Origin of the sequence: Pseudomonas sp. NFACC46-3 (genome assembly GCF_900114515.1) — a bacterium.
GTDB lineage: Bacteria > Pseudomonadota > Gammaproteobacteria > Pseudomonadales > Pseudomonadaceae > Aquipseudomonas > Aquipseudomonas fluorescens_Q.
In genome coordinates this window covers 1-57,671 of the sequence record NZ_FOTH01000017.1, presented here as the reverse complement: position 1 = coordinate 57,671, position 57,671 = coordinate 1, and the positions used below count along the sequence as shown (strand labels likewise).

Here is a 57,671-nt window from a genome sequence, read left to right as displayed (position 1 = left end):
CCGGCAGCCTAGCTGCCGGTCCTCACAACCCCAATGCCTTGATAATCGACTCGCGATAACCCGTTGGCAGGTTCGCCGGCAGCCGCCCCGGCTCGAACAGCCCAATTTCCTTGTGTTCATGACTGATCGTCGGCACGAAACCGCCCAGCAACTGGCAGCGGTACGTGGAGATGAAGACGTGCTTGCCGGGGATCACCTCGAACAAGTACGAATCCAGTGGCTCCCCCACGCTCACCTCGATCGCCAGCTCCTCGGTAATTTCCCGCGCCAGGCATTGCGGCGCTGTTTCGCCCAGCTCGATCCGCCCGCCGGGCAATTCCCATTCATCCCGTTCGTTGAGCATCAGCACGACCAGGCCTTCGGGGGATTGCAGCACGCCCTTGATGGAAACCGGGAACATGAAGAGGCCTCGCAGTTAATGATTTATCTGTGGCTAGGGAGCTTGCTCCCGCTTGGGTGCGAAGCGCCCATAAAAATGGGGTCGCTGCGCGACCCAGCGGGAGCAAGCTCCCTCGCCACAAGTATTTCACCGCAAAGCGGGGTCATGACTCCAGCGGCATCACCGTCACCCGCACCTCGGGATCATGATTGCCGCCCCCCAGGATCACGCCCCGCAACGGCGACACATCGGAAAAGTCCCGGCCCCAGGCCAGGGTGATGTGTTCCAAGGCCGGTTGCACGTTGTTGGTCGGGTCAAAGTCCACCCAACCCAACACCGGGCAATACACCGAGACCCAGGCATGGGACGCATCGGCGCCAATCAGCCGGGGTTGGCCGGGTGGCGGCTGGGTCAGCAGGTAGCCGCTGACGTAACGCGCCGCCAGCCCGCGAGAGCGCACGCAGGCCAGCATCAAGTGGGCGAAGTCCTGGCACACGCCCCGCCGCCGCTCCAGCACCTCCACCAGCGGCGTGGCCACCTGGGTCGCCTCGGCATCGAAGGTGAACTCCTCGAAAATCTTTTCCATCAGCGCCCGCACGCCAACCATCAACGGGCGCCCCGGCGGGAAGCAGCTTTCGGAAAACTCGACGAAGCTGCGCTTGAGGTGCACATACGGTGACTCGAAACGAAAACGGCATGCTTGCAGCAATGGCGCCGCAAGTGGCCGGCCGCTGTAGGTCAGCGCGTTGCAGGTCGACTCCCAGGCCGGGGACAGGTTGAAGTCCAGCGAGGGGCGAGACAGCACCTCGACGCTCAAGCGAGCATTGACCAGCAACTCGTCGTGGGGGCGTTCGAAGGCCAGGCGGGTCAGCGGGTTGCCGAACACATCCTGCTCATCGCGCCGGGTCGTCGGCTCCGGGCTGATCAGCAACTGCTGTTCGGTGCAACGCTGCCAGTCACAGGCGCGCGGCCACAGATGAGCAAGCTGCTGGGCCAGGGACACCGGGCTGTCGTAGTGGTAATGGGTGTCGTGGAGGATCTGGTAACGAGCGCTCATCAGACGGATACCGTGCGTTGGCTGACGTCATCGACGTGGGCGAAATGACGCAAGGCCAGGCGATCGGATACCTGGCCACCGACATCGGCCACTTCCTGCAACAGGTCGGCCAGCCCATCAAGTGCCGCGCGCAGGCTGGCTTCGCCAAACAGGGGATTTTCCAGGCAATGCAAGTCAAAGCGAGAAAGACGCGTCACCAATTCTGGCAAGGCCGTTTCCTTCGGCGCGCCAAAATCGTCGTTCAGGCGCTTGAGCGTGCGGGCCACCAGTTTTAACTGGAAAAGCACCGCGTGGGGGTTCTGCTCGTCCAGCAACAACAGGTCCAGCACCGGGATCAGTTGCGCCACCGCCAGGTAGCGCGAACGGTAGGTGATGCTGCTGTTGCCCAGTTCCAGCAGCCACTCCAGCCCGGCCTGGTCGAATACTGCATCGCTGCGCAAAAACGCCGCCAGGCTGCTGCTGAGGAACTGCAAGCGCTCCAGGCGCCGGCCAATCATCAAGAAGCGCCAGCCCTCGTCGCGGGTCATGTCGTCCAAGGCAAATCCGGACAACGCCGCCAGGGACATCACCAGCCGATTGAGGAAATCCAGCAACTCACCGAAATCCGGTTCCTCGGTTTCCAGCTCCGCCGCTTCGCGCTGCAACTCCACCAGCGCCTGCCAGTTCTCCCGGGACAGCTTGCCGCGAACCTGCGAGGCCGCCCACTGCAAGCGCTGCAGGTTGGAACGCAGGCTGAACGACCAGTCATCGCCCAACAGCGCCGCCAGCAAACGCTCGTGCAGCTCACCCTCTTCAGGCAGCAGCATCAGGCTTTCGCCCAGGGCCACCGCCGACTGCAGGGCCTGCGGGTCATCGCCATCGACATATCGTCCCAGCATGATCCGCAGCAGCCGCGCGCTGTCGTCGCAGCGTTCGCAGTAACGGCCGAACCAGAACAGGTTTTCCACCACCCGCGAAGGCAGGTACGGATCGCGTCGAACCAGGTCATGGACGCCTACGGTTCGCTGGGCCGTCCATTGTTCACCGCCGGGCACCTGCTCGCCCAACACCCAAGTGTCCTTGCTGGCGCCGCCGCGCTGCATCGACACCACTTCGGCGTCGGCCTCGGCGGCCACGCGGGTCAGGCCACCCGACAGCACCCGATAATCATCCTTCCCGGACACGGCATACACGCGCATGCCAATGGCCCGAGGCTGGATGTGCCCGTCTTCGGCCTGCCAGACCGGGGCCTGGGACAGTTGCGCCAGCTCCTGGGCGACATAGGCATAGGGCCGAGCCTGCATGCGCGCCGCCAGTTGGCCGCGCTGCACCTCGTTCAGGTCACGGCCGAACACCGGGGTGAAACTTTGGGAAGGAAACGCCGGCTTGATCAACAGTTGCGGCAGCTTTTCCAGGGCCTGGGCCAGCACCGGCGGCTCACCGCACCACCAGGTGGCGATGGACGGCAGTATCAATTCCTCGCCGAACAGATACTGGCTGATCTTCGGCAGGAACCCCAACAGGCCCGGTGACTCCAGCACGCCGCTGCCCAGGGCATTGGCCACCAGCACCCGCCCCTGGCGCACCGCTTCCAGCAGTCCCGGCACGCCGAGGGCTGAATCAGTGCGCAGCTCCAGGGGGTCACAGAAATCGTCGTCGAGCCGGCGCATGATGGCGTGAACCCGGCGCAAGCCGCTAAGGGTCTTGAGGTAGACCGTGGCGTCCCGCACGGTCAGGTCGCCCCCTTCCACCAGCGGATAGCCAAGCTGACGGGCCAGATAAAGATGCTCGAAATAACTTTCGTTGAACCGCCCAGGCGTCAACAGCACCACCAGTGGCGACTCTCCGTCGCTGGGTGCCTGTCGTGCCAGGGTTTCCTGCAAGGTGCGGAAGAACCCGGACAGGTGTCGCACCCTCAGGTCGCGATACAGCTCGGGGAACGCGCGGGAAACGATCATGCGATTTTCCAGCGCATAACCGGCCCCCGAAGGCGCCTGGGTCCGATCCGCCGTGACCCACCAACGGCCATCGGGGGTGCGCGCCAGATCCACCGCATACAAGTGCAGGAAGCTGCCGTCCGGCGGCACGATGCCCTGACAGGGCCAAAGGAAGTTGTTGTGCCCGAACACCAACTCTGCCGGCAGCAGCCCTTCGCTGATCAGCCGCTGTGGCCCATACAGGTCGGCCAGAACCGCATTGAGCAGGCGCGCACGCTGGGCGATCCCGGCCGACAGATGTTTCCATTCCTGCGGGTCGATCACGTGGGGCAGCAGGTCCAGCTCCCACGGCCGGTCGGCGCCCTTCGGATCGGCGTAGACGTTATAGGTCACACCGTTTTCCTGGATCTGCCGAGCCAGCAGCGCCTGACGCTGGATCAGGTGAGCCGGCGTGCTGCGCTGCAACTGATCGAACAACCGCCGCCAGTGCGGACGCACCGCACCGTTGTCGTCCAACAGTTCGTGATAGGTGCCCGTCGTCAGCGGGTAACGGTCAAGCAGGTCAGGCATGGAAAGCTCGGCAGACGGCAATAAAAGGTGAGACTAGCGCAAGCGCATGACGCCCGGATAGTTGAGTTTGGAGCGGAACATGACGACCGTGGCGAGGGAGCTTGCTCCCGCTGGGCTGCGCAGCGGCCCCAAGACAGCAGACTCCATTGGCCTGACACACCGGGTCGTCAGGTTTCAGGGCTGCTGCGCAGCCCAGCGGGAGCAAGCTCCCTCGCCACGGGGTTCGCTTACACCTTGGGTGCCCCTTGAAAACGACGCAGGTCGAGCGTGAGGGGAAATTCGTCATCCATTGCCAGGCTAGGTATCGGAAGTTTCCCAGGCGTGTGTCCGATACGGAAGAAACGCGCCATCCGCCGGCTTTCGGCCTCGTTGGCATTCACCGGCAGGCTGTCGTAGTTACGCCCCCCCGGATGGGCCACGTGATACTGGCAGCCGCCCACGGAACGTTGCATCCAGGTGTCGAGCAAATCGAAGACCAGTGGCGCATGCACCGGGATGGTCGGTTGCAGGCAGTTGGGCGGTTGCCAGGCGCGGAAGCGCACCCCGGCGACGAACTCGCCGACCCGTCCAGTGGGTTGCAACGGCACCGGCACGCCATTGCAGGTCAGCAGGTAGCGTTGCGGCGCCAGGCCGCTGACTTTGACCTGCAAGCGCTCCAGGGAGGAATCCACATAACGCACGGTGCCGCCTACCGCGCCCTCTTCCCCCAGCACATGCCAAGGCTCGAGGGCTTGGCGCAATTGCAGTTCGATACCGCTGACCGCGTAATCGCCCACCTTGGGGAAGCGGAACTCCAGGTGCGCGGCGAACCACTCGGCCCGCAGCGGGTAGCCGGCGGCGTTCAGCTCATGGATGACATCGGCAAAATCCTGCTCGATAAAGTGCGGCAACAAGAACCGGTCATGCAGCTCGGTGCCCCAGCGCGCCAGTTTCGCCGGCGCGTAAGGCTCACGCCAGAACCGCGCCACCAGTGCCCGCAGCAGTAATTGCTGGGCCAGGCTCATGCGGGCGTGGGGCGGCATCTCGAAAGCACGCAACTCCAACAGGCCGAGACGCCCGGTAGCGCCGTCCGGTGAATAGAGCTTGTCGATGCAGAATTCGGCACGGTGTGTATTGCCGGTCACGTCGATCAGCAGGTTGCGCAACAGCCGATCGACCAACCACGGCGGGCATTGCTCGCCGGGCTGTGGCATTTGCGCGAAAGCGATTTCCAGCTCGTACAATGCGTCGTTGCGCGCCTCGTCCACGCGAGGTGCCTGGGAGGTCGGGCCGATGAACAATCCGGAAAACAGGTAGGACAACGACGGATGGTTATGCCAGTAGCTGATCAGGCTGCGCAGCAGGTCGGGACGCCGCAGGAACGGTGAGTCAGCCGGTGTCGCGCCCCCCAGCACGAAATGGTTACCACCGCCGGTGCCAGTGTGCCGGCCATCGATCATGAATTTCTCGGTGGTCAGTCGGGTCTGTCGCGCCTCTTCGTATAGAAATTCAGTGCGCTCGACCAACTCATCCCAGGTCGCCGAGGGTTGCACGTTGACCTCGATCACACCCGGGTCGGGGGTGATGCGGAAATTGCCCAGGCGCGGGTCGCTCGGCGGCTCGTAGCCCTCCAACAGCACCGGACAATGCAGCTCCTCGGCCGTCGCCTCGATGGCGCTGACCAGCTCCAGGTAATCCTCGACCCGCTCCAGTGGCGGCATGAACAGGTACAGCCGGCCATCGCGGGCCTCGGCACAGAAGGCGGTGCGGGTCAGCCAGTCGGCGGATTTGTCGATCTCCGGGACGCGCTCCTGCTCGACCGCCGGCTCGCCGTGACGCGCCAGTTGCTCGGTGCCGGGCAGCTCGGGCAAATCCTGGTTCGGGTCGGTGGGGTGGATGAACGGGTACTCGGCCGCCGTTACCCAAGGCTGGGACGCCAGCGGCAAGCGATAACCCAGGGGCGAATCCCCCGGCACCAGGCGGCAGTGGTTGTCGCGCAGGTACCAGCGACCGCTTTGCCACTGATCGCCCTTGGCGGTACGGGCCAGCGGCAGGACCTGGCCGATGACCTTGTCCAGGCCCTGGCTGAAGACCTTGCGCAACCGTGCACGCTCCAGGGCGTCCTCCAGGCGTGGGTCCTCGGCCGTGACATTCGAAGGCAATGCACCTTCGCGCCAGAGGTAATAGAAGTTGTCTTCGTAGGCCGGAAACACGAACCGCGCAGGAATTTTCAAACGCTCGGCGACGCTCGCCAGGAAACGTCCGGCCAGTTCGCCATCGGCGCCGTAGTCCTCCTGCTCATCGGCAATCAACGCGCTGTTGTGCCAGATCGGCACGCCGTCGCGCCGCCAATAGCAGTTGAGCGACCAGCGCGGCAATTGCTCGCCGGGGTACCACTTGCCCTGGCCGAAATGCACCAGCCCCTTGGGCGCATAGTGATTGCGCATGCGCTGGAACAGCTCGGCGGAGAGCCGGCGTTTATCCGGCCCGAGTGCCGCGGTGTTCCACTCGGCACCGTCCGGGTCATCAATGGAGACAAAGGTCGGTTCGCCCCCCATGGTCAGGCGCACGTCGCCCTCCAACAGGTCGGCATCGATCTGCCGTCCCAGGGCCTGGATCGCCAGCCACTGTGCGTCGGTGTAAGGCTTGGTCACCCGCGGCGCTTCCCAGACCCGCTCGACGGACATTTCGTGGCTGAACTCACACTCGCAAGGCTCCACCAAGCCACTGATCGGGGCCGCCGAGGACGGATCGGGACTACACGCCAACGGGATATGGCCTTCACCAGCGAACAACCCCGACGTCGCATCCAGGCCGATCCAACCGGCACCGGGCAGGTAGACCTCGCACCAGGCATGCAAGTCGGTGAAGTCCACCTCAGTGCCGGACGGACCATCGAGGCTTTTCACATCGGCGGTCAACTGGATCAGGTAACCGGAAACGAAACGCGCGGCCAAGCCAAGGTTGCGCAACAGCTGCACCAACAGCCAGGCCGAGTCGCGGCAAGAGCCGGACGCGTGCTCAAGGGTATGCTCCGGGGTCTGGACGCCCGGCTCCATGCGAATCAGGTAGTTGATGTCTTCGCTCAGGCGCTGGTTGAGCGCCACCAAAAAATCCACCGCTGGCAATGGCGTGCGGTCGATGCCGTCCAGATAGGCCTGGAATTTCGGCGTCAACGGCAGGGTTTCCAGGTAAGGCGCCAACTCCTTGCGCTCGTCGGCCGCGTAGGCGAACGGAATCTTTTCGGCGTAGGGCTCGAGAAAGAAGTCGAACGGATTGAACACTGCCATTTCCGCCAGCAGATCGACTTCGATGCGCATCTCCTGGGTTTTCTCGGGAAACACCAGCCGCGCCAGGTAGTTACCCTGGGGATCCTGCTGCCAGTTGATGAAGTGCTGCTCGGGCGAAACCTTCAGCGCATAGGAAAGAATGCGCGTGCGGCTGTGGGCCGCCGGGCGCAGGCGAACGATCTGCGGGCCGAGTTCGACGGCGCGGTCGTAGCGGTAATGCGTAACGTGGTGCAATGCGACATGGATCGACACGACGTGCCTCCTGCGAGCCTGAGCGTTGGTGAAAGCGGCGCAAGACTTATGCCATGCAGGCAGGCCGGACACTTTCTTTGTCTACTCAAGGCAGTAGAGCACTAAAAACGCGCGCTGCCCGAATTCATCTGCAAAGCAATGCACATAAATGCGGCGCGGGCAGCGCGAATCGACTCAGCGACGCGGGCGTGATGCCTTGGCGGCCTGGATGATGAGTTCGCGTTGCTGGCGGATTTCTACCAGCTTGCGGCGCATCTCGCGGTGACGTTTGCTGTTGAGCAGTAGCAGCCCTAGCAACGGGAACAGCAACCCAGCCACATAGACAACGGGGTGCGGTTTATAGCCGTAGGTGGGAAGGACAGTGAAAAGGCACCCCAGATAGAACACAACGATGACCCGAACACCCCATGACCGCCCTCTGATCATGAAGAAATGACTCAGCGCCAAGAGCAGAGATAGCACCAGTGCAATCAGGAAAGAATATTTTGCCCGTTCAGGATCACCTCGAAAATAAGTACTTGATGCCAATGAAATCGAAGCGGAGACCGCAAAGCAGGCTAGAAAAAAGGCGCCGATGAAGGTCGGGAAATAGTGAGCAAGGAAAGCGCTCAATGAATGCTTGCGATTCATTATTTCTTTCTCTGCCCCTTCAGCTCTTGCCTTAACATTTCACGTTGATGACGGATCTCCACCAGCCGGCTACGCATCTCGCGATGCCGTTTGCTGTTGAGTACCAGCAAACCTAATAGTGGAAACATCACAGCCAAAACATAGATGACCTTATGCGGATGGCTCCCTATGGTGGGTAATACGACTAGCAGGCATAAAACCAGAACGGCGACCACTCCCCACACCCACAATGGCCATCCGCGCACCATCATGAAATTGCAGTGCACCACCACCAGGGTGACCGCCGCGCCCCCCAGAACCGACCAAGTCGCTTGCTCGTCGATTGAAGCCCCGGCGAAATAGGACGTTGTCACCAAGGGAATAGCACAGCCCAAAGAGAGCAGCGCGGCGAAAATGCCGCCCATGAAAGTCGGAAAGTAACGCGCCAAAAAACGGGGCAGACTCAGATCTTCCATTACTCCTCCAGCTCTTCGTACAAGCCAACGGCAATAGTTTTGACATTGCCCGACAAGCTACTACCCGTCAGGCCTATCGCCGCCCCCAAGGCGTCCTTGATCTGAGTAACCGTAGCGTGCTGCAGTTGGGTCGGAGTGAAGCGCTTTGGCAACTCACCGGCAAGTTGCTTGAGCTTGAGCATCTTTGGCGTCAGCCGGGGATCATTGATGCTCAACAACTCTTTGGTCAACTTCGACCGCTCCTGGCGAGTCAGCCCACGCAAGACTTCACGCAGACTCTTACCCGTACTGGCCTTGGCCACCCTCACAAGTTTTATGGTGGTTAAGGTAGAAGCCCCTACGCCCAGCAAAGAGGCAGCATCCAGACCGATCGAGGCGTATTGGTACCACTCTTCACTGTCCAACTTGTCATTGATCTGCGGATTAGTCACTTCTGCCGTCGTACGGATAATACCGATACCACATTGCACTGAACTCGCCGTCGCAGCCGCATAACCTAAAGCCACTACCACAGTGCTAGCCCCGGCACTGAAAGGAACCGCAATCGACCCACTGAGCACGACAACCCAACCCAATACCGCTCCAGCGCAGGACAAGGTGGTATTGATCGCCTCTCCCACCAGGCGCGATTGCCGAGGATTGACCTGTACCTGCTGGGCAAACTGCTCAGGCGCGATGTACTTCTGCGCCTCATGCAAGATGATCCGCTTGGGCTTGATGCTGCAAATCGGCTTGAACTCACGCAGGGTCACTACATTGAACTCAGCATCGATGTACACCACGCCTGCGCCGACGATGCCTGGATCGGCATCGATGGCGGCGAACAGACGTGGCAGGTTGATTTGGCTTTCAATGCGTTTGCGGGCCATGACCTGGGAGAAACTCAGGTCCATGCCGATGCCTGTTGAAGCGCTGCTCATATGAATCGTCCTTGAGAAACGGAAGTGAATCTTTATCCACACACAATATTGTGGCGAGGGAGCTTGCTCCCGCTCGGCGGCGAAGCCGTCGTACACCGGCCGGCACGGTCTGTCTGGAAACATTGCATGGGATTGTTTGGGCCGCTTCGCAGCCCAGCGGGAGCAAGCTCCCTCGCCACAAGGGCTATGCGGGCGCCACGATAACAAACGGCCAGCACCGTCGCTAGAAAGCAAAACGCCAGCACTTAGGCTGGCGTTTTGCGATGCGGCTAGGCGATCAGCGCGGCACGACAGGCTTGCGTGCCGGTTTCGGTCCTTTGCCCTTGGCGGCGTCCTTGCGTTCCTTGGCGGCCTGCTGGTTGCGGGCGAATGCCGCGGCCTTGGCCTGCTCACGCTTGTCCCACGGGTTGCCGCCGTCGCTGGCGCGCGGTGGCAGGCCGGTGTGCTGGGTCAGGATCTTGGTGGTTTCCTTGCCAACCTTGTGGCTGCCGGCTGGCGTCGAGTTCTTGCGACGGGCGCTCTGGTAGCTGTCGGTGGCCGGCTGGTGCAACGGAATCAATTGGTGCTTGCCTGGCCCGATCAGGTCGGCACGGCCCATGCGGGTCAGCGCTTCGCGCAGCATCGGCCAGCCCTTGGGGTCGTGATAACGCAAGAAGGCCTTGTGCAGGCGGCGCTGCTCCTCGCTCTTGACGATGGTCACCGCGTCGCTCTTGTAGGTGACCTTGCGCAGCGGGTTCTTGCCCGAGTGGTACATGGCCGTGGCCGTAGCCATTGGCGATGGATAGAACGCCTGCACCTGGTCGGCGCGGAAGCCGTTGCCCTTGAGCCACAGCGCCAAGTTCATCATGTCTTCATCGGTGGTGCCCGGGTGGGCGGCGATGAAGTACGGAATCAGGTACTGCTCTTTCCCGGCTTCCTTGGTGTACTTCTCGAACATCCGCTTGAATTTGTCATAGCTGCCGATGCCCGGCTTCATCATCTGGTTGAGCGGGCCTTCTTCGGTATGCTCCGGAGCGATCTTCAGGTAACCGCCGACGTGGTGGGTCACCAGCTCCTTGACGTATTCCGGCGACTCGACCGCCAGGTCGTAACGCAGGCCGGAGGCAATCAAAATCTTCTTCACCCCAGGCAAGGCCCGGGCGCTGCGGTACAGCTGGATCAGCGAAGAATGGTCGGTGTTCAGGTTCGGGCAGATGCCCGGGAACACGCAGGACGGCTTGCGGCACGCGGATTCGATTTCCGGGCTCTTGCAGGCGATGCGATACATGTTCGCGGTCGGGCCGCCGAGGTCGGAAATCACCCCGGTGAAACCGGGAACCTTGTCGCGGATCTCTTCGATCTCGCGAATGATCGATTCTTCGGAACGGTTCTGGATGATCCGGCCTTCGTGCTCGGTGATCGAGCAGAACGTGCAGCCACCGAAGCAGCCACGCATGATGTTCACCGAGAAACGGATCATCTCGTAGGCCGGGATCTTCTCCTTGCCGTACGCCGGATGGGGGACGCGTGCGTAAGGCATGCCAAACACGTAGTCCATTTCTTCGGTGGTCATCGGAATGGGCGGTGGATTGAACCAGACATCGACTTCGCCGTGCTTCTGCACCAGGGCACGGGCGTTGCCCGGGTTGGTTTCAAGGTGAAGGACGCGGTTGGCGTGAGCGTAGAGCACCGCATCGCCACGGACCTTTTCCACCGAGGGCAGACGGATCACGGTTTTGTCGCGGGTCATTTTCGGGCTTGCCAGGATCTGCACGACCTTGGCTTCGCTCGGGTCTTCAACCGGCCCCTTTTCCTGCTCGATAGCACAAGCCTGGGTGTCTTGGGTGTTCACATACGGGTTGATGATCTTGTCGATCTTGCCCGGACGGTCGATGCGCGTGGAATCGACTTCGTACCAGTCTTTCGGCGTGTCACGACGGATGAAGGCCGTGCCGCGCACGTCGGTGATGTCTTCGATCTTGTGACCGTAGGACAAGCGCTGGGCGACTTCGACAATCGCCCGCTCGGCGTTGCCGTAGAGCAGGATGTCGGCGCAGGCGTCGATCAGGATCGAGTTGCGGACACGGTCCTGCCAGTAATCGTAGTGAGCGATGCGGCGCAGCGACGCTTCGATGCCACCCAGCACAATCGGCACATGCTTGTAGGCTTCCTTGCAGCGCTGGCTGTAGACCAGGCTCGCGCGGTCCGGCCGCTTGCCCGCCATGCCGCCCGGGGTGTAGGCGTCATCGGAGCGAATCTTCTTGTCGGCGGTGTAGCGGTTGATCATCGAGTCCATGTTGCCGGCCGCGACACCGAAAAACAGGTTGGGCTCGCCAAGCTTCATGAAGTCGTCTTTGGACTGCCAGTTCGGCTGGGCAATGATCCCGACGCGAAAGCCCTGGGCTTCCAGCAGACGGCCAATGATCGCCATGCCGAACGATGGGTGATCGACGTAGGCATCACCGGTCACGATGATGATGTCGCACGAATCCCAGCCGAGCTGATCCATCTCCTCCCTGCTCATGGGCAGGAACGGCGCCGGGCCGAAACATTCGGCCCAGTACTTGGGATAGTCAAATAACGGCTTGGCTGCTTGCATGTCGATGACCGGTATAAAGGATGAAAAATCGCGGGCGCGGAATATAGCACAAATTTTGACCAATTCCGACGGCTATGGTCGGAAATCGATTTTGTGGCTCGCCCCCAGAACTCAAGCCAGATACAAATCAATTGTGGCGAGGGAGCTTGCTCCCGCTGGGCTGCGCAGCAGACCCACTGCCGCACCCACTTTTACCCTGGCAAACCGCATTCGCTGGTTTTGCGACTGCTGCGCAGTCGAGCGGGAGCAAGCTCCCTCGCCACAAAGACAATATCCGATCGAGCGAACGGCTTACTCGTCGTCATCGAAATTGTAGCTACCCGGCGCCAGGTTTTCGAAGCGCGTGTATTTGCCGATAAACGCCAGGCGGATGAAGCCGATCGGGCCGTTCCGCTGCTTGCCGATGATGATTTCGGCGATGCCCTTGTGCTCCGTCTCGGGGTGGTACACCTCGTCGCGGTACACGAACATGATGACGTCGGCGTCCTGCTCGATCGCTCCGGATTCCCGCAAGTCGGAGTTCACCGGACGCTTGTTGGGGCGCTGTTCCAGGGATCGGTTCAACTGGGAAAGTGCCACCACCGGGCAGTTGAATTCCTTGGCCAGGGCCTTGAGGGAACGGGAGATTTCGGAAATCTCGTTGGTCCGGTTGTCGCCGCTGGAACCCGGGATCTGCATCAATTGCAGGTAGTCGATCATGATCAGTGCGATATCACCGTGCTCACGCACCAGGCGACGGGTACGGGCGCGCATTTCCGACGGGCTGATACCGGCCGTATCGTCGATGAACAGCTTGCGGTCGTTGAGCAGGTTGACCGCCGATGTCAGGCGCGGCCAATCGTCGTCTTCCAGCTGGCCGGAACGGACCTTGGTCTGGTCGATACGCCCCAGGGACGAAAGCATACGCATGATCAGCGATTCGCCTGGCATCTCGAGGGAGTACACCAGCACCGCCTTGTCGCTGCGCAGCACGGCGTTTTCCACCAGGTTCATCGCAAAGGTGGTCTTACCCATGGACGGACGGCCGGCGACGATGATCAGGTCGGACGGTTGCAGACCGCTGGTCTTCTCGTCGAGGTCGGTGTAACCGGTGGACAGGCCGGTGATGGCGTTGTCGGTGTTGAACAAGGTGTCGATGCGGTCGATGGCCTTGGTCAGCAGGTCGTTGACGCTGACCGGGCCGCCGGTTTTCGGACGGGCCTCGGCGATCTGGAAGATCTGCCGCTCGGCTTCGTCAAGGATCTCGGCGGCGGTACGGCCTTCCGGGTTGAAGGCGCTGTCGGCGATTTCGGTGCTGATGCCGATCAATTGGCGCAAGGTCGCCCGCTCGCGCACGATCTGGGCATAGGCCTTGATGTTGGCGACCGACGGTGTGTTTTTCGCCAGTTCGCCCAGGTAACCGAGGCCGCCGACCTGGGACGTCTGCCCTTCCTTGTCCAATTGCTCGGCCAGGGTCACAACGTCGATCGGCATGTTCTGATCGGCCAGACGGGCGATCGCACGGAAAATCAGACGGTGGTCATGCCGGTAGAAATCGCCATCGGAGACTTGATCGAGCACGCGTTCCCAGGCGTTGTTGTCCAGCATCAGGCCACCGAGCACGGCCTGTTCGGCCTCGATGGAATGCGGAGGCACCTTCAGGGCAGCGGTTTGCAGATCGTATTGCTCGGGAGCGGTGATTTCGTTCATGGCCACTTCTGGTTATGAAAATCAGGAATTGCAGAAAGACAAAGGGCACGACCTGTAAACAGGATCGTGCCCGATGTTACCGGCAAGCACCCGAAGGTGCCAACCGACAGGTGTTGCTTAGGCTGCTACCACGACAACGCGTACGGTGGCTTCAACTTCGGCGTGCAGGTGCACGGCTACGTCGAATTCGCCTACGTTGCGGATGGTGCCGTTCGGCAGACGAACTTCGCTTTTCGCAACTTCAACGCCGGAGGCGGTCAGTGCGTCAGCGATGTCGTGAGTACCGATCGAACCGAACAGCTTGCCTTCGTCGCCAGCGGTGGCAGTGATGGTCACTTCCAGCTCAGCCAGTTGGGCAGCACGGCTTTCAGCCGAGGTTTTACGGTCTGCGGCAGCTTTTTCCAGCTCGGCACGACGCTCTTCGAACGCAGCCAGGTTGGCAGCGGTCGCAGCGGTGGCTTTGCCGTAAGGCAGCAGGTAGTTACGACCGTAACCGGCCTTAACGTTTACTTTGTCACCCAGGTTGCCCAGGTTGGTGACTTTTTCCAGAAGGATCAGTTGCATGTGAAAATCCTCTAACTTTTAACCTTCACCGTTCGCGTTGTCGGCGTCTTTCGGCGCCATACGACCGCGAAAATCAATCAGGCTGTCAACGATGGCCAAGACCACGAGCAACGGACCGAGCAAGTGCATGAAAGGCAACAACGTCACGTATACCCCCACCAGCCAGAAAGTGGCCAGTCGTTTCTGCGCCACCAGCCCGTGAATCAGGGCCAGGCCGGCGAAGACCAGCGGTACACTGCACAACGGCAACAGGATCAATGCATGCAGCCCGAAAAACGGAGCAACACACATGACGGCCAGCAGTGACAGCGCCACGCTCTTGGGGAATCGGATGGCGCGAAACTCGCGACCGAAACCACCGGGGTTATACAACGATGCCTGCCAATAGCGCCCAAGAATCAGGCACAGCACGCTAAAGATCTGCAGCGAAGACGCTATCGAAATGATCATCAGCGGAGCGCTCAGGGCGGTGAGAAACGCCTTCTGGTCTGCCGAGAATGTCTCGTAGACCTCACCCATCGCCAGCGGCAGGACGTGTTCGAACGTCTGCGCCAGTGACTCGATGAAGGAACTGAATACAGTTCCCAGGCTCACCGCACACAACAACCCCACGGCCACGCTGCACAGCAGCACGCGGTTCCAGGTATGGCCGGCGCGCAAAACCAACGCCAGGCCACAAGCCCCGAGCAACACCAGGAGTGTTGTCGGGTCCTTCAGGAAGTACCAGCTCACCAACGCTGACAGCAACCCGATACCCAGGACGCTCAAGGCGTCCGAACCGCGCCGCAGGAGCACAAGGCACCCAGCGGCGGCACTCAACCAGAACAACAGCGGCAATGCCGCGGATCCGGCCACAACCAACGTGGCCTGCACACGTCCCCGCATGATGAAGTCAGCTAAGGCGCGCATGCATTCAATCCCTTACTACTCGTCGACTGCCCGGTCTCAGCGGCCGTGGCTGTCGGTGTAGGCCAGCAGGGCCAGGAAGCGGGCGCGCTTGATAGCGGTGGCCAGCTGACGCTGATAACGAGCTTTGGTACCGGTGATACGGCTTGGAACGATTTTGCCGGTCTCGGATACGTAGGCTTTCAGAGTGTTGAGATCTTTGTAATCGATCTCTTTCACGTCTTCAGCGGTGAAGCGGCAGAATTTACGACGACGGAAGAAACGTGCCATGTGATTGGCTCCTTAAAAGGTCCGTGGATTACTCGTCAGCGTTATCGCTGTTGTCGCTGTCGCTATCGCTGTCATCGCCATCGGCGCTGTCAGAGTGCTCAGGACGGTCGCGACGCTCACGGCGCTCACTGCGGTTTTCTTCAGCCTTGAGCATCTCGGATTGGCCGGTGACGGCTTCTTCGCGACGGATGACCAGGTTACGGATCACTGCATCGTTGTAGCGGAAGTTGTCTTCCAGCTCGGCCAGGGCCTTGCCGGTGCACTCAACGTTCAGCATCACGTAGTGAGCCTTGTGAACATTGTTGATTGCGTAAGCCAGTTGACGACGGCCCCAATCTTCCAGACGGTGGATTTTGCCGCCGTCTTCTTCGATCAGCTTGGTGTAACGCTCAACCATGCCGCCGACTTGCTCGCTTTGATCCGGGTGGACCAAAAAGATGATTTCGTAATGACGCATGAATGCTCCTTACGGGTTGTAGCCTGCCGCTCAAAAACGGTCAGACAAGGAGTGAATGACACTTATGGACTTGTGGACGCTAGACACATAAGTGCCTGCCATCACAGCAAGGGGCGCAATTGTAGAGAAGGGTCGAGGGCGGTGCAAGGTAATTGGCGATTATTTGAACAACCGCCGATCCTTGCCCCTGCACAAAACACTGTGGGAGCGAGCTTGCTCGCGATAGCGGCGTGCCAGTCAACATTTCTGGCACTGATACACCGTCATCGCGAGCAAGCTCGCTCCCACACTTGATACGCGTCTGGCTCAGGGCTTTTTGGCGACAGCCTTGACGCTGCGCTGGCGCAGCGCTTCGAACAGGCACACACCGGTCGCAACCGAAACGTTGAGGCTGCTGACGCTGCCCGCCATCGGCAGCTTGACCAGGTAATCGCAGTGCTCGCGGGTCAGGCGGCGCATGCCCTTGCCTTCGGCGCCCATGATCAGGATCGTCGGGCCCGTCAGGTCCTGGTCATAGATACTGACCTCGGCCTCGCCCGCCGTGCCGACCACCCACAGGCCGCGCTGCTGGAGTTTTTCCAGGGTGCGCGCCAGGTTGGTCACCGCCACCAGCGGAATCACTTCCGCCGCGCCGCAGGCGACCTTACGCACAGCCGGCGTCAAGGTTGCCGACTTGTCTTTAGGCACGATGACCGCCAACGCACCCGCTGCATCTGCCGAACGCAGGCAAGCGCCGAGGTTATGCGGGTCGGTCACGCCGTCCAGCACCAGCAGCAGGGGGGCGCCTTCGGTGCGATCGAGCAGTTCGTCGAGCATCGCCTCGCCCCAGACCTGGCTGGGGCTTACGTCCGCAACCACACCCTGGTGAACGCCTTCGACCCACACGTCCATTTCGCGACGCTCGGCCTGGCCAATGGCAACCTTGTTTTGGGTGGCCAGTTCGACCAGCGCTTGCACACGCGGCTCGCTGCGACCTTCCGCCAACCACACTTGCTTGACACGTTTTGGGTGGTGACGCAGCAGTGCTTCCACGGCGTGCACGCCGTAGATTTTTTCCAGACTCATGACTTGGCCTTAGGTTTGCGCGACCCGCCGCTTTTCGCAGGGGCCGAACCCGCTTTTGGCGGGCCTTTACGGTGTTTACTTGGCTTGCTCGACGGCTTTTCCGCCCCGTGGGACTTTCCCCCAGACGCCGCTTTACCACCGCTTTTGGCTTCGTTGAGCAACTGCTGCTTCAACTCGCGGCTCTTGCGCAACTCGGCATTTTTCGCCGCAGCGTCGCTGGGGCGGTAGGCTTCGGGAGCCTTGTCCTTGACGGACGAACGGCGACCGGCCTTGGCCGGCTCAGGCTCTGCGGTTTTTGCAGGAGCACCTTTACCTTTGGTCGCAGGCGCGGCGGTCTCGTTGCCACGTTTTTTACGACCAGTCGGTGCTTCGGCGGGCTTGTCAGACATTCCGAAGTCGATCTTGCGCTCATCGAGGTCGACGCGCATGACCTGCACTTCCACGGTGTCGCCCAGACGGAAGCTGCGACCGGTGCGCTCGCCCGCCAGGCGGTGGTGCACAGGATCGAAGTGATAGTAATCACCCGGCAAGGCGGTAACGTGCACCAAGCCCTCGACGTAGATGTCGGTCAGCTCGACAAACAAACCAAAGCCTGTCACTGCAGTGATCACGCCTGGGAACGACTCGCCCACGCGGTCTTTCATGAACTCGCACTTGAGCCAGTTCACCACGTCGCGAGTGGCTTCGTCGGCGCGCCGCTCGCTCATGGAGCACTGCTCGCCCAACTGTTCCAGGGCCGCTTCGTCGTACGGATAGATCCGTGCCTTCGGAATGGTCATGGCACCGGCGCGCTTGACGTGCGGGGTGTTCTGCTTGGAATGGATCACGCTGCGGATCGCGCGGTGCGTGAGCAGGTCCGGGTAACGGCGAATCGGCGAGGTGAAGTGGGTGTACGCCTCGTAATTCAGACCAAAGTGACCCTGGTTGTCGGCGCTGTACACCGCCTGGCTCAGGGAGCGCAGCATCACGGTCTGGATCACATGGTAATCCGGACGATCCTTGATGCTCGCCAGCAGCGCCTGGTAGTCCTTCGGCGTCGGGCCGTCCTTGCCTTTGTGCAGGGACAGGCCGAGCTCGCCGAGGAAGGCCCGCAGTTTTTCCAGACGCTCCGGCGGCGGGCCGTCGTGCACGCGGTACAACGCAGGAATCTCGTGTTTCTTGAGGAATTCGGCGGTGGCCACGTTGGCCGCCAGCATGCACTCTTCGATCAGCTTGTGCGCATCGTTACGGGTCGTCGGGGTGATTGCCGCGATCTTGCGCTCGGAACCGAAGACAATCCGGGTTTCCTGGGTCTCGAAATCGATCGCGCCACGCACATGACGGGCACCCAGCAACACCTTGTACAGCGAGTAAAGCTGCTTGAGGTGCGGCACCACGCCAGCGTATTCGGCACGCAAGGCCTTGGCTTCACTGGTCTTCGGCGTTTCCAGGATGGTGCTGACCTTGTTGTAGGTCAGGCGCGCCTGGGAGTGGATCACCGCTTCGTAGAACTGGTAGTCGGTCATTTCGCCGGTTTTGGAGATGGTCATCTCGCACACCATGGCCAAACGGTCGACTTTCGGATTCAGCGAGCACAGCCCGTTGGACAGCTGCTCAGGCAGCATCGGGATCACGCGCTCAGGGAAATACACGGAGTTGCCGCGCACCTGGGCTTCGTTATCCAGGGCCGAACCGATCTTCACGTAGCTGGACACGTCGGCAATCGCGACGAACAGCTTCCAGCCGCCGGAGAACAGGCGCAGCTTGCCAGGTTTGGCTTCGCAGTAGACCGCATCGTCGAAGTCGCGGGCGTCTTCACCATCGATGGTGACGAACGGCAGATGACGCAGGTCGATGCGTTTTTCTTTGTCTTTCTCTTCAACTTCCGGCTTGAGCTTGGCGGCTTCCTTGAGCACGGCCTCGGGCCAGACGTGAGGAATGTCGTAGGTGCGCAGCGCAACGTCGATCTCCATGCCCGGCGCCATGTAGTTGCCGACCACTTCAACGATATCGCCCTGCGGCTGGAAGCGCGCCGTTGGCCAGTGGGTGATTTTCACCTCGACGAACTGACCCACCTTGGCGGCGCCATTACGGCCCGGGGTAATCAGCACTTCCTGCTGGACCTTCGGGTTATCCGGCACAACAAAACCGATACCACCTTCTTCGAAGTAACGGCCAACGATGGACTCGTGGGCACGGGACACCACTTCGACGATCACGCCTTCACGGCGACCACGACGGTCCAGGCCGGAAACGCGGGCCAGGGCACGGTCGCCGTCGAATACCAGGCGCATTTGCGCCGGGCTCATGAACAGGTCGTCGCTGCCGTCGTCCGGGATCAGGAAACCGAAGCCGTCACGGTGACCGGCGATGCGGCCCAGGATCAGGTCGAGCTTGTCCACCGGCGCATAGGTGCCGCGCCGGGTGTAGATCAGTTGAGCGTCGCGCTCCATGGCGCGCAGACGGCGGCGCAGGGCTTCGAGTTGGTCCTCGGTGGTCAGACCGAACTCTTCGACCAACTGCTCGCGACTAGCAGGCGAACCCCGATCGGCGAGATGCGCCAGGATCAGTTCGCGGCTAGGAATAGGGTTTTCATATTTTTCCGCTTCACGAGCGGCCTCGGGATCGAGGGACTGCCAATCGGCCATTAGAGAGTTTTCACCTTGTCTATATGCGGGTTAGTTTGGCATAGGCTTAATGAAACGGGAAATTTCAAGCATCCGATCGCTTTTCTAAAGCCATTTGACCCGCCTTGGAAGCCTGGAAAAGCACCGCTCGTGAAATTTAGCGGTTTTTTTCTCAGGAGGGGTTTACAGTTAAAAAGACGCTCCGTATAGTGCGCGCCATCGACGACGTACACACGATGTCGATATTGCCCAGATGGTGAAATTGGTAGACACGCCAGCTTCAGGTGCTGGTGACCGCAAGGTCGTGGAAGTTCGAGTCTTCTTCTGGGCACCAATTTCGAGCAACAGGTCACCGGCCTGGCAGCTCAACAAAAACCCGCGAAAGCGGGTTTTTGCATTTTTGCCCCCTGCAATTGCGTTTGGCAATTACTAAAACAAAAACAGGGGTTTACAGATCAAAATGCGCTCCGTATAGTGCGCCACATCAACAGCGGCAACGCTGAAGATGCTGCCCAGATGGTGAAATTGGTAGACACGCCAGCTTCAGGTGCTGGTGACCGCAAGGTCGTGGAAGTTCGAGTCTTCTTCTGGGCACCAATTCTTGCTTCAAGGTTTACGACCTTGAACCTCACAGAAACCCGCGAAAGCGGGTTTTTGCGTTTCTGGGTCCTGGAAATATCTGAGTCGCTGAAATCGCTATCGCGAGCAAGCTCGCTCCCAAAAGGATCGCAGTGAACGAGATCCGCTGTGGGAGCGAGCTTGCTCGCGATGAGGCCAGCCCAGCCGCCAGATCAGGCCCGGAACTGCCCCAGGCTTGCTTTCAATTGCGCAGCCAGGCTGTCGAGCACCTTGCCGCTGGCGGTGGTCTCGACCACGGCCTGGGCCGCCTTCTCGGCCTGGGCATGGATGGTTTCCACGCGCCCGCGCACTGCTTGCGCGCCCTGGGCCTGGTGAGCCGCGGCCTGAGTCGCCAGGCCGATAGCCGCATGCACCTGCTCGACGGACGCCTGCACCGACTGCTGCAATCGCGCACTGTCTCGTAGCACCACCAAGCCTTCGCTGGCCTGGCGCCCAGCCTGGCCGATAGCGGCCACCGCCTCGCGAGCGCCCTGCTGCAAGGCCACGATATGCGCCTGGATATCGCCCGTTGAACTTTGGGTCTTGCTCGCCAGGGCCCGCACCTCATCCGCCACCACGGCAAACCCGCGCCCCGTTTCCCCGGCCCGCGCCGCCTCGATGGCGGCATTCAAGGCCAACAAGTTAGTCTGCTCGGCGATGCCGTGGATCACCGTCAACACCACTTCGATCTGTTCGCTCTGCTGCGCCAGCCGCTCAATCACTTTCGCACCGGTGTCTACCTGCCCGGCCAACGCCTCGATCAAGCTGCCGACCTTGGCCGAAGTGCGGGTATTTTCATCAGTGGCCTGGCGGATCTCCACGACCTGCTGCAAAGCCGCCTGCATCGCCTGGCTTTCCGATTGAGCCTCATCCGCCATTTGCGACAGTGCACGCAGGCTCTCGGCCACCTCATCACGCTGCATCCCGGCCGCCGCATCGGCACCGGAGTTACGCAAGGTCATCGCACCGATTTCCACACCGGTACGCTGGGCCACATCGCCGGCCTCGCGCACGATGGGTTGCAACTTATCCACAAAGCGATTGACCGCCGAGGCCATGTCGCCGATTTCGTCCTTGCTGTTGATTTGCACGCGCTTGGTCAGGTCACCCTCGCCTGCCGCCAAGTCGTTCATGGCCGCGATCAGCAACTTCAAGCGATTGACCACCCGACGCCCCAGCACCACGGCCAGCAACACCAACACACCGAAGCCCACCAATGCCAGGCCCAGGCCGATACGCCAGCGCAAGGTGCCTGCCGCTTCCTGCACGGTGCTGGCAGTGTTGGTCTGCATCTGTGTGGCGGTGGCCTGGGCCGACTCCAGGCGACCGCGCATGGCGGTGGCGCTGTCGGCCGCCGCCCCCTTGAGGCTGTCACCGACCAACTGGTCGCTGCTGGCGATCAAGGCCGAGAAGCGCTGGTCCAACGCCTTCAGATCAGCGTCAACGGAAGCCGTGGAAACGCCCATCAATACCTTGCCAATCTCTACGCCGTTGGGGCTGATCGAGGCTTCGAGGTAATACACCGAGGGGTCGCTCTTCGCCGCATCCAGCACTTTGTCCAACGCCCGCTCGCCCTTGCCTTTTTCCAGCAGCGCCTTGTTGATCGGGTTTTCCCGGTTCAGGTAGCGGGTCAGGTGCTCACCACTGGCGTCGTCATAAATAACGAACAACACATTAGGGTTGCGCTGGGCCCGGCGGGCGAATTCGGAAAGGGTCGGTATGTCGCTGTCCCACATAGCGCGTGGCGCGACCGAGGCCAGGAGTTGCGCCATATCGTTGGCGGAATCCTTGAGCGTTTTCTCCAGCGTCGTCCGCAATTGCGCCTGTTCGTCCTTCAAACGGGGGGACAAACCGGCAGTGAGACGCTGACGGGTGCTGGCAGACAAACTGTCCAGGCTCGAGGTGACCTCGCGCCCGGCCTGCTCCAGTTCGCCAGACAATTTTTGACTGTCGCCCCCCAGCCGAGCGCCTAGATCGGCCTCCAGGGCGGTGACAGTGCTTCGTGTCAGCGCGACAGCCACCAGCACCTGCACCAAAAGGGCGATACCAAGCGTAACGAAGACGGGCCGCAACAGACGGCTTTGTAACAGTGAGAGAACGGCCGACACAGGGGAATCCCTCTACTAAACGCCATTAATTTGATGGCACTTCAAAGAAGTACTTATTGTTAACGATGCATAGCAAAGGTCGTGCCGTTCGGCCGGCAGATACGACAAAGGCCCCAAACGAGGGGCCTTTGTTTTTTACATCAACGACTTATCAGGCAAATGGGTGACGCAGAACGATGGTTTCGTTGCGGTCCGGCCCCGTCGAAATAATGTCGATCGGCGCACCGACCAACTCTTCGACACGCTTGATGTAGTTGCGGGCCGCCACTGGCAGCTCTTCCAGGGTCTTGGCGCCCACGGTCGATTCGGTCCAGCCTGGCATCTGCTCGTACACCGGCTCCAGGCCGATGTAGCTGTCGGCGTCGGTCGGTGCGTCGATGACGGCGCCGTCCTGGTTCTTGTAGCCCACGCAGATGTTGATGGTTTCCAAGCCGTCCAGCACGTCCAACTTGGTCAGGCACAGGCCCGAGATGCTGTTGACGTCGATGGCGCGACGCAGGATGACGGCATCGAACCAACCGCAACGACGGGCACGGCCGGTGGTAGCGCCGAATTCGTGGCCACGCTTGGCCAGGAAGGCGCCGACATCGTCGAACAGCTCAGTCGGGAACGGCCCCGAACCCACGCGTGTGGTGTAGGCCTTGGTGATACCCAGGATGTAGTCCAGGTACATCGGACCGAAACCCGACCCCGTGGCGATGCCGCCGGCGGTGGTGTTGGAGCTGGTGACGTACGGGTAGGTACCGTGGTCGATGTCCAGCAGCGAACCCTGGGCACCTTCGAACATGATGTCCTTGCCAGCGCGACGCAGCTCGTGCAGCTCGGCAGTGACGTCGAGCATCATCGGCTTGAGCAGCTCGGCGTACTCCATGCACTCGTCCAGGGTTTTCTGGAAGTCGATGGCCGGCTCTTTGTAGTAATTGACCAGGACAAAGTTGTGGTAGTCCAGCAACTCGCCCAGCTTGGCGGCGAAACGCTCACGGTGGAACAGATCACCGATGCGCAGGCCTCGACGGGCTACTTTATCTTCGTAGGCCGGGCCGATACCGCGACCGGTGGTGCCGATCTTCAGCTCGCCACGGGCCTTTTCACGAGCCTGGTCCAGCGCGACGTGATAGGACAGGATCAACGGGCAGGACGGGCTGATACGCAGGCGCTCGCGCACCGGTACGCCTTTTTCCTCCAGCTTGATGATTTCCCGCAGCAAGGCGTCGGGAGCCACCACCACACCGTTGCCGATCAGGCACTGTACGCCTTCGCGCAGCACGCCCGACGGAATCAGGTGCAGGACGGTTTTTTCACCGTCGATCACCAAGGTGTGACCTGCGTTGTGGCCACCCTGGTAGCGCACTACGGCGGCAGCATGTTCGGTCAGCAGATCAACGATCTTGCCTTTGCCCTCATCACCCCACTGGGTGCCCAGGACTACGACATTCTTACCCATAACACTTGTCCTCATTCGCGCAAACTTGGTGCCGGCCGCAGCCGGCAGGAAAACTCAAGAAGCCAGCGGCAATACTTGCCAAAGCCCGTTCTGCTGAATCAATTGCCGGTCGCAGTCCGCTTCACGGGCGGCGGCCAAAGGTTGCCCAGGCAAAGCCTGGACGACACGCTGACCCTCACTGCGCAGCTGGCAGACCGCTTGCCAGAGTGCCGCATCCGTACTGTCAGGCATCCAGATACCGCCAGACGGTAGCTCGACTTCAGCACGCCCCAGGGTCACCAGGGTTTTCAAATCGGTAGAGAAACCGGTCGCCGGACGAGCACGACCAAAGTCGGCACCGATGTCGTCATAACGGCCGCCCTGGGCGATGGACTGGCCCACGCCCGGGACGAACACGGCAAAGACGACACCCGTGTGGTAGTGATAACCGCGCAACTCACCCAGGTCGAAATACAGCGGCAACTCGGGGAAACGCACCGACAGACGCTCGGCAATCGCCAGCAAGTCGTCCAGCGCCGCCAACACAGGCGCCGGCGCGTGAGCCAGGCGTTCACGGGCAGCGGCCAATACCTCACGTCCGCCGCACAGGCCCACCAGCGCCCGCAGCATATCCGACAGATCGGCCGGCAGGCCCTCGGTCAGGCTGATGACTTCGTCGATGGCCTTGCGTTGCAGGGCATCGAACAGCTGCTGCTCCACTTCGCCGGACAAACCGGCCGCACGGGCCAGGCCGCGATAGATGCCGACATGGCCCAGGTCCATGTGGACATCTGGCACGTCAGCCAGTTGCAGCATGGCCAACATCAGGCTGATGACTTCTACGTCGCTGCTCGGGCTGGCGTCGCCATACAACTCGGCGCCCAGCTGGATCGGGCTGCGCGAAGACGACAAGGCACGCGGCTGGGCATGCAGCACACTGCCGGCGTAGCACAGGCGGCTCGGACCTTCACGGCGCAGGGTGTGGGCGTCGATGCGCGCCACTTGCGGCGTGATGTCGGCACGAAAGCCCATCTGCCGGCCCGACTGCGGGTCGATAACCTTGAAGGTGCGCAGGTCCAGGTCCTGGCCCGCACCGGTGAGCAGGGATTCCAGGTACTCGATATGCGGGGTAACGACGAACTCGTAACCCCAGCTCTGGAACAGATCCAACACCTGCCGACGCGCTACTTCAATTCGCGCAGCTTCCGGTGGCAGTACTTCTTCGATGCCATCTGGCAGCAGCCAGCGGTCTACCGTTGCCATTACGCCATTCCCCTATGGTCCGGGCGGCCAGCCCTCGGGCAAGCCTTGAGTGAAGCAGAAAATACTTGGCCCACGCGCAAAACACGCGCATGAGCGCCGTGACGAATGGCGTCATGCCGTTCACCTACGAGCGATTGAATCATTGTGGCGAGGGAGCTTGCCCCGCTGGGCTGCGAAGCGGCCCCATTGCTGTGAGCGCTTCGCACTCATGCGGGAGCAAGCTCCCTCGCCACGGTTTCTATCCAACGCCTTAAATGAGCAGCACTCCAGCCTCGCCCAGCACTTTCCTCGAAAAACCTGTCGAGTCGTTCAACCCGACGCCTGCAACCAAAACCACAATCAAACGTGCAGACGCAAAAAAGCCGGGAATTTCCCGGCTGCCGCATCATACACACGTTTTCCCAAAGGATCACCCCGCCCGACGCTTTAGCCGCCGGGCGGAGTGCCTCAGGTCAACGTCGCATCAAGGCTTGGCCTTTTCCAGATAACGGAAGAAGTCACTGCTTGGGTCCAGGACCATGACGTCGGATTTGTTTGCAAAACTTTCACGGTAAGCGCGCAGGCTACGGTAGAAACCGTAGAACTCCTGATCCTGGCCATAGGCCTTGGAATAGATCGCAGCGGCCTGGGCATCACCATCACCACGGACCTCTTCCGATTCCCGATAGGCTTCGGCCAGCAGTACGCGGCGTTGGCGATCGGCGTCGGCACGGATGCCTTCGGCCAGCTCGTTACCCTTGGCGCGGTGCTCGCGAGCCTCACGCTCACGCTCGGTGCTCATGCGCTCGAACACGCTGCGGTTCACTTCCTTCGGCAGGTCGATGGCCTTGACCCGGACATCGACCACTTCGATACCCAGCTCTTTTTCCGCCATCGTGTTCAGCGAACGCGTGATATCGGCCATGAGCGCATCACGCTCACCGGACACCACTTCATGCAGCGTGCGCTTACCGAACTGGTCACGCAGGCCCGATTCCAGACGGCGGGACAGACGCTCGTCGGCGATCTGCTTCAGGCCCGAGGTCGCGGTGTAGAAGCGCTCGGCATCCTTCACCCGCCACTTGGCATAGGCATCCACCATCACGGCTTTCTTTTCCAACGTCAGGAAGCGTTGCGTCGGCGCATCCAGCGTCATCAGGCGGGCGTCGAACTTGCGCACCTTGTTGACGTACGGCACTTTCACATGCAGCCCTGGCTGGACATCAGCCTGAACCACGCGACCGAATTGCAGCAACACCGCACGCTCGGTCTGAGCCACGATGTAGAAGCAGTTCCAGGCAGCGATCGCCACGACGACACCGACAATAAGGGCGATCAGCGATTTATTGCTCATCAGCGACTCTCCCTGGTACGTGCTTGCTGTTGCTGCAGATCCGCCGCACGGGCGTTGCTTTCATTGCTGGTGGCTGCCGCGCCGGTCGACGGTGCGCTGGTGTTGCGACCGCTCTCGACCATCTTGTCCAGCGGCAAGTACAGCAGATTGCTCTGGCCGTTCTTGTTGCCGGTCACGAGGACCTTGCTGGTGTTGCTGAAGACTTCCTGCATGGTGTCCAGGTACAGACGCTCACGGGTGACTTCCGGGGCCTTGCGATACTCGGCTACCAGCTTGGTGAAGCGATCAGCCTCACCCTTGGCGCGGGAGACCACTTCATCGCGATAACCGTTGGCATCTTCGATGATGCGCTGAGCCTGACCACGAGCTTCCGGCACGACGCCGTTGGCATAGGTTTCGGCCTGGTTGCGCGAACGCTGCTCGTCTTCACGGGCACGGATCACGTCGTCGAAGGCTTCCTGGACCTCACGCGGGGCTGCCGCGCTCTGGACGTTGACCTGGGTGACGGTGATACCGGTGCGATAGGTATCGAGGAACCGCTGCAGGCGCTCCTTGATTTCGCTGGCCATCAACTCACGCCCTTCGGTCAGCACCTGGTCCATGGCGGTGGAACCCACCACATGGCGCAAGGCACTTTCGGTCGCATGCTGCAGGCTGATTTCCGGCTGGTCGACGTTCAGTACGAAGTCCTGCAGGTTGGTAATCTTGTATTGCACGGTCAGCGGCACCTCGACGATGTTCTCGTCTTCGGTCAGCATCTGGCCCTGCTTGGTGTACGCACGCTCACGCGTGACGTTCTCCATATACTTCTGGTCGATCGGCGGGAAATAGATATTCAGGCCCGGTCCAACCGTCTCGTAGTACTTGCCGAAGCGCAGCACCACGGCCTGCTCCTGCTCGTCCACGACATAGACCGCGCTGTACAGCCAGACAGCCGCCAGCACGACCAGACCGATGCCGAGCAGGCCGAAACCGCCGCCCTTGCCCGGACGACCGCCGCCATCGTCACCGCGTTTTTTACCACCACCGAACAAACCGTTCAGGCTTTCCTGCAGCTTTCGGAAGGCCTCGTCGAGATCCGGCGGCCCCTTGCGGTCGCCGTTGTTACGACGCTTGCCACCCCAAGGATCCTGATTATTCGAGTTGCCACCCGGCTCATTCCAAGCCATAGCGCTCTCCATCTGATAAAGCAAAGACGCACCCACGGCGCGCCGACCAATGCTACAGAATGCCTGACACAGCTTTCTCAGGCTTTTATTGCAAAGTGTGTTGCTCGATGAATTCCATCGGTTGCAGCCCTTCGCGGCTGACCAGCCGATTGAGCTCCGCCCGAGGCAGGCGAACAGCCAGCAGGCAGACGCCTTCGTCGTCGTGTTCTTCTTTTTGCACGGCCCCCAGCTCAAAGAACTGGGCTCGCAGCCGGGCGAAACGTTGCGGCAACTTCAGGGTGCCAACAAACAGATCGTTGCCCAACAGCTCGGCCACTGCCTGTTTGAGCAGGTCCAGGCCGGTGCCATCACGGGCCGACAGCCAGACCCGTTGCGGCTTGCCGTCGGCATCGCGCTGGATCTGCGGCTCCACGCCTTCGAGCAAATCGAGTTTGTTGTATACCTCCAGGATCGGCAAGTCCTGAGCCCCGATCTCGCCCAGCACCACCATCACCTGCTCGATCTGCAGCATCCGGTCCGGTTCGGCGGCATCGATCACATGCAGCAGCAGGTCGGAGTTGCTCGACTCTTCGAGCGTAGCCCGGAAAGCCTCGACCAGTTTATGCGGCAGGTGACGGATGAAGCCCACGGTGTCGGCCAGCACGATCGGCCCGAGGTCGTCCAGGTCGAGCCGACGCAGGGTCGGGTCGAGCGTGGCGAACAACTGGTCAGCAGCATAGACGTCGGATTGGGTGACGTTATTGAACAGGGTCGATTTGCCGGCGTTGGTATAACCCACCAGTGAAACCGTCGGGATGTCCGCGCGCTTGCGGCCGCGCCGCGACTGCTCGCGCTGGCTGCGGACCTTTTCCAGGCGCCCCTTGATCTGGCGCAAGCGAACCCGAAGCAGTCGCCGGTCGGTTTCCAACTGGGTTTCACCCGGGCCGCGCAGGCCGATACCGCCCTTCTGCCGCTCAAGGTGAGTCCAGCCGCGAACCAGCCGCGTACTCATGTGCTCAAGCTGGGCCAGTTCGACCTGGAGCTTGCCTTCATGGGTGCGGGCGCGCTGGGCGAAAATATCGAGAATCAGCCCCGTTCGGTCGATCACGCGACACTCGAAGACACGTTCGAGGTTACGTTCCTGACTGGGTGTGAGGATGTGATTGAAAATCACCAGATCGACCTGTTCGGCCTTGACCAGGTCGCGCAACTCCTCGACCTTGCCACTGCCGATCAGGAACTTTGCGGTTGGCCGATGACGCGGCACGTTGAAAAACGCGACGGTCTCGGCGCCGGCCGAAAGTGCCAATTCCTGAAACTCCTGCGGATCTTCGCGCGCCTCAGGGTCCTGTCCATCCAAGTGAACGAGAATGGCCCGTTCACCACCACCGTGGCGCTCAAAGAACAAAGGAGGCTCCTATCAGGCGTTACCCGGTTCAGCGTCACCGCCTTCGGATTCGGTTGCGCTAGGCAGACGAATTGGACGAACTGGCACGACTGTCGAGATCGCGTGTTTGTAGACCATTTGGCTGACGGTGTTTTTCAGAAGGATGACGAACTGGTCGAAAGACTCGATCGTGCCTTGCAGTTTGATCCCGTTGACCAGATAGATGGACACCCCAACTTTCTCTTTACGTAAAGTGTTCAAGTAAGGGTCTTGTAGCGAATGCCCTTTTGACATGTGCCGCACTCCTTTAAGGATCAATAATAAAAATCGGAATCAGATGGCTTGGGCCGTCACACCCCCAAGGATAGACGGCAATTGCAAGGACTCAGCTCAATATGGAGATGGTCCCGAGGTATTTCAAGGCGCGTGGCAGATTGTCGCAATCGAGACTGTCGAGCCAATGCAAGTCAGTCCAGCTGCGCAGCCAGGTGAACTGGCGTTTCGCCAATTGGCGCGTGGCAATGATCCCACGCTCCTGCATCTCGGCTGACGTCAGCTTGCCGTCCAGGTAATCCCAGACTTGTCGATAACCTACCGCACGTATAGACGGCAACCCGGCATGCAGGTCACTTCGCTCACGCAGGGCTACGACCTCGTCTATGAACCCCTGTTCCAACATTAATGTGAATCTTTGTTCAATTCGCCGATGCAGCACTTGCCGGTTCGCCGGAGCGATGGCCAGATTCGCGACAGTATAGGGCAATTGTTGCAGTCCCGAAGCGGCTGCTTCAGTACTTTGCGCAGATTGTCGCTGGCGCAGGGCCGTCATGCTCTGGCCGCTGACCCGATAAACCTCCAGGGCCCGACTGAGGCGCTGCGGGTCATTGGGGTGAATACGCGCCGCCGATTCCGGGTCGATGACCGCCAATTGCTCGTGCAGGGCTTGCCAGCCAAGGCGCGCGGCCTCTTCTTCAATCTGCGCGCGCACCTCGGGATCGGCTGCCGGCATGTCCGCCAACCCATCGACCAAGGCCTTGTAATACAGCATTGTGCCACCCACCAGCAGCGGAATCTTGCCCCGCGAGGTGATCTCGGCCATGGCCTGGAGCGCGTCACGACGGAAATCAGCCGCCGAATAAGCCTCGGCCGGGTCGAGGATGTCGATCAGGCGATGGGGAAACTCGGCCAGCAGTTCCTTCGACGGCTTGGCGGTGCCGATGTCCATGCCCCGGTAGACCAGGGCCGAATCGACACTGATCAACTCGCAGGGCAGGACTTTGGTCAACTCGATGGCCAGGTCGGTCTTGCCGGCGGCGGTCGGCCCCATCAGGAAAATCGCGGGTGGCAACTGGCTCATCAACGACCGCGCAGGAACAGTTTGTCCAGGTCGTCCAGGCCCAATTGGGTCCAGGTCGGCCGGCCATGGTTGCATTGACCGCTGCGCTCGGTGTTTTCCATGTCCCGCAGCAGGCCGTTCATTTCCGGCAGGGCCAGGCGCCGGTTGGCGCGGATCGCGCCGTGGCAGGCCATGGTACCGAGCAGTTCGTTCAGGTGCGCCTGGATGCGGTCGCTGGTGCCGTATTCCATCAAGTCAGCCAGTACGTCGCTGACCAGGCGATTGGCCTCGGCCTGCTTCAACAACGCCGGGATCTGACGGATCGCCAGGGTTTCGGGCCCCAGACGCTGCAATTCGAAGCCCAGGCGCTGGAACCAGGCCACATGTTCTTCGGCGCAATCGGCTTCGCGCTGGCTGACGGCCAGGGACTCGGGCACCAACAGTGGCTGGCCGCTCAGGCCTTCGCTGGCCATGGCGATTTTCAGCCGCTCGTACATGATCCGCTCATGGGCGGCGTGCATGTCCACCAGGACCAGGCCCTGGGCATTTTCCGAGAGGATATAAATGCCTTTGAGTTGCGCCAGGGCATAGCCCAGCGGCGGGATATCGCCTTGGCCGTCGGGCATCGCCGCCGCTCCAGCTTCCGGCAAGGGTTTGAAGAACTCGCGATAGGCCGCCTGGGCCTCGGCTGTCGGCACGCTGGATTGCGGACGCGGAGTGTATTGGTATCGATAGCCGCTGCCGGTACCGCTCCCGGCCGTGTTGTAGCTCGGCTGAGGCTGGGGCTGCTCCAGCAGTGCGTTGGCCGCCAGGCGCATTTCGCCCTGAGGCCCGAATTCGCCAGCTTCCAACCCCGTTGGCCGGACCATGCCGCCCACCGCCGCCGGAGCCGCCAGTTGATCTTCCGGGCGCACATCGCCCAACGCACGGTGCAAGGTGCCGTAGAGGAAATCGTGGACCATGCGCCCGTCACGGAAACGTACTTCGTGCTTGGTCGGGTGTACGTTGACGTCGACCACGGCCGGATCGACTTCGAAAAACAGCACGAAGGTCGGATGCCGGCCATTGAACAGCACATCGCGATACGCCTGGCGCACCGCGTGGGCCACCAATTTGTCGCGCACCGCCCGGCCGTTCACGTAGAAGTACTGCAAGTCCGCCTGACTGCGGGAAAAGGTTGGCAAGCCGACCCACCCCCACAGGCGCAAGCCATTGCGCTCCACCTCGATGGGCAATGCCTGCTCCAGGAAACCTGCGCCGCACACCGCGCCGACACGTCGGGCGCGTGCCGCATCATCGTGGGCCTCGTGCAGGCTGAGGATGGTCTTGCCGTTGTGGCGCAAATGGAACGCCACATCAAAGCGCGCCAAGGCCAGACGCTTGATGACTTCTTGCAGATGATCGAATTCAGTCTTCTCGGCCTTGAGGAACTTGCGCCGGGCCGGGGTGTTGAAGAACAAGTCGCGCACTTCCACCGAAGTGCCCACCGGATGGGCCGCGGGCTGCACGCGAGACGCCATGTCGCGGCCTTCGGTCTCGACCTGCCAGGCCTGCTCGGCATCGCGGGTGCGGGAGGTAAGGGTCAGGCGCGACACCGAACTGATGGATGCCAGCGCCTCGCCCCGAAACCCCAGGCTCATGACCCGCTCAAGATCCTCCAGGTCGCGGATCTTGCTGGTGGCATGCCGCGCCAGGGCCAGCGGCAGGTCGTCAGAGGAAATCCCGCCACCGTCATCGCGCACCCGCAGCAGCTTGACGCCGCCCTGTTCGACATCCACATCGATGCGCCTGGCCCCGGAGTCGAGGCTGTTTTCCAGCAACTCCTTGATGACCGACGCCGGACGCTCGACCACTTCGCCAGCAGCGATCTGGTTCGCCAGCCGGGGGCTGAGCAGTTCGATGCGGGCAGGGTTACCGATCACTTCGTCACTCATCGCTGGACCGCCACTTCGTTGCCGGGAATGGTCAGGGTCTGACCAATCTTGAGCTCGTCGCTTTTGAGATTGTTGGCACTGCGCAAGGTGGCGGGCGACACCTGATAGCGCACGGCGATCATCGCCAGGGTTTCGCCGGGGCTGACCCGATGGTCCCGCGGGCCTTGGGCAATCTTGCCCGAGTCGCGCAACCAGGCGATGTAGGTGCCTGGCGGTGGGTTCTGCTGGAAGAACTGCCGCACGCCGCTGCTGATGGAACGGGCCAGCGCCTGCTGGTGGTTGGCGGACGACAGCTTGGAGGCTTCGTTGGCGTTGGAGATAAACCCGGTCTCCACCAGGATCGACGGGATGTCCGGCGACTTGAGCACCATGAATCCAGCCTGCTCGACGCGCTGCTTGTGCAGCGGCGTGACCCGACCGATGTTGCTCAGGACTTTCTGGCCGACGTTCAGGCTGGAGGTCAGCGAGGCGGTCATCGACAAATCGAGCAACACACCGGCGAGCATCCGGTCCTTGTCGTCGAGGCTGACGTTGCCGGCACCGCCGATCAGGTCGGAACGGTTTTCGCTGTCGGCCAGCCAACGGGCAGTCTCGGACGTGGCACCGCGGTCGGACAGGGCAAACACCGAGGCCCCGAACGCTGCCGCCGAAGGCGCGGCGTCGGCGTGGATGGAGACGAACAGGTCGGCACCTTTCTTGCGGGCGATCTCGGTACGCCCACGCAAGGGAATGAAGTAGTCGCCGGTACGGGTCAGTTCGGCGCGGAAGCCTTTCATGCCGTTGACCTGGCGTTGCAATTCGCGGGCGATGGACAGCACCACGTCTTTTTCCCGCTGCCCGCGCGAGCCTGAGGCGCCTGGGTCTTCGCCGCCGTGACCGGCGTCGATCACCACGATGATGTCGCGCTTGCCAGCCGGGGCCGGTGGCAGCTTGAGCGCAGGTTCGGTCGGGGTCACTGGCACCGCTGGCACCGTGGCAACATTGGTCGGCGGCGGCGGTGGCGCCGCATCGGCCGGGTTGTCGAACAGGTCCACCACCAGCCGGTTGCCGTATTGGGCATTCGGGGCCAGGGTGAAGCTTTTCGGGGTCACGGCTTTTTTCAGGTCGATGACCACCCGCAGGTCGGTCGGCGTACGCTGGGCCGAACGCATCGCGGTAATCGGCGTGTTGGCGGTCGCCACGTTCAATGGCGCGCCCAGGGACGCGCCGTTGATGTCAATCACCAGGCGATCCGGGGCGGTCAGGGTGAATACGCTGTGCTGCACCGGGCCCGTCAGGTCGAACACCAGCCGTGTGTTGTCCGGCGCCCGCCAGAGGCGAACGCTGTTGACCTTTGTCTCGGCCACAGCATCGACGGCCAGTGCCGTAAGCAACAGTCCTACGACAGCAACCACCGCGCGAAAGCGCATACCAAACCCCATCATCAATTAGTTTTCCAATGCCAAAGCGGCACACCACGACTCGCCACGCGAGCCTTGCGGCGTCAGTTTCAGCGAACGCCCGCCGTTCTGCGCGCCAATGGTAATGGTCAGGTCGGGCTTTGGCAAAAAGCCTGCACCCTTCTGGGGCCATTCGATCAGGCACAAGGCGTCATCTTCGAAATAATCGCGAATACCGAGGAATTCCAGCTCCTCCGGATCCACCAGTCGATACAGGTCGAAATGGAAGGCGCGAATGTCGCCGATCTCGTAGGGCTCGACCAGGGTGAACGTAGGGCTCTTGACGGAGCCGACGTGCCCAAGACCGCGAATGATGCCACGGGACAGGGTGGTTTTCCCCGCGCCGAGGTCGCCTTCGAGAAAAATCAGGCCGTGACCGGCGGTGATCTGCGCGATGCGGGCACCAAATTGTGTCATGGCTTGTTCGTCCGCCACGTACAGGGTTACTTCAGACACGGTGAATGTTCCTCCAACAACTGACGAATGGCCGGAATCAGATCGGTGGCTGCCACCCCCCGACCCGAACGACCGGCCTGGGCACCGGCATTGGCATGCAGCCAGACCGCCAGGCACGCGGCCTCGAACCCCTCCATGCCCTGGGCCAGCAAGGCGCCGACCACTCCGGCCAGCACATCCCCCAGGCCTGCTGTGGCCATGGCCGGATGGCCCTGGCTGCAAACCGCCAGGCGACCGTCCGGGCTGGCAATCAGGCTGCCAGCGCCCTTGAGGATAACCGTGGCGGTGTATTTCTGGCTCAATGCATGGGCTGCCGCTGGACGGTCGGCCTGCACCTGGGCCGTGGATAACGCCAACAATCGGGCCGCCTCGCCTGGGTGCGGGGTGATGACGCACTGTTCAGGCAGGCGGACATCGCCGCTGCAGAGCAGGTTCAGCGCATCGGCATCCCATACTTGCGGCAGCGGCGCATTGGCCGCCGCCGACAACAGGCTGCGCCCCCATGCGGCCTGGCCCAAGCCCGGCCCGACCACCAGCACGCTGGCCTGCTGGAGCAAGCCCATCAATTGGTTCGCCGAATGGGTGCCTTGCACCATCACTTCCGGCAAACGCGTCAGCGCGGCGGATACGTGCTCGCTGCGGGTCGCCATCGAAACCATCCCCGCACCGCAGCGCAGGGCGCTTTCGGCGCTCATCTGGATGGCGCCGCCAAAGCCCCGGTCGCCACCGATCAACAGCACGTGACCGAACTTGCCTTTGTGGGACGTGGCGGCACGAGGTGTCAGACGTGGCAGATTATGGGGTGAGAGCAATCGGGCACTGGCCGGTGCCGCGTCAACAATATCTGGATCGGCGTGCAGGTCGTTGAACACCAGTTCGCCGACCCGGTCCGCCGCTTCGCCGGTAAACAGGCCCAGCTTCAAGCCAATAAAGGTCACGGTGAGATCGGCCACCACCGCCGTGCCCAGCACCCGGCCGGTATCGGCGCACAAGCCCGAGGGGATATCCACCGCCGCGACCGGCAGACCGCTGACGTTGATCGTATCGATAGCCCGCACATAAGGCTCGCGCACCTCGCCACTCAAGCCCGTCCCGAGCAGCGCATCCAGCAACACGCCGCGCAACTCTGCCTCATCCGACCACGGCTCCATCGGCACGCCCACCGCCACCGCTTCGGCGTGGGCATTGGCGGCGTCGCCCTGCAAGCGCCGGGGCTCGCCCACCGTCAGCACCCGCACCGACCAGCCAGCGCGCCGGGCCAGGGTCGCGACCAGATAGCCATCGCCGGCGTTGTTGCCATGCCCGGCCAGCACCGTCAGCTCGTGGGCATCAGGCCAGCGCCGGACAATCGCTCGCCAGGTGGCGCGGGCGGCGCGTTGCATCAATTCGAAACCGGCGGTGCCGGCCGCGATCAGTTGTGCGTCGAGGGCCCGGACCTGCGCGGCGCTGTACAGCGCGTCGGGAAAATCATCTTTAGTGTGCGGCATGCGTCTTCGGGCTCCGATGTCTGGCAGAATTATACGCATCTCAGCTCTGGTTTCTCTCGCCTCATGCCTGCCATTCCCACAGACCTCCCCGCCCTCGCCCAATCCATCAAGGAGTGGGGCCGCGAGCTGGGCTTCCAGCAGGTCGGCATCAGCGGCCTGGACCTTGCCGAGCATGAGCAACACCTGCAACGCTGGCTCGATGCCGGGTACCACGGCGAAATGGACTACATGGGCGCCCACGGCAGCAAACGCTCGCACCCCGAGGAACTGGTGCCGGGTACGCTACGGGTGGTTTCCCTGCGCATGGACTACCTGCCGGGCGACACGCACATGGCGCAGATGCTCGGCCAACCGGAGAAAGCCTACGTCTCGCGTTATGCATTGGGCCGCGATTACCACAAATTGATCCGTAAACGTGTGCAGCAACTGGCAGAAAAAATTCAGGCGGTGATCGGCCCCTTCGGTTATCGCGCCTTCGTCGACAGTGCTCCAGTCCTGGAAAAAGCCATCGCCGAACAGGCCGGCCTGGGCTGGATCGGTAAAAACACCTTGGTGTTGAACCGCAAGGCCGGAAGCTATTTCTTCCTGAGCGAGCTGTTTGTCGACCTGCCGCTGCCGGTGGACCCGCCCCATGCCAGCGAACATTGCGGGAAATGCACCGCGTGCCTGGACATCTGCCCTACGAATGCCTTCGTCGGGCCCTACGTGCTCGATGCCCGCCGCTGCATTTCCTACCTGACCATCGAGCTGAAAAGCGCCATCCCCGAGGAACTGCGGCCGTTGATCGGCAACCGGGTGTTCGGCTGCGATGACTGCCAGATCGTCTGTCCCTGGAACCGCTTCGCCCGGCCGTCCGGGGAAAGCGACTTCAAGCCGCGGCACAACCTGGACAATGCCGGGCTGGCCGAGTTGTTCATGTGGGACGAGGCAACGTTCCTGAGCAGCACCGAAGGCTCGCCGCTGCGCCGCGCCGGGTACGAGCGCTGGCTGCGCAACCTGGCAGTGGGCCTGGGTAATGCGCCGTCAACGATTCCCGTGCTGCAAGCGCTGCAGGCGCGACGCGACTACCCGTCGGAGTTGGTGCGCGAGCATGTGGAGTGGGCGTTGCGGCAACATGCCGAGCGTCAAACCTCGTCGTTGTAGACGAACTTCGGCATTTCCCAGTGAAAACGAATCGCCAGGAGCCGCAGCAGGAAACCACCGAACAAGGTAATGAGGATCGCCTGTTCACTCGGCAGTTGCAGGAAGACGCACAGCAGATAGCACCACGCCGCGGCAAATGAAACGCTGGCATAGAGCTCGCGACGGAAGATCAGCGGAATATCGTTGCAGAAAATGTCCCGCAAAATACCGCCGAACACCCCAGTGATCACTCCGCTGACCGACGCCACCAGCATGCCATGGCCCATTTCCAGGGCCGTCATGCAGCCGATCAGGGTGAACGCCACCAGCCCCGCGGCGTCGAGCACCAGGAACAATGAACGCAGGTGGCGCATCCAGCGCGCCAGGAACACCGTCAGCATCGCCGCCGCCGTGGTCAGCACCAGGTATTCCGGGTGTTTGACCCAGGTGAGCGGGTAATGACCGAGCAGCACGTCACGCACCGAACCGCCACCCAGCGCCGTGACACAGGCGATCAGCACCACGCCGAACCAGTCCATGCCGCGGCGCCCGGCAGACAAGGCGCCGGTCATGGCTTCGGCGGTGATGGCGATCAGATAAAGCATCAGCAACATGGTGGCGGTCCTTGCAGGAAGGCGCGCAGTCTAGCCATTTCGGGCAGGCACCAAAAGAGGGCAAGGCAACGACTTCCACCTAAACATGCCGCCTCTGGTCCAAACCGATCCCTGTGGCGAGGGAGCTTGCTCCCGCTCGGCTGCGCAGCAGTCGCAAACCGGACAATGCGGTCTACCTGAAGGACGGTTGGGGCCTGCTGCGCAGGCCAGCGGGAGCAAGCTCCCTCGCCACAAAAGCAATCTCGCCGGTCGCCGGGTGCCGGTTAGAACTTGATGAAATGCTTGCGGTAATGCTGCAACTCGGCGATGGACTCGCGGATGTCGTCCAGGGCCAAGTGGCTGCCGCCCTTCTGGAAGCTGTCACGCACTTCTGGAGCCCAACGGGCGGCCAGTTCCTTGAGGGTGGAGACGTCCAGGTTGCGGTAGTGGAAATAGCTTTCCAGGGATTTCATGTGGGTATAAAGGAAGCGACGGTCCTGGCAGATGCTGTTGCCGCAGATCGGCGACTTGCCCTTGGGCACCCACTGCTCCAGGAAGGCGATGGTCTGGGCTTCGGCCTCAGCCATGCTGATCTTGCTCTCGCGTACCCGCTGGGTCAGGCCCGAGCCGCCGTGCTGGCGGGTGTTCCATTCATCCATGCCGGCCAGGATCTCGTCGCTGTGGTGGATCGCGATCACCGGGCCTTCGGCCAGGGTGTTGAGGTCGCTGTCGGTGACGATGGTGGCCATTTCGATGATGACGTCGGTGTCCGGGTTCAGACCGGTCATTTCCAGGTCGATCCAGATCAGGTTCTGCGGGTTTTGCATAGGGAAGCTCCTCGGCGTAGCCACGCAGTTTAGCCTAGGCCGGCCCTTGGGCGTGCTAAACTCGCCGCCGTTTTACCCTATTCGCTGCATTTCTTCATACGGAACACCCATGGCCAAACGCCAACTCAATCGTCGTCAGAACTGGCGCATCGAAAAGATCCAGGGCGAGCGCGCCGCCCGCGCCGCCAAACGCGAGTCCAGTGCTGTCGAAGCCTTGGAAGGTGGCGACCTGGGCCCGGAACAGACCGGCCTGGTGATCGCCCACTTCGGTGTGCAGGTCGAGGTCGAGGCCCGGGAAGGCGAGCTGGCCGGCCAAGTGTTCCGTTGTCACTTGCGCGCCAACCTGCCGGCCCTGGTCACGGGCGACCAAGTCGTCTGGCGTGCCGGCAACCAGGGCATCGGTGTGATCGTGGCGCAATTGCCACGCCACACCGAGCTGTGCCGTCCGGACAGCCGTGGTCAGCTCAAGCCGGTAGCGGCCAACGTCGACATGATCGTCATTGTATTCGCGCCCTTGCCCGAGCCCCACGCCAACCTGATCGACCGTTATCTGGTGGCCGCCGAACACGCCGGCATCCGCCCGTTGTTGCTGCTCAACAAATTCGACCTGATCGACGAGCACAACGCCCCGGCGCTGAACGCCCTGCTGTCGGTCTATCGGGATTTGGGTTATCCGGTGCTGGAAGTCTCGGCCCATCACGGCAACGGCATGGAGCAATTGCAACAACAACTGGACGGGCGCATCAGTGTGTTCGTCGGCCAGTCTGGCGTGGGCAAGTCATCGCTGGTCAACAGCCTGCTGCCAGACGTCGAGACTCGCGTCGGGCCGCTGTCCGAGCTGTCCGGCCAGGGCACCCACACCACCACCACCGCGCGGTTGTTCCACTTCCCCGGCGGCGGTGAATTGATCGACTCGCCGGGCATACGTGAATTCGGCCTGGGCCACGTCAGCCGGGCCGATGTCGAGGCCGGGTTCATCGAATTCAATGACCTGATCGGCACCTGCCGCTTCCGCGACTGCAAGCACGACCGCGAACCTGGTTGCGCGCTGCTCAAGGCGCTGGAAGAAGGTCGCGTGCATCAGCAACGGATGAATAGCTACCGCTCGATCATCGCCAGCTTGCCGGATAGCAGTTACTGACCCGGAATGTGAGCCGGACACCATTGTGGCGAGGGAGCTTGCTCCCGCTGGGCTGCGAAGCAGCCCCAAAACCCGCCAAATGCGGAGCATCAGACACACCATTTACGACTGCTTCGCAGCCGAGCGGGAGCAAGCTCCCTCGCCACAAAGGCAAGCACGCCTCAGGTGAACAGCGCCTCATAAAAAAGCCGACAATGATGTCGGCTTTTTTATGGATCACTGCGCCGGCGGCTCGGCCGGTTTCGGCGCAGCGTCGTCGAACAGGTTCAGACGCTCGCGCAGCTCATGGGCCGGCACGGGTTGCTGGTCCGCCGGCAAGGCGTTCGGATCAGCCGCCGCGCCAGGCGTCGTCGGTGCTTCACCCGGTGCGCCCTGCCCTTGGGCCGGATCCAGCGGCGGATCGTCGGTTTGCGAACCCTCGATGGCTTGCTGGGCCTTCTTGGTCAACACCACGATATCGATACGTCGGTTGACCGGGTTGAACGGGTCCTTGCGATCGAACAACGCCGAGGACGCATAACCGACCACCCGCGCCACCTGCTCGTCCGGATAACTGCCGGCCACCAAGGCGCGACGGGCCGCGTTGGCGCGGTTGGCGGAAAGCTCCCAGTTACCGAAGTCTCCTTTGCCAACGTAGGGCTTGGCATCGGTATGACCGCTGATGCTGATTTTGTTCGGCACCGCTTTGATGGTGTCGGCCATGGCCAGCAAAATGTCTTCGAAATAAGGCTTCAGGCGCGCGCTGCCGGAATCGAACATCGGCCGGTTCTCGGCGTCCATGATCTGGATGCGCAAGCCGTTCGGCGTGATTTCGAACAGGATCTGGTCCTTGAATTTCTGCAGTTGCGGGTTCTCTTCGACCTTGTTCTGCAACTCTTGCAGCAACAATTCCAGGCGTTCGCGCTCGATCTGCTCGGCCATCCCTTCGACCTGCTCGGAGTCCACCGTCACCTTGTCAGGCTGGGGCTGGGACTTGACCTCGGGGTTGAGTGTGTTTTCCGGGGCCAGGGTCGGTGAACCACCCAGGTCGATGATGTAGGGCGTGCCGCTTTCGGAAAAGCCGACCGGGTCCTTGAAGTAACCGGCGATGGCGATCTTCTGTTCTGGGGTCGCCGTGGACAGCAACCACAGCACCAGAAAGAACGCCATCATCGCCGTTGCGAAGTCGGCGAAGGCAATTTTCCAAGCACCGCCATGGTGCCCGCCGGCGATGCGCTTGACGCGCTTGACGATGATCGGCTGGTTATTTTCCATGATTTAGCGACCGCGAACCGCTTGTTCCAGCTCGGCGAAGCTTGGACGGTGCGCCGGGTACAGGACCTTGCGACCGAACTCCACCGCCAACGATGGCGGCATGCCCGAGGCCGAAGCCACCAGGGACGCCTTGATGGCTTCATAGACGTTGAGCTCTTCCTTGGCATCATGGGCCAGGGAATGGGCCAGCGGACCGAAGAAACCGTACGCGGCCAAAATACCGAAGAAGGTACCCACCAGTGCCGCACCCACGTGCAGGCCGATGGATTTCTGGTCGCCATCGCCCAGGGACGCCATGGTCACCACAATCCCCAATACCGCCGCGACGATACCGAAGCCAGGCATACCGTCGGCGATGCCGTTGACCGCGTGGGAGGGGTGCTCCAGGTCTTCCTTGAGGCTGTACAGCTCCATGTCGAACAGGCCTTCGAGCTCATGGGGCGCCATGTTGCCGGACGACATGATGCGCAGGTAATCGCAGATGAACGCCGTCATGCGGGCGTCCTTGAGCACAGCCGGGTACTTGGCGAAAATCGGGCTGGCGGCGGCGTCTTCGATGTCGCCTTCGATCGCCATCATGCCTTCGCGGCGGCTCTTGTTGAGGATCTCGTAGATCAGCCCCAGCACCTCGAGGTAGAAGGTGTGGCTAAAGCGCGAACTGAACATGCCCAGGGATTTCTTGAGCACGTGCATCGTCATATAGCCAGGGTTGGCCTGCAGAAATGCACCGAGGGCGGCGCCACCGATGATCAACACCTCGAAGGGTTGGACCAGGGCCGCAATCTTGCCATGGGAGAGCACGTATCCGCCGAGTACGCTCGCGAACACGACAATGATGCCGATAATTTTAGCCATAGATAGAAAGTACTTATTTAAGTCGGGTTCAAGGTCATATTCGGAAGCTGAAAAATCTCTTCTTCTACTTATCGGCAAAACTGCGCCAGACTATAGTCAGTTCCGGCGAAAAGCCAATTTTGCCCCGTTCCGGGCGTAGATACCCTTTGCGATGATCACGTCCAACCATGGCTAACGAAACGAAGGTTCCAACTCCACGACCGACCACCCTCGAAGGCTGGGTCAAGCTGCTCGATGGCGTGCACCTGCCGGTGCCCCAGGCCAGCCATGACCTGGTCTGCAAAGCCATTGCCGACAGTCGCCGCTCGTTACGTGACATCGCCGAATTGATGCAGGACAGCCCCGCCCTGGCCCTGAGCGTCATCCGCGAGGCCAACTATCACACCCATGGCAGCCTTGCGGAACCTGCGGAAAATCTCGAAGTGGCCATCAACCGCCTCGGCCTCAAGCGTACCGAAGAACTGCTCGCTCGCTTGCCGTCGTTGCCAGGGCACGAAATCCCCATCGCCTTGCGCCAGCTGCAATTGATCAGCCAACACGCCACGCAACAGGCCAATGGCTTTTTTGCCAGCCGCCTGGCGCGGCTGTGGCAGGACATTCACTGGGGCAGCCTGCTGTTTCTCTCGCCGCTCTGGCCATTGGCCTTGACTCACCCGCGATTGCTGGGGGAGTGGGAATTGCGGGTCGTCCACAAACGCGAACCCGCGCGCAAGGTAGAGCGCGAATTGTTCGGCGTCAGCCTGCTGAAAATCTGCCTGGCGCTGGTGGAAGCCTGGCGCTTGCCGATCTGGGTGATACAAGGTTATCGCCTGCTGCTCAATGAACGCCGCGAGCTGGTGCAGGTTCTGCGCATCGCCCGGGACAGCGAGCACCCGCTGCGCCAGCAGAATCGCCTGGACGACGACCCAACCCTGCGGCGCTGGCTCAATCAACCGGCCAATACCGTGTTGCTGGCCAACGGCCTGGCACTTTCAGCGCAACAGGCCTGGGACGGCCCCCACAGTGCCCGCTGGCAATACCTCACCAGTTTGTACCTGCAGATGCCGATGGATGAGGTCCAGCAACAGCTGCACCAACAAGCCGTCACCAGCGCCCGTCATGACGCCATGCCAGACCTCTGGCATCCGGCCGTGGCGTTGCTCTGGCCCTGGGGCTGCCGTCGCATCCACCCCGGTTTGCTAGCGCCCCCACCACCCAGCGCCGAGGACCTGAGCCAGTGGCGCAAGCAATGCTCCGCGCTGCTGGTGGAACCGAGCCCCTTCAGCAATGCCATGCACCTGACCACCTCGGCACGGGACGTGTTGGTGGCCTGTGGCATGCGCCGGGTGATGATCCTGATGGCGGACCGCAACCAGACCAGTGTGCGCGTACACCAGACCGCCGGCCTGCCCAAAGAAGCCGCGGCCATGAGCTTTTCCATCAGCCAGAGCAAAATAGTGCAACGATTGCTGGCTCAGCAGGCCCAGGTTCGCCTGAACCCGGACAACAATGTGCAGTTTTCGGCGCTGCTGCCACCGGGCCTGCGCAGCCTGTTCCGTGGGGAGCACCTGCTGCTGCGCTCTCTGACCTGCAATGGCCGGGTGATCATGCTGGTGGTGGTGGACCAGGGCGGCGGGCCGTTCTCGGACGTGACCGTACAAGCCTTCGGCAAAACCGTGCAATGCATCGAAAGGGCCCTGCATACCTTTACCAACCGCGGCCGCTGAACTTGCTACAATCTTTTCCCTTTGCGCCCCTGGAGACCTCACATGCCTGACTTCTCTGGCTTGCCGTTGGTGATCGAGCCGAACGAGCTGCTGCCGCGCCTCGACACCCGCGAACTGATTCTGGTGGACCTGACCAGCGCCGCCCGCTACAGCACCGGCCATATCCCTGGCGCACGCTTCGTCGACCCCAAGCGTACCCAGCTGGGTCAACCGCCGGCGCCAGGCCTGCTGCCGGCCAAAGCCGACCTCGAAGCCCTGTTCGGCGAGCTCGGGCACAACCCGGACGCGGTCTACGTGGTCTATGACGATGAAGGCGGCGGCTGGGCCGGGCGGTTTATCTGGTTGCTGGACGTGATCGGTCACTCCAACTATCACTACCTCGACGGCGGCTTGCTGTCGTGGCTGGACGAAGGCCTGCCGGTGTCCGTCGACGTGCCTGCGCCCGTCGCAGGCCCGGTCAGCCTGACACTGCACGAAGCGCCCACCGCCACCCGTGAGTACCTGCAAAGCCGTCTCGGTGCTGCCGACCTGGCGATCTGGGACGCTCGCGGCCCGCTGGAGTATTCCGGCGAAAAAGTCGTCGCAGCCCGAGGCGGGCACATTCCCGGCGCGGTCAATTTCGAATGGACAGCCGGCATGGACCAAGCGCGCAACCTGCGCATTCGCAAGGACATGCCGCAAATTCTCGAACAATTGGGCATCACGCCCGACAAGGAAATCATCACCCACTGCCAGACTCACCACCGCTCCGGCTTCACCTACCTGGTGGCCAAGGCGCTCGGTTATCCACGGGTCAAAGGCTATGCCGGTTCCTGGGGCGAATGGGGCAACCACCCCGACACACCCATCGAGCTTTGAAGGTTCTTAAGGACAATTAATGAAAAACCGTTTGTTCATCCTCACTCAGTACCTGCTGCCCCACCACCTGTTGTCACGGCTGGCCGGCTGCATTGCCGAATGCCGCGTGCGCTGGTTCAAGAACGCCTTCACCGCTTGGTTTGCCAAGCGCTACCAAGTGGACATGTCCCAGGCACTGGTGGAAGACCTGACTGCCTACGAGCACTTCAACGCCTTCTTCACCCGCGCCCTGAAAGACGGTGCACGCCCGCTGGACGACACCCCAGGTGCGATCCTCAGCCCCGCCGACGGTGCCGTCAGCCAGCTCGGCCCGATCGAGCACGGCCGGGTCTTCCAGGCCAAGGGCCACAGCTTCAGCGTGCTGGAACTGCTGGGCGGTGATGCGGCCAACGCGGCGCCGTTCATGGGCGGCGATTTCGCCACCATCTACCTGTCCCCCAAGGACTACCACCGCGTGCACATGCCACTGGCCGGCACCCTGCGGGAGATGGTCTACATCCCTGGGCGGATTTTCTCGGTCAACCAGACCACCGCCGAAAACGTTCCGGAGCTGTTCGCCCGCAACGAGCGCGTGGCGTGCATTTTCGACACCGAACGTGGGCCGATGGCCGTGGTGCTGGTGGGCGCGATGATCGTGGCCTCCATCGAAACCGTCTGGGCCGGGCTGGTGACGCCGCCCAAGCGCCAGCTGAAAACCTTCCGTTACGACGAAGCCGCCCGCGCGCCGATTCATCTGGAAAAAGGCGCCGAACTGGGCCGCTTCAAGCTGGGTTCGACGGCCATCGTGCTGTTCGGGCCGGACCAGGTGAAATGGGCCGAAGGCCTGGTGGCCGGATCGCCAGTGCAGATGGGCCAGGGCCTGGCGCTGCCCAAAGGCTGAGTAAAGATCACATGTGGGAGCGAGCTTGCTCGCGATAGCGATATAACAGTCACCTCAATGGCGACTGTCCTGGCCTCATCGCGAGCAAGCTCGCTCCCACAGGGCATCCAGCATAGATAGCACACCTCCTTCGGCTACAACTGCTAGAGTTGGAAACATCACGTTTATTTCCCGCCGGAGCCCGTACACGGCATGAATGAGACCAGCCCTCTCCAGCTATTGCGCGTCCTGACCCCGACACAATCACGTCTGTCGTTCTGCGATGCTACGCCACGGGACCTCAAGCGCTGGATCGCCAACCTGCCCAAGGCCAACATCGGCGAAACAGCCCGCCTTTTGTACCAAGCCCTTGGCGAACTCAACCAACTGCTCACGCCCAGCGACAATCGCTTGCAACTGCTCGAGCTGCTGCGGCCCGAGGTGTATTACGTCTGCAAGCACCTGGAGCGGCACTTCCTGCAACAGGCCATTGTGCTGGATGAGCGCTCGCGCAAGATCGTCAACCTGTGCCAGGCACTGCAAACCCAGCTGGCGATGGGCTACAAACAGGTCGTGGCGCGTATCGCGTCGAAATACACCAAGGACCGAGCCCGCCTGCTGAGCACCGCGCTACAACGGGCGATGCATGCCCTCAATGGTCCGCTGCTGCGTGCCAGTCAGCTATACAGCCCCGTGCCTGAAGGGCTGTGGCTCGATTTGCATCAGTTGCATCGGATCGCCTGCCTGCACCGGTTGCAGCACCTGAGCGTGAGTGACGAACTGGCCAGCCAGGTTCATCAACTGACCCCCGAACAGACCTATGTCGTTGCCCTGTTGCTGGGAGCGTCACGCAGCAATCAACTGCGCCAGAGCCAAATCGGGCGGCTGACCGAAGTGCTCGAAGCCTGGAGCCAGTGGGTCAAGCTGGATCCCGCCAGCAGCACTGCCAGCCTGTTCGCGGTCGCTCCGCAACTGGATGTCGGGCCACGCTACCGCTCCAAGTTCCGAGCCGAACAACAGCCAACCTTGCAGGGCTTCGACCCACAGCCCCTGGTGCGCGCAATCGCCACGCACCTGGAAGAACCTGCCGAGCAAAGCCTGCCGGTACCGGGCGGCATGAGCGTCGATACCTTGCATCACCTGCAAGCCGCCTGGGGCGAAGCAGCGGAACGCAGTTTCCAGCGCACCGAGGGCAATGGCACGCTGACACTGTGCGTGGGCATGAGTGCGCTGCACTATTACCTCGGCGGCGAGCGCTCTTTCAACGAAATACTGAATAGCCCCACCACCCGCAAGGCCCGCTTCGAAGCCTCATCAAGCAAGACAAACGACACCTGGGGCCAGGCCTTCGACGCCGCCCCCGCCGGCGACAGCGACCTGCTGCCCTATGAAGAAATCGAGTACCCGGTCAACCCGAGCGATGATGACGGCAGCCACTCCGACAACCAGCATCACTTCCCCACCTACGACCTGCCGATCATCAACCACAGCCCCGGCGGCTACTGCCTCGGCTGGCCCAAGGAAGTACCGGAACAGCTGCAAGCGGGAGAAATGATCGGCATTCGGGACAGCAGCGACCAAGCCTGGAGCGTTGCCGTGGTGCGTTGGATCCGACAAGTGCGCAACGGCGCCATGCAAATGGGCATCGAACTGGTCGCCCCCCATGCCCAACCTTGCGGGCTGCAACTGGTCCGGGAAAACGAGCACGGTCACTACCTGCGCGGGCTGTTGCTGCCAGAGATCAGTGCCATTGACCTGCCCCCGACCATGATCGCCCCCCGCCTGCCTTTCCAGGAGGGCCAGCGGGTGTTGATCAATACCAACGGCCAGGAACGCCGCGCCGGCTTGGACCGCCGGGTGACCAGCACCCACAGTTTCAACCAGTTTTCCTATCACTCGGAAGACTCAACCGAAACCGGGGATAGCGGCGACCAGGAAGGGAATTTTGATTCGTTGTGGAAATCGCTTTGAACAGCCAACACACAACCCTTTGTGGTGAGGGGATTTATCCCCGCTGGGCTGCGAAGCAGCCCCAATACAGTCAACTTCAGCCAGCCTGACACAACGAGGCGTTAGGTTTTTGGGGGCTGCTGCGCAGCCCAGCGGGGATAAATCCCCTCGCCACAGATGAATGCCTCCAAAAGATTGCGGCAGACTCGAATCAGAGCTGCCCATCCCGATCCCTGAAGCCCAACAGGTACAACACCCCATCCAGCCCCAGGGTTGAAATCGCCTGCCTGGCCGACTGCTTGACCAGCGGCTTGGCGCGGAACGCCACGCCCAGGCCCGCTATCGCCAGCATCGGCAAGTCGTTGGCACCGTCACCCACAGCGATGGTCTGCTCCAGGCGCAGGCCTTCTTTTTCAGCCAGTTCACGCAGCAGGTCCGCCTTGCGCTGGGCATCGACGATCGGCTCGACGGCCACGCCGGTCACTTTGCCATCCACCACTTCCAGTTCGTTGGCGAACACGTAGTCGATGCCGAGCTTGGCCTGCAACTGCTTGGCGAAGTAGGTGAAGCCGCCGGACAGGATGGCGGTCTTGTAGCCCAGGCGCTTGAGTTCGGCGAACAGCGTCTCTGCGCCTTCGGTCAGGCGCAAGGAAGCGCCAATGGAATCCAGCACGCTGACGTCCAGGCCCTTGAGCAGCGCCAGGCGCTCCTTGAAGCTGGCGCGAAAGTCCAATTCGCCAGCCATGGCCCGCTCGGTAATGGCTGAGACCTTGTCGCCCACGCCGGCCGCCTTGGCCAGTTCGTCGATGACTTCAGCTTCGATCAGCGTCGAGTCCATGTCGAACACCGCCAGGCGGCGGTTGCGGCGGAACAGCGAATCTTCCTGGAAGGCGATGTCGACGTTCAGTTCCTGGGCCACGCTCAGGAACTCGGCACGCAACGCCTGGGGGTCGGCTGGCTCGCCGCGCACCGAAAACTCGATGCAGCCCTTGCCTTTGTCGTCCGGGGTATCCAGCGGCATGCGCCCGGACAGTCGGTCGATGTGATCGATGTTCAGGTCATATTTGGCGGTGATCGAACTGACGCGCTGCAATTGCTCGGCGGTAACCTTGCGGGTCAACAAAGTGACGATGTGGCGTTTCTTGCCCTGGCCGGCCACCCAATGCCGGTAATCGTCCTCGGACACCGGGGTGAAGCGCACCTGCTGGTCGAGCTTGTAGGCGGTGAACAGGATGTCCTTGAGCACCGACTTGCCTTGTTCGGCGTCCGGGATTTCAACCAGGATGCCGAACGACAGTGTGTCGTGGATCACCGCCTGACCGATGTCGAGAATGTTCACACCACCCTGGGCCAGAACGCCGGTAATGGCCGCAGTCAGACCCGGACGGTCGCTGCCAGTGATGTTTATCAGGACGATTTCGCGCAAGGCGCACCCCCGCAGGTGGAAAAAAACCGCATTCTACCCACATTCAGTGACCATCGGGCACCGCCAGTGCTTTGCCGGTCATGGGGCTGTCGCTATACTGCGCGTCAATTTCACGGACAAAGAGCCGAGCTCAGTGAACCGGCCCACGCCAGTCAAAACCGACAACTTCTTCCTGCTGATCTTCCGTGCACTGCGCCACCGTCGTGTGCCGATTGCATTGCGCATTGCCAGCCATAACGTGATCCTGGTCGCCCTGGCCCTGGTCATCTATGCCTGCGTGATGGGTTTGCAATTCAAGCAGGCGATGCACGAGCAGGCCGACGCCCTGGGTGAAAGCCTGACCACCCAGACCGCCACGTCCGCCACCGAGCTGCTGGTGTCCAACGACATCCTCAGCCTCAACGTGCTGCTCAACAACCTGACCAAGAACAAGCTGGTGGCCCACGCCGCCATCTACAGCGTGGACAACCGCATCCTCGCCGAGGCCGGCCAGCGTCCCAAGCCCGGCCTGCTGGGCGAGTCCGGCGGCATGTACCAGAGCAAGATCACCTTCCAGGACGTGACCGCCGGGCAACTGCGCATCAGCCTGGACATGGACCAGTTCCAGCAGCCGATGACCATCAGCCTGCAAAGCATGGGCATCCTCAGCGCGATCCTGCTGGCGCTGGCTTTGGCCCTGAGCCTGCGCCTGGGCCGGCACATCTCCACGCCGCTGTTGCAATTGCGCGTCTGGCTGCGGGACATCGACGAACACACGCCGGCCACCCAGCGCCAGGACGAAATCGGCGACCTGGCCCGGCAACTGCACGCCAGCTTCGCGCCGGAGCCTGAGCCCGTGCCGGAACCTGAAGACATCGACTACATGGACGACGAGGCCGAGCCGGGCTTCGAAGTGCGTAACCTGCGCGACCCGGGTTTCGACGAAAGCCCGCCGATGCCGACCTCCAAACCGGCGCCACGCCACGTGGTACGCACGGTAGAGGACGAGGAAGACGACGACGCCTTCGCCGAGCTGCGTGACGAGTCGGTCGATGGGGCGCCCCGGTCGGTCGTCAAGCCTGTGGCTTCGAACCTGCCCCAACACAGTGCCGTACTGGCCGTGCAACTGGGCGCCCAGGACCAACTGCGCCGCCTGCCCCAGGCACGCCTGAAGGAATTGCTCGAGCGCTACCGCGACTGCCTCGACCAGGCCGCATCGCTCTATCAGGGCGAACTGCACACCCTGAACGATGGCAGCACGCTGATGCTGTTTCACACCGAAGACAGCGGTGACGACTACCTGACCAACGCCATTTGCTGCGGTGAGTTGCTGCGCGCCTTGGGCCACCAGTTGCAGATCGAAGTCGCCGACAGCGGCATCACCCTGCAACTGCAATTGGGCCTGACCCTGGGCGATGGCTTGTTTGGCCTGAGCCAGATCGACCTGCTGCTGACCGAAACCGCCCAGGACGCCCTGGCACTGTCGCAACACAGCCGCAACCTGCTGCTGGTGGAGCGCAAGATCAACGATGACGCCCTGATCCGCCAGCGCGCCCGTATCCGCCCCATCGCCAGCCCCGAAGGCGCGTGCTGCGTGGAACGCTTGATGGAGCCTTATCCATCGATGCTGGAGCGGCAGTTGGCGCGGATGCATGAACGCCAGGCCTGACGCTCAGGACGTGAAATGACGAAGCCCGCAGATGAGTGATGGTCTGCGGGCTTTTTTGTTGCCTTCAGCGTCGCCATCGCGAGCAAGCTCCCACAGTGGATCTCTGCAAAACCTGTGGCGAGGGAGCTTGCTCCCGCTGGGCCGCGAAGCGGCCCCAAAACTATTCCAAACCACTGAACGCGAGCCTGAAGAAAGTGGTTGTCTGTGGGCTTTTTGGTGCCTTCAGCGCCGCCATCGCGAGCAGGCTCGCTCCCACAGGGAGATGTCTGCAAGCCTCAGACCCAGTGTGTGCGAGCTTGCTCGCGATAGGGCCGGCCCAGGCCCCAGGGATCCAACCGGCAGAAACGACAAAGCCCGCATCAATGCGGGCTTTGTCGTATATCCGGTCCAACCGTCAGAACCTGAACACTTCCATGTCCGTACGAATCGGCAAGGCCATGGGGATCTTGTCCTTGTCCTTTTCTACCGGCTTGGCCGGGGCAGGAGCGGCCTTGCGTGGGACTTCTGCAATAGGTGGCTGGTTGGCCAGGGGCTTGAGCGACACGGACAGCTGTTCGGCCAGGCGTTGCAGGAGCACGCCCTGGGCCTGGACCTGTGCCGCGGTGCTGCCGGCATGTTGCTCTTGCAGATGAACGATGCGGTTTTCACGCACCTTGCCACGACGGTCGATCAATCGCCATTGGGCATCGAGCACAGCCGGCTGGGCTTTACCCGAGTCCAGGCGGGTAATCGACAGCAGCACCTGTACATCCGGGGTGAAGCCTTGGGTCGCGGGTGCCAGCACCACACGCTGGCTGTCCAGATGCCCGGCGACCTGGCGCAGCAGCAACTGATCGATGTCAGAAGACAGGCTGCCAGCCCAACGACCGTCAGTGGCGGCCTGCAGGCTACCGTCCGGTTGGCGTTGCAATAAGGTTTCACGTTGCAGGTAGTCGGCGATCAGGACCGGCCCCAGCAATACTGCCATGCCTGTGCTTTGCGCAGGCTGGGCCGGGGTTCCGCTGTCCAGTTGGTACAGCGACACCGGCTGGTTCATGCTGCAGCCCGCCAGGCCAAGCAGGCCGGCGAGCCACAAAATAGGGAGGCGCAGAGCAGTCATCGTTCCGTCCAGGTGGCAGCCACAAGGCTTACCACAATGAAAAAATACTCGGTCATTATGAAGAACGCTCGGCCACGCCGGCGCTTGAAAGGGCCTATCATCCGTGAATATGCGCGCCGACTCCAGCGCGAAAGTATCGATCTGCGGCATTTAATCGCAGACCGAGCCCTCTAGTACGCCTAATTGAGGTTTTCGACGAGCAGCGCATCGACTCGCTGAAATCCCCTTGGAAGCTTGTTGCCCCGCCGACCACGTTCACCCTTGTAATGCTCAAGATCGTCAGCCTTCAACGAAAGCGTGCGCTTGCCTGCCTGTAGCACAAGCGTGGCGCCTTCCGGCAACACTGCAATATCCGTGACATATTCCTCACGGCTGGCGACCCGTTCGCCGGAAATACCAATAATCTTGTTGCCCTTGCCTTTCCCCAGCTGCGGCAGGTCGCTGATCTTGAACACCAGCAACCGGCCTTCGGTAGTGACCGACGCCAGCCAGTTGCTCTCCCGATCGGCCACCGGCCGTGGCGCAATCACCTTGGCGTTGTTCGGCAGGCTCAACAACGCCTTGCCCGCCTTGTTCTTGGCTTGCAGATCCTCGCCCTTAACCACGAACCCGTAACCCGCGTCCGATGCAATTACGTACAGTCCTTCATCATCAGGCATCAGCACGCATTCAAAAGTTGCACCCGGCGGTGGCGTTAAACGACCGGTCAGCGGTTCGCCCTGACCACGAGCCGACGGCAGGGTGTGGGCTGGCACCGAATAGCTGCGCCCGGTGGAGTCGACGAATACCGCAAACTGGTTGGAACGCCCGGCCGCCAAGGCCTTGAAGCCGTCCCCGGCCTTGTAGGAAAGCCCCGTCGCGTCAATATCATGACCTTTGGCGGAGCGCACCCAACCTTTTTCTGACAGCACGACGGTCACTTTCTCGTTCGGCAGAAGATCGTGCTCGCTCAGCGCCTTGGCTTCGGCACGCTCGACGATTGGTGAGCGACGGTCGTCGCCGTAGGTTTCGGCGTCCTTGAGCAGTTCGGTGCGTACCAGCTTCTTGAGCTTGGCTTCGCTGCCCAGCAGGGCTTGCAGCTTGGCCTGCTCCTTGAGCAACTCATCCTGCTCGGCGCGCAGCTTCATCTCTTCCAACCGCGCCAACTGCCGCAGACGAGTGTCGAGAATGTAGTCGGCCTGGATTTCGCTCAGGGCAAAACGCTCGATCAGGCTGGCCTTGGGGTGCTCCTCGGTGCGGATAATGTGGATCACTTCATCCAGGTTGAGGTAGGCAATCAGCAAACCGTCCAACAGGTGCAGGCGACGCTCGACCTTGTCCAGGCGGAATTGCAGGCGCCGGCGCACGGTCTTGACCCGGAATTCCAGCCACTCCACCAGCAATGCCCGCAGGTTTTTCAACTGCGGCTTGCCGTCCAGGCCGATGATGTTGATGTTGACCCGGTAGCTGGACTCCAGGTCGGTGCTGGCGAACAAGTGCTGCATCAGCGCGTCGTGATCGACTCGACTGTTGACCGGAATGATCACGATGCGGCACGGGTTTTCGTGGTCGGATTCGTCGCGCAAGTCAGCCACTTGCGGCGCTTTCGACGGTTTTGCCTGCATCATCGCGGCAATCTGTTCCAAGACCTTGGCCCCGGAGACCTGATGCGGCAGCGCCGTGACAATGATGTCGCCGTCTTCAACGTGATACACGGCGCGCATGCGCACCGAACCACGGCCGGTCTCGTAGATTTTCAGCAGGTCGGCGCGCGGGGTGATGATTTCCGCTTCGGTCGGGTAGTCCGGGCCCTGGATGTGCTCGCAGAGCTGTTCCACCGTGGCTTTCGGCTCGTCCAGCAGACGCACGCACGCCGTGGCCACTTCCCGCAGGTTGTGGGGTGGCACGTCGGTGGCCATGCCCACGGCGATGCCGGTGGTGCCATTGAGGAGAATATTCGGCAAACGTGCTGGCAGAACCAGGGGTTCGTCGAGGGTGCCGTCGAAATTCGGCCCCCAGTCCGCGGTGCCCTGGCCCAGCTCGCTGAGCAGCACTTCGGAATAACGCGACAACCGCGCCTCGGTGTAACGCATGGCCGCGAAAGACTTGGGATCGTCCGGCGCACCCCAGTTGCCCTGCCCATCCACCAGGGTGTAGCGATAGCTGAATGGCTGGGCCATCAGCACCATGGCTTCATAGCAGGCCGAGTCGCCGTGGGGGTGGAACTTACCGAGCACGTCACCGACGGTACGCGCCGATTTCTTGTGCTTGGAATCAGCATCCAGCCCCAGCTCACTCATGGCATAGATGATCCGCCGCTGAACCGGCTTCAAACCATCGCCGATGTGCGGCAAGGCACGGTCCATGATCACGTACATGGAGTAATTGAGGTAGGCATTTTCGGTGAAGTCAGCCAGCGATCGGCGTTCTACGCCGTCTAAGCTGTCTGCAAGAATGTCGCTCATGCGGGCCTCATCAGTTCGTTGTCTGGCGCAGCAGCATGGTGCCGTCGCGCTGGGTAAATTCAAGTTTGTTCAGGGCGCTCATACCCAGTAGCACTTGCGTGCCACCCAGGCCTGGCGCCACCAGGGCACGGACATCGCGCAAGACGATGTCACCCAATTGCAGCCGGTCGATGCGGGTGCGATAGCCCTCGCTCAAACCGTTGGCGGTACTCAACGTCACGCCGAAACCTTTTTCCAGCTTGAGGCGCTCGGCCAACTCCACCGGAATCGCCACGTCGGTGGCGCCCGTGTCGAGCATGAAATCCACCGGTTGGCCGTTGATCTGGCCGCTGGCGACGAAATGCCCCTGCCTATTGCCGACCAACTTCACCTCGATAAACCCTTCGCCTCTTTGCGAATACACCTGGGCATTGGGATTTTGCTGGCGCTGTTCCCATTGGGCAAAAAATCGCGTTGCCAGGAACAGCGCCGCGCACCAGGCCAATATCATCAACACCCGGCCAGCACGCTTGCCCGGCGGCTGACTCATGGCGAGGCGCCCCAGCCACCGTCCGGCGCGGCGAAGCGCCAGATGATCGGCCGCGTTTCGCCGTCGGCGCGGGCACCGTCATTGTTGTCCAAGCCGACCCAGGCGCCCTCGGCGTCCACGACCAGCGCTTCGGCCAGCCCATGCTCCTGGGAATAACGCCGACTGTCCTGCAACGCCTCGGCAGCGAACGACCAGCACCGCTCCACCTGGGCGGTCTGCTGGTCACGCCGACAGATCTGAAAGGCGTTGCGTTCCAGGGTAAACAGCTTGCCATTGAACAATGACAGATCAGCGAAGTCCCGCGAAACCGCCTTGGCCTTGGGGAATTGCGCCGGTTGCATCTCCAGCCCCGCTTCGCTCAGCAGCACGCAATTACCATCGCAGTCCCACACCGTCTGTTGGCGCCTGATCTGCAACAGGCCGCGACGTTCGCGCTCCGCCGCCAGCCACAACTGATCACCCGCCGGGTTGATCGCCAGGCCTTCGAACAAGGCGTTGAAATGCAGCAACATGCCACTGCCCCGGGCCTGACGGATCAACGTCGGGGCGATTTTCAACCAGGAGGCGTCTCCCGACGGCGACACTTGCAACACCGCGGCATGAGACTCGCTGACCACATAACGATTGCCAGCACTGTCGCAACTGATGCCTTCGAAATCCAGCTCACCACCACGCAGGAACGACGCCGCCCAGGTCCGGGAACGCAAACCCCAGGGCAAACCGCTGTCGGGCACCTCAGGCACGTCGATCTGCACCGCGGCTGCCGGCCAGACCCGCGCATCGGAAGGTGTAAGGCGGTAGATCCGATCATCGTCGCGATCAGAGACCGTCCACATTTCGTTGCCGCACCAGGCCAGCCCGGACAGATTGCCGCCGCGCATGCCATCGACGGCGTGCTCAGACAGCAACTTCAGTTCCGGCGCCGGTCCAGCGACAACCACCCCCGCCCACAGCCACAACGCCAGGGCGAAACCGTTGCGCATCAGGCCAACACCTCGGCCAGGTCCCCTTTGGATTCGAGCCAGGACTTGCGGTCGCCGGCGCGTTTCTTCGCCAGCAGCATGTCCATCATTTCCGACGTCGCTTCGAAATCATCCAGGGTCAGTTGCACCAGACGACGGGTGTTCGGGTCCATGGTGGTTTCGCGCAGTTGCGGCGGGTTCATCTCGCCCAGGCCTTTGAATCGAGTGACCTGTGGCTTGCCGCGCTTCTTCTCGGCCACCAGACGGTCGAGGATGCCGTCACGCTCGGCCTCGTCGAGGGCGTAGTAGATCTCCTTGCCCAGGTCGATCCGGTACAGCGGCGGCATCGCCACATAGACGTGACCGGCGTCCACCAGCGGGCGGAAATGCTGGACGAACAAGGCGCAGAGCAACGTGGCGATGTGCAGGCCGTCGGAGTCGGCGTCGGCGAGGATGCAGATCTTGCCGTAGCGCAGCTGGCTCATGTCCTCGGCGCCCGGATCGACGCCGATGGCGACGGCGATGTTATGCACTTCCTGACTGGCCAGCACTTCGCTGCCGTCCACTTCCCAGGTGTTGAGGATCTTGCCCCGTAGCGGCAGGATCGCCTGGAACTCCTTGTCCCGCGCCTGCTTGGCCGAACCACCGGCAGAGTCACCTTCCACCAGGAACAGCTCGGAACGCATCGGGTCCTGCCCGGCGCAATCGGCGAGCTTGCCCGGCAAGGCCGGCCCCTGGGTGATGCGCTTGCGCTCGACCTTCTTGCTGGCCTTGAGACGACGACCGGCGTTGTTGATTGCCAGCTCCGCCAGGGCCAGGCCGGTTTCCGGGTTGGCGTTGAGCCACAGGCTGAACGCATCCTTGACCACCCCGGAAACAAACGCCGCCGCCTCACGGGACGACAGGCGTTCCTTGGTCTGGCCGGAGAATTGCGGCTCCTGCATCTTCATCGACAACACGAAGGCGATGCGTTCCCAGACGTCTTCCGGCGCCAGCTTCACGCCACGGGGCAGCAGGTTGCGGAACTCGCAGAACTCGCGCATGGCATCGAGCAAGCCCTGGCGCAAGCCGTTGACGTGGGTGCCGCCCTGGGCCGTAGGGATCAGGTTGACGTAGCTTTCCTGGACGCTTTCGCCGCCTTCGGGCAGCCACAACAAAGCCCAGTCCACCGCTTCCTTGTTACCGGCCAGACTGCCGCAGAATGGCTCGTCGGGCAGGCGTTCGAAACCGCTGACCGCGTCCACCAGGTAAGAGCGCAGACCGTCTTCGTAATGCCATTCGACTTTCTCGCCGGTGGCCTTGTCCTCGAAACTGACCAGAAGCCCCGGGCACAACACGGCCTTGGCCTTGAGCACGTGCTTGAGGCGGCTGACAGAAAACTTCGGTGAATCGAAATACTTCGGGTCCGGCGCGAAATACACGCTGGTGCCGGTGTTGCGCTTGCCGACGGTGCCAACCACTTCCAGCTCGGTGGCCTTGTAGCCATCGGCGAAGGTCATCTGGTATTCGTTGCCGTCACGCTTGACCCGCACCCGTACCTGGGTCGACAAGGCGTTGACCACGGAAATACCCACCCCGTGCAAACCGCCGGAGAATTGGTAGTTCTTGTTGGAAAACTTGCCGCCGGCGTGGAGCTTGGTCAGGATCAGCTCGACGCCCGACACGCCTTCTTCGGGGTGAATGTCCACCGGCATGCCGCGGCCATCATCGCTGACTTCCAGCGAGTGATCGGCGTGCAGGATGACCTGCACCGAACGAGCGTGCCCGGCCAAGGCTTCGTCGACACTGTTGTCGATGACTTCCTGGGCGAGGTGGTTCGGCCGACTGGTGTCGGTGTACATGCCGGGGCGCTTGCGCACCGGGTCGAGGCCCGAGAGGACTTCGATGGCGTCTGCGTTATAAGAGCTAGCGCTGGGAGTGGCCATGGGGTCTCGTCGTCAGTGTTCAGTGAAAAAGGGGCGATGGCTCACAACGACGTGAAGTCGATCGCCTGGTACAAATCGGCGCCAATGCCGGCAAAACTCAACAGCGCCGGCAACTGCTGGGCAAACCCTTGGAAACTGTGGTCGCCGCCGGCCTGGATGCGCAAGGCACAGGCACGGTAATACTGCTGGGCGTGGCGATAATCCAGCGTTTCGTCCCCGGTTTGCAACCATACCTGAAACCGCTGCGGATCCCGGGGTGCCGGCACGTCCAGTTCGGCCAGGGCCGTGACGTGGTCGTGGGTCAATTCCCAGGTTTCGTCGGTGTACAAATTCTTCTGCGTGCCCAGGTAACCGTCGAACATCCGATGCGGGCTGACGGCAGGGTTGATCAGCAGCGCCTTGAGGCCGTGGCGTTCGGCCAAGTGAGTCGCATAGTAGCCGCCGAGCGAGCTGCCGACCAGCAGCGGTCGGCCCAGTTGTGCAATCGCCTGTTCCAGCTGACCGATGGCTTGGCGGGGGTGGTGGTGCAGGGCTGGGACTTGTAGGCGGTCGCTCAGGCCCAATTGCGCCATTACTTTGATCAGCTGACTGGCTTTGGTCGACGCAGGGGCGCTGTTGAAGCCGTGGATATAAAGGATAGAACCCGACATTGCCGACTCCCTGGGTGTGGGGCAAAGGCCGGAGTTTACAGGGAGTTTGTGGGGGTTTGGGGGTGAACTGTGCATCCAAGACAACACAAAACCCTGTGGCGAGGGGATTTATCCCCGCTGGGGCGCGAAGCGGCCCCCTTCAGCTGGATTGGGTACATATCCATTTCTGCGGTAACGGCCACTTAGGGTTCCGCCCTGACGGCGGGTCACTTTCGAAAAGCGCGAAAGTAACCAAAGCGCTTCTGCCCCACCACTCGGCACCTCGCCTAGGCTCGGTGTGCCCTCACTCCGGCATTGCTCCGTGGGCC

The 57,671-nt window shown here is 61.9% G+C and carries 45 protein-coding genes, 2 tRNA genes and 1 pseudogene; 9 read left to right on the top strand and 39 right to left on the bottom strand.

The genetic code is table 11. From position 1 onward, the window contains the following. Positions 1-22 precede the first annotated feature (22 nt). The 15 genes from BM300_RS17670 to rnr all read right to left on the bottom strand — a co-directional run bounded on the left by BM300_RS17670 (position 23) and on the right by rnr (position 19,604). Entirely contained in the window at positions 23-400 is a 378-nt protein-coding gene (locus BM300_RS17670; RefSeq protein WP_063323172.1) for an NUDIX hydrolase, read from the bottom strand. Positions 401-542: 142 nt separating this feature from the next. Continuing rightward, the gene (locus tag BM300_RS17665) at positions 543-1,436 is read right to left on the bottom strand and encodes a transglutaminase family protein (RefSeq protein ID WP_063323173.1); all 894 of its coding nucleotides are present in this window, start codon (positions 1,434-1,436) and stop codon (positions 543-545) included. Beyond that, positions 1,436-3,922 carry a circularly permuted type 2 ATP-grasp protein gene (locus BM300_RS17660; RefSeq protein ID WP_092463416.1) on the bottom strand — a complete coding sequence of 829 codons (2,487 nt, stop codon included), beginning with the start codon at positions 3,920-3,922 and terminating at the stop codon, positions 1,436-1,438. The genes BM300_RS17665 and BM300_RS17660 overlap by 1 nt, the downstream gene beginning before the upstream one ends. A 227-nt stretch (positions 3,923-4,149) precedes the next feature. Continuing rightward, a complete protein-coding gene (locus tag BM300_RS17655) occupies positions 4,150-7,443 on the bottom strand; it encodes a transglutaminase family protein (protein WP_092463414.1) in 3,294 nt (1,097 codons plus the stop codon). Positions 7,444-7,617: 174 nt separating this feature from the next. Beyond that, a complete protein-coding gene (locus tag BM300_RS17650; RefSeq protein WP_092463412.1) occupies positions 7,618-8,073 on the bottom strand; it encodes a hypothetical protein in 456 nt (151 codons plus the stop codon). Further along, positions 8,073-8,528 (bottom strand): hypothetical protein, encoded by a 456-nt coding sequence (locus tag BM300_RS17645; protein ID WP_092146979.1) that lies wholly within the window; start codon positions 8,526-8,528, stop codon positions 8,073-8,075. Before BM300_RS17645 ends, BM300_RS17650 begins: the two co-directional genes overlap by 1 nt. Then, complete coding sequence (locus BM300_RS17640) at positions 8,528-9,448, bottom strand: Ssp4 family T6SS effector (protein WP_092146977.1); 921 nt, start codon at positions 9,446-9,448, stop codon at positions 8,528-8,530. The genes BM300_RS17645 and BM300_RS17640 overlap by 1 nt, the downstream gene beginning before the upstream one ends. A gap of 277 nt (positions 9,449-9,725) precedes the next feature. Then, entirely contained in the window at positions 9,726-12,026 is a 2,301-nt protein-coding gene (locus BM300_RS17635) for a YgiQ family radical SAM protein (protein WP_092146975.1), read from the bottom strand. Between the two features lie 291 nt (positions 12,027-12,317). Then, positions 12,318-13,715 (bottom strand): replicative DNA helicase, encoded by a 1,398-nt coding sequence (gene dnaB, locus BM300_RS17630; RefSeq protein WP_027911801.1) that lies wholly within the window; start codon positions 13,713-13,715, stop codon positions 12,318-12,320. A 117-nt stretch (positions 13,716-13,832) separates the two neighbouring features. After that, positions 13,833-14,279, bottom strand: coding sequence for a 50S ribosomal protein L9 (gene rplI / locus BM300_RS17625; protein ID WP_003197251.1), 447 nt, complete (start codon positions 14,277-14,279; stop codon positions 13,833-13,835). A gap of 18 nt (positions 14,280-14,297) precedes the next feature. Further along, entirely contained in the window at positions 14,298-15,188 is an 891-nt protein-coding gene (locus BM300_RS17620; RefSeq protein WP_092146973.1) for a YybS family protein, read from the bottom strand. Between the two features lie 36 nt (positions 15,189-15,224). Next, on the bottom strand, positions 15,225-15,455 hold the full coding sequence (rpsR, locus tag BM300_RS17615; RefSeq protein ID WP_002551829.1) for a 30S ribosomal protein S18: 231 nt from the start codon (positions 15,453-15,455) through the stop codon (positions 15,225-15,227). A gap of 28 nt (positions 15,456-15,483) precedes the next feature. Next, on the bottom strand, positions 15,484-15,912 hold the full coding sequence (gene rpsF, locus BM300_RS17610; RefSeq protein WP_003186395.1) for a 30S ribosomal protein S6: 429 nt from the start codon (positions 15,910-15,912) through the stop codon (positions 15,484-15,486). A 306-nt stretch (positions 15,913-16,218) separates the two neighbouring features. Next, on the bottom strand, positions 16,219-16,977 hold the full coding sequence (gene rlmB, locus BM300_RS17605; protein ID WP_063323178.1) for a 23S rRNA (guanosine(2251)-2'-O)-methyltransferase RlmB: 759 nt from the start codon (positions 16,975-16,977) through the stop codon (positions 16,219-16,221). After that, positions 16,974-19,604: a ribonuclease R gene (rnr, locus tag BM300_RS17600; RefSeq protein WP_092146971.1), complete on the bottom strand. Its 2,631-nt coding sequence runs from the start codon at positions 19,602-19,604 to the stop codon at positions 16,974-16,976. Before rnr ends, rlmB begins: the two co-directional genes overlap by 4 nt. Before the next feature lie 226 nt (positions 19,605-19,830). Between rnr and BM300_RS17595 the strand changes: the two genes are divergently transcribed. Continuing rightward, positions 19,831-19,917: transfer RNA gene (locus tag BM300_RS17595), tRNA-Leu, on the top strand. A 176-nt stretch (positions 19,918-20,093) separates the two neighbouring features. Next, positions 20,094-20,180 (top strand) — tRNA-Leu (locus tag BM300_RS17590). Between the two features lie 194 nt (positions 20,181-20,374). On the opposite strand, the gene BM300_RS31820 is transcribed toward BM300_RS17590, so the two are convergent. The 13 genes and pseudogenes from BM300_RS31820 to BM300_RS17530 form a co-directional block, all read right to left on the bottom strand. Continuing rightward, on the bottom strand, positions 20,375-21,124 hold the full coding sequence (locus tag BM300_RS31820) for a methyl-accepting chemotaxis protein (RefSeq protein ID WP_371856983.1): 750 nt from the start codon (positions 21,122-21,124) through the stop codon (positions 20,375-20,377). Positions 21,125-21,232: 108 nt separating this feature from the next. After that, positions 21,233-21,493: pseudogene (locus BM300_RS31815) on the bottom strand (HAMP domain-containing protein); the annotation flags it as partial. A 967-nt stretch (positions 21,494-22,460) separates the two neighbouring features. After that, the gene (locus BM300_RS17580) at positions 22,461-23,753 is read right to left on the bottom strand and encodes an adenylosuccinate synthase (RefSeq protein WP_003186407.1); all 1,293 of its coding nucleotides are present in this window, start codon (positions 23,751-23,753) and stop codon (positions 22,461-22,463) included. A 54-nt stretch (positions 23,754-23,807) separates the two neighbouring features. Beyond that, a complete protein-coding gene (locus BM300_RS17575; protein ID WP_003197238.1) occupies positions 23,808-24,995 on the bottom strand; it encodes an ATP phosphoribosyltransferase regulatory subunit in 1,188 nt (395 codons plus the stop codon). A gap of 463 nt (positions 24,996-25,458) precedes the next feature. Continuing rightward, on the bottom strand, positions 25,459-26,328 hold the full coding sequence (gene hflC / locus BM300_RS17570; protein WP_063323182.1) for a protease modulator HflC: 870 nt from the start codon (positions 26,326-26,328) through the stop codon (positions 25,459-25,461). Beyond that, complete coding sequence (gene hflK, locus BM300_RS17565) at positions 26,328-27,497, bottom strand: FtsH protease activity modulator HflK (RefSeq protein ID WP_092222426.1); 1,170 nt, start codon at positions 27,495-27,497, stop codon at positions 26,328-26,330. Before hflK ends, hflC begins: the two co-directional genes overlap by 1 nt. Before the next feature lie 85 nt (positions 27,498-27,582). Further along, positions 27,583-28,884: a ribosome rescue GTPase HflX gene (gene hflX, locus BM300_RS17560; RefSeq protein ID WP_003197227.1), complete on the bottom strand. Its 1,302-nt coding sequence runs from the start codon at positions 28,882-28,884 to the stop codon at positions 27,583-27,585. Between the two features lie 12 nt (positions 28,885-28,896). Continuing rightward, complete coding sequence (gene hfq, locus BM300_RS17555) at positions 28,897-29,157, bottom strand: RNA chaperone Hfq (RefSeq protein WP_003186419.1); 261 nt, start codon at positions 29,155-29,157, stop codon at positions 28,897-28,899. A 91-nt stretch (positions 29,158-29,248) separates the two neighbouring features. After that, positions 29,249-30,220 carry a tRNA (adenosine(37)-N6)-dimethylallyltransferase MiaA gene (miaA, locus tag BM300_RS17550; protein WP_063323184.1) on the bottom strand — a complete coding sequence of 324 codons (972 nt, stop codon included), beginning with the start codon at positions 30,218-30,220 and terminating at the stop codon, positions 29,249-29,251. Next, the gene (gene mutL / locus BM300_RS17545; RefSeq protein WP_092463410.1) at positions 30,220-32,133 is read right to left on the bottom strand and encodes a DNA mismatch repair endonuclease MutL; all 1,914 of its coding nucleotides are present in this window, start codon (positions 32,131-32,133) and stop codon (positions 30,220-30,222) included. Before mutL ends, miaA begins: the two co-directional genes overlap by 1 nt. After that, positions 32,130-33,557 carry an N-acetylmuramoyl-L-alanine amidase gene (locus BM300_RS17540; protein WP_092150888.1) on the bottom strand — a complete coding sequence of 476 codons (1,428 nt, stop codon included), beginning with the start codon at positions 33,555-33,557 and terminating at the stop codon, positions 32,130-32,132. Before BM300_RS17540 ends, mutL begins: the two co-directional genes overlap by 4 nt. A gap of 3 nt (positions 33,558-33,560) precedes the next feature. Next, positions 33,561-34,028 carry a tRNA (adenosine(37)-N6)-threonylcarbamoyltransferase complex ATPase subunit type 1 TsaE gene (gene tsaE, locus BM300_RS17535; protein ID WP_003197219.1) on the bottom strand — a complete coding sequence of 156 codons (468 nt, stop codon included), beginning with the start codon at positions 34,026-34,028 and terminating at the stop codon, positions 33,561-33,563. Continuing rightward, positions 34,016-35,515 carry an NAD(P)H-hydrate dehydratase gene (locus tag BM300_RS17530; RefSeq protein WP_092150885.1) on the bottom strand — a complete coding sequence of 500 codons (1,500 nt, stop codon included), beginning with the start codon at positions 35,513-35,515 and terminating at the stop codon, positions 34,016-34,018. Before BM300_RS17530 ends, tsaE begins: the two co-directional genes overlap by 13 nt. Before the next feature lie 63 nt (positions 35,516-35,578). On the opposite strand from BM300_RS17530, the gene queG reads away from it, so the two are divergent. Next, positions 35,579-36,658 (top strand): tRNA epoxyqueuosine(34) reductase QueG, encoded by a 1,080-nt coding sequence (queG, locus tag BM300_RS17525; protein ID WP_092150882.1) that lies wholly within the window; start codon positions 35,579-35,581, stop codon positions 36,656-36,658. Here the strand turns inward: queG and BM300_RS17520 are convergent. Both BM300_RS17520 and orn read right to left on the bottom strand, forming a co-directional pair. Next, positions 36,640-37,251 (bottom strand): trimeric intracellular cation channel family protein, encoded by a 612-nt coding sequence (locus BM300_RS17520; RefSeq protein WP_057448254.1) that lies wholly within the window; start codon positions 37,249-37,251, stop codon positions 36,640-36,642. The two genes, queG and BM300_RS17520, sit on opposite strands and share 19 nt — an antisense overlap. Before the next feature lie 263 nt (positions 37,252-37,514). Continuing rightward, positions 37,515-38,057: an oligoribonuclease gene (orn, locus tag BM300_RS17515; protein WP_024780809.1), complete on the bottom strand. Its 543-nt coding sequence runs from the start codon at positions 38,055-38,057 to the stop codon at positions 37,515-37,517. Positions 38,058-38,166: 109 nt separating this feature from the next. Between orn and rsgA the strand changes: the two genes are divergently transcribed. Then, positions 38,167-39,198, top strand: coding sequence for a small ribosomal subunit biogenesis GTPase RsgA (gene rsgA, locus BM300_RS17510; RefSeq protein WP_072340125.1), 1,032 nt, complete (start codon positions 38,167-38,169; stop codon positions 39,196-39,198). Positions 39,199-39,414: 216 nt separating this feature from the next. Here the strand turns inward: rsgA and motB are convergent, their stop codons facing one another. Beyond that, a complete protein-coding gene (motB, locus tag BM300_RS17505; RefSeq protein ID WP_092150879.1) occupies positions 39,415-40,452 on the bottom strand; it encodes a flagellar motor protein MotB in 1,038 nt (345 codons plus the stop codon). A gap of 3 nt (positions 40,453-40,455) precedes the next feature. Continuing rightward, positions 40,456-41,307: a flagellar motor stator protein MotA gene (motA, locus tag BM300_RS17500; RefSeq protein WP_063323191.1), complete on the bottom strand. Its 852-nt coding sequence runs from the start codon at positions 41,305-41,307 to the stop codon at positions 40,456-40,458. A gap of 167 nt (positions 41,308-41,474) precedes the next feature. Between motA and BM300_RS17495 the strand changes: the two genes are divergently transcribed. From BM300_RS17495 to BM300_RS17480, 4 genes are all read left to right on the top strand, one after another. Next, on the top strand, positions 41,475-43,013 hold the full coding sequence (locus BM300_RS17495) for an HDOD domain-containing protein (RefSeq protein ID WP_092345517.1): 1,539 nt from the start codon (positions 41,475-41,477) through the stop codon (positions 43,011-43,013). A 42-nt stretch (positions 43,014-43,055) separates the two neighbouring features. Beyond that, entirely contained in the window at positions 43,056-43,871 is an 816-nt protein-coding gene (locus tag BM300_RS17490; RefSeq protein ID WP_092345515.1) for a rhodanese-like domain-containing protein, read from the top strand. Between the two features lie 19 nt (positions 43,872-43,890). After that, entirely contained in the window at positions 43,891-44,751 is an 861-nt protein-coding gene (gene asd, locus BM300_RS17485; RefSeq protein ID WP_092222417.1) for an archaetidylserine decarboxylase, read from the top strand. A 192-nt stretch (positions 44,752-44,943) separates the two neighbouring features. After that, the gene (locus BM300_RS17480) at positions 44,944-46,701 is read left to right on the top strand and encodes a molecular chaperone (protein WP_092463408.1); all 1,758 of its coding nucleotides are present in this window, start codon (positions 44,944-44,946) and stop codon (positions 46,699-46,701) included. A gap of 190 nt (positions 46,702-46,891) precedes the next feature. Here the strand turns inward: BM300_RS17480 and serB are convergent, their stop codons facing one another. Further along, on the bottom strand, positions 46,892-48,106 hold the full coding sequence (gene serB, locus BM300_RS17475; protein WP_003197189.1) for a phosphoserine phosphatase SerB: 1,215 nt from the start codon (positions 48,104-48,106) through the stop codon (positions 46,892-46,894). A gap of 133 nt (positions 48,107-48,239) precedes the next feature. Between serB and BM300_RS17470 the strand changes: the two genes are divergently transcribed. Further along, positions 48,240-49,754, top strand: coding sequence for an AhpA/YtjB family protein (locus BM300_RS17470; protein ID WP_063323196.1), 1,515 nt, complete (start codon positions 48,240-48,242; stop codon positions 49,752-49,754). A gap of 394 nt (positions 49,755-50,148) precedes the next feature. Here the strand turns inward: BM300_RS17470 and BM300_RS17460 are convergent, their stop codons facing one another. The 6 genes from BM300_RS17460 to BM300_RS17435 form a co-directional block, all read right to left on the bottom strand. Continuing rightward, the gene (locus tag BM300_RS17460) at positions 50,149-50,853 is read right to left on the bottom strand and encodes a PqiC family protein (protein ID WP_063323197.1); all 705 of its coding nucleotides are present in this window, start codon (positions 50,851-50,853) and stop codon (positions 50,149-50,151) included. A gap of 179 nt (positions 50,854-51,032) precedes the next feature. Continuing rightward, complete coding sequence (gene parC / locus BM300_RS17455) at positions 51,033-53,297, bottom strand: DNA topoisomerase IV subunit A (protein ID WP_072340109.1); 2,265 nt, start codon at positions 53,295-53,297, stop codon at positions 51,033-51,035. Between the two features lie 10 nt (positions 53,298-53,307). Next, positions 53,308-53,826, bottom strand: coding sequence for a retropepsin-like aspartic protease family protein (locus BM300_RS17450; RefSeq protein WP_092150866.1), 519 nt, complete (start codon positions 53,824-53,826; stop codon positions 53,308-53,310). After that, complete coding sequence (locus BM300_RS17445; RefSeq protein ID WP_092150863.1) at positions 53,823-54,809, bottom strand: esterase-like activity of phytase family protein; 987 nt, start codon at positions 54,807-54,809, stop codon at positions 53,823-53,825. The genes BM300_RS17450 and BM300_RS17445 overlap by 4 nt, the downstream gene beginning before the upstream one ends. Continuing rightward, positions 54,809-56,713, bottom strand: coding sequence for a DNA topoisomerase IV subunit B (parE, locus tag BM300_RS17440; RefSeq protein WP_063323201.1), 1,905 nt, complete (start codon positions 56,711-56,713; stop codon positions 54,809-54,811). Before parE ends, BM300_RS17445 begins: the two co-directional genes overlap by 1 nt. Before the next feature lie 41 nt (positions 56,714-56,754). Then, entirely contained in the window at positions 56,755-57,363 is a 609-nt protein-coding gene (locus tag BM300_RS17435; protein ID WP_092463406.1) for a YqiA/YcfP family alpha/beta fold hydrolase, read from the bottom strand. Positions 57,364-57,671: the final 308 nt, after the last annotated feature.

Excerpts from the sequence above, each read along its gene's own strand:
- rpsF (WP_003186395.1), bottom strand. The coding sequence starts at position 15,912 with ATGCGTCATTACGAAATCATCTTTTTGGTCCACCCGGATCAAAGCGAG.
- BM300_RS17450 (WP_092150866.1), bottom strand. The coding sequence starts at position 53,826 with ATGAGTCAGCCGCCGGGCAAGCGTGCTGGCCGGGTGTTGATGATATTG.
- motB (WP_092150879.1), bottom strand. The coding sequence starts at position 40,452 with ATGGAAAATAACCAGCCGATCATCGTCAAGCGCGTCAAGCGCATCGCC.
- orn (WP_024780809.1), bottom strand. The coding sequence starts at position 38,057 with ATGCAAAACCCGCAGAACCTGATCTGGATCGACCTGGAAATGACCGGT.
- motA (WP_063323191.1), bottom strand. The coding sequence starts at position 41,307 with ATGGCTAAAATTATCGGCATCATTGTCGTGTTCGCGAGCGTACTCGGC.
- BM300_RS17665 (WP_063323173.1), bottom strand. The coding sequence starts at position 1,436 with ATGAGCGCTCGTTACCAGATCCTCCACGACACCCATTACCACTACGAC.
- hflK (WP_092222426.1), bottom strand. The coding sequence starts at position 27,497 with ATGGCTTGGAATGAGCCGGGTGGCAACTCGAATAATCAGGATCCTTGG.
- hfq (WP_003186419.1), bottom strand. The coding sequence starts at position 29,157 with ATGTCAAAAGGGCATTCGCTACAAGACCCTTACTTGAACACTTTACGT.
- BM300_RS17460 (WP_063323197.1), bottom strand. The coding sequence starts at position 50,853 with ATGACTGCTCTGCGCCTCCCTATTTTGTGGCTCGCCGGCCTGCTTGGC.
- dnaB (WP_027911801.1), bottom strand. The coding sequence starts at position 13,715 with ATGAACGAAATCACCGCTCCCGAGCAATACGATCTGCAAACCGCTGCC.
- BM300_RS17635 (WP_092146975.1), bottom strand. The coding sequence starts at position 12,026 with ATGCAAGCAGCCAAGCCGTTATTTGACTATCCCAAGTACTGGGCCGAA.
- queG (WP_092150882.1), top strand. The coding sequence starts at position 35,579 with ATGCCTGCCATTCCCACAGACCTCCCCGCCCTCGCCCAATCCATCAAG.
- rnr (WP_092146971.1), bottom strand. The coding sequence starts at position 19,604 with ATGGCCGATTGGCAGTCCCTCGATCCCGAGGCCGCTCGTGAAGCGGAA.
- BM300_RS17640 (WP_092146977.1), bottom strand. The coding sequence starts at position 9,448 with ATGAGCAGCGCTTCAACAGGCATCGGCATGGACCTGAGTTTCTCCCAG.
- BM300_RS17490 (WP_092345515.1), top strand. The coding sequence starts at position 43,056 with ATGCCTGACTTCTCTGGCTTGCCGTTGGTGATCGAGCCGAACGAGCTG.
- asd (WP_092222417.1), top strand. The coding sequence starts at position 43,891 with ATGAAAAACCGTTTGTTCATCCTCACTCAGTACCTGCTGCCCCACCAC.
- BM300_RS17445 (WP_092150863.1), bottom strand. The coding sequence starts at position 54,809 with ATGCGCAACGGTTTCGCCCTGGCGTTGTGGCTGTGGGCGGGGGTGGTT.
- BM300_RS17620 (WP_092146973.1), bottom strand. The coding sequence starts at position 15,188 with ATGCGCGCCTTAGCTGACTTCATCATGCGGGGACGTGTGCAGGCCACG.
- BM300_RS31820 (WP_371856983.1), bottom strand. The coding sequence starts at position 21,124 with ATGCAGCGTGATGAGGTGGCCGAGAGCCTGCGTGCACTGTCGCAAATG.
- BM300_RS17575 (WP_003197238.1), bottom strand. The coding sequence starts at position 24,995 with ATGGCAACGGTAGACCGCTGGCTGCTGCCAGATGGCATCGAAGAAGTA.
- parE (WP_063323201.1), bottom strand. The coding sequence starts at position 56,713 with ATGGCCACTCCCAGCGCTAGCTCTTATAACGCAGACGCCATCGAAGTC.
- miaA (WP_063323184.1), bottom strand. The coding sequence starts at position 30,220 with ATGAGCCAGTTGCCACCCGCGATTTTCCTGATGGGGCCGACCGCCGCC.
- BM300_RS17580 (WP_003186407.1), bottom strand. The coding sequence starts at position 23,753 with ATGGGTAAGAATGTCGTAGTCCTGGGCACCCAGTGGGGTGATGAGGGC.
- parC (WP_072340109.1), bottom strand. The coding sequence starts at position 53,297 with ATGAGCGACATTCTTGCAGACAGCTTAGACGGCGTAGAACGCCGATCG.
- BM300_RS17645 (WP_092146979.1), bottom strand. The coding sequence starts at position 8,528 with ATGGAAGATCTGAGTCTGCCCCGTTTTTTGGCGCGTTACTTTCCGACT.
- mutL (WP_092463410.1), bottom strand. The coding sequence starts at position 32,133 with ATGAGTGACGAAGTGATCGGTAACCCTGCCCGCATCGAACTGCTCAGC.
- BM300_RS17495 (WP_092345517.1), top strand. The coding sequence starts at position 41,475 with ATGGCTAACGAAACGAAGGTTCCAACTCCACGACCGACCACCCTCGAA.
- rsgA (WP_072340125.1), top strand. The coding sequence starts at position 38,167 with ATGGCCAAACGCCAACTCAATCGTCGTCAGAACTGGCGCATCGAAAAG.
- BM300_RS17670 (WP_063323172.1), bottom strand. The coding sequence starts at position 400 with ATGTTCCCGGTTTCCATCAAGGGCGTGCTGCAATCCCCCGAAGGCCTG.
- rplI (WP_003197251.1), bottom strand. The coding sequence starts at position 14,279 with ATGCAACTGATCCTTCTGGAAAAAGTCACCAACCTGGGCAACCTGGGT.
- hflC (WP_063323182.1), bottom strand. The coding sequence starts at position 26,328 with ATGAGCAATAAATCGCTGATCGCCCTTATTGTCGGTGTCGTCGTGGCG.
- rpsR (WP_002551829.1), bottom strand. The coding sequence starts at position 15,455 with ATGGCACGTTTCTTCCGTCGTCGTAAATTCTGCCGCTTCACCGCTGAA.
- BM300_RS17660 (WP_092463416.1), bottom strand. The coding sequence starts at position 3,922 with ATGCCTGACCTGCTTGACCGTTACCCGCTGACGACGGGCACCTATCAC.
- BM300_RS17480 (WP_092463408.1), top strand. The coding sequence starts at position 44,944 with ATGAATGAGACCAGCCCTCTCCAGCTATTGCGCGTCCTGACCCCGACA.
- BM300_RS17520 (WP_057448254.1), bottom strand. The coding sequence starts at position 37,251 with ATGTTGCTGATGCTTTATCTGATCGCCATCACCGCCGAAGCCATGACC.
- rlmB (WP_063323178.1), bottom strand. The coding sequence starts at position 16,977 with ATGAGTCTGGAAAAAATCTACGGCGTGCACGCCGTGGAAGCACTGCTG.
- BM300_RS17540 (WP_092150888.1), bottom strand. The coding sequence starts at position 33,557 with ATGATGGGGTTTGGTATGCGCTTTCGCGCGGTGGTTGCTGTCGTAGGA.
- BM300_RS17650 (WP_092463412.1), bottom strand. The coding sequence starts at position 8,073 with ATGAATCGCAAGCATTCATTGAGCGCTTTCCTTGCTCACTATTTCCCG.
- BM300_RS17530 (WP_092150885.1), bottom strand. The coding sequence starts at position 35,515 with ATGCCGCACACTAAAGATGATTTTCCCGACGCGCTGTACAGCGCCGCG.
- BM300_RS17435 (WP_092463406.1), bottom strand. The coding sequence starts at position 57,363 with ATGTCGGGTTCTATCCTTTATATCCACGGCTTCAACAGCGCCCCTGCG.